At 65.5% G+C, this 57,671-nt stretch carries 49 protein-coding genes (1 of these 49 running past the window's edge); 36 read left to right on the top strand and 13 right to left on the bottom strand.

From position 1 onward, the window contains the following. From OXH60_12125 to hpnE, 7 genes are all read left to right on the top strand, one after another. Positions 1-454, top strand: the 3' portion of a protein-coding gene (locus OXH60_12125; GenBank protein MDE0712867.1) for a DUF3035 domain-containing protein. Its footprint begins 137 nt before the window's first position; only the last 454 of its 591 coding nucleotides appear in the window; the start codon falls outside the window, past its left edge; the stop codon is at positions 452-454. Positions 455-861: 407 nt separating this feature from the next. Further along, a complete protein-coding gene (locus tag OXH60_12120; protein ID MDE0712866.1) occupies positions 862-1,689 on the top strand; it encodes an outer membrane lipoprotein-sorting protein in 828 nt (275 codons plus the stop codon). Beyond that, positions 1,686-2,945, top strand: a complete 1,260-nt coding sequence (locus tag OXH60_12115) for a hypothetical protein (protein MDE0712865.1) — start codon at positions 1,686-1,688, stop codon at positions 2,943-2,945. Before OXH60_12120 ends, OXH60_12115 begins: the two co-directional genes overlap by 4 nt. Before the next feature lie 641 nt (positions 2,946-3,586). Next, complete coding sequence (locus OXH60_12110; GenBank protein MDE0712864.1) at positions 3,587-4,453, top strand: polyprenyl synthetase family protein; 867 nt, start codon at positions 3,587-3,589, stop codon at positions 4,451-4,453. A gap of 368 nt (positions 4,454-4,821) precedes the next feature. Next, positions 4,822-5,703, top strand: a complete 882-nt coding sequence (gene hpnC, locus OXH60_12105) for a squalene synthase HpnC (GenBank protein ID MDE0712863.1) — start codon at positions 4,822-4,824, stop codon at positions 5,701-5,703. A gap of 247 nt (positions 5,704-5,950) precedes the next feature. Continuing rightward, positions 5,951-6,838 carry a presqualene diphosphate synthase HpnD gene (hpnD, locus tag OXH60_12100; protein MDE0712862.1) on the top strand — a complete coding sequence of 296 codons (888 nt, stop codon included), beginning with the start codon at positions 5,951-5,953 and terminating at the stop codon, positions 6,836-6,838. Positions 6,839-6,849: 11 nt separating this feature from the next. After that, the gene (gene hpnE / locus OXH60_12095) at positions 6,850-8,100 is read left to right on the top strand and encodes a hydroxysqualene dehydroxylase HpnE (protein MDE0712861.1); all 1,251 of its coding nucleotides are present in this window, start codon (positions 6,850-6,852) and stop codon (positions 8,098-8,100) included. 67 nt (positions 8,101-8,167) lie between these two features. On the opposite strand, the gene OXH60_12090 is transcribed toward hpnE, so the two are convergent. Continuing rightward, entirely contained in the window at positions 8,168-11,656 is a 3,489-nt protein-coding gene (locus OXH60_12090; GenBank protein ID MDE0712860.1) for an indolepyruvate ferredoxin oxidoreductase family protein, read from the bottom strand. Between the two features lie 804 nt (positions 11,657-12,460). Between OXH60_12090 and OXH60_12085 the strand changes: the two genes are divergently transcribed. Next, positions 12,461-13,696 carry a glycerate kinase gene (locus OXH60_12085; protein ID MDE0712859.1) on the top strand — a complete coding sequence of 412 codons (1,236 nt, stop codon included), beginning with the start codon at positions 12,461-12,463 and terminating at the stop codon, positions 13,694-13,696. A gap of 172 nt (positions 13,697-13,868) precedes the next feature. Here OXH60_12085 and OXH60_12080 read toward each other — a convergent pair whose 3' ends face one another. Together OXH60_12080 and OXH60_12075 are read right to left on the bottom strand one after the other, a co-directional pair. Continuing rightward, a complete protein-coding gene (locus OXH60_12080; protein ID MDE0712858.1) occupies positions 13,869-14,219 on the bottom strand; it encodes a tetratricopeptide repeat protein in 351 nt (116 codons plus the stop codon). A 196-nt stretch (positions 14,220-14,415) separates the two neighbouring features. Further along, positions 14,416-15,852 (bottom strand): aldehyde dehydrogenase family protein, encoded by a 1,437-nt coding sequence (locus OXH60_12075; GenBank protein ID MDE0712857.1) that lies wholly within the window; start codon positions 15,850-15,852, stop codon positions 14,416-14,418. A 174-nt stretch (positions 15,853-16,026) separates the two neighbouring features. On the opposite strand from OXH60_12075, the gene rpmI reads away from it, so the two are divergent. The 16 genes from rpmI to OXH60_11995 all read left to right on the top strand — a co-directional run bounded on the left by rpmI (position 16,027) and on the right by OXH60_11995 (position 30,339). After that, on the top strand, positions 16,027-16,227 hold the full coding sequence (gene rpmI / locus OXH60_12070) for a 50S ribosomal protein L35 (GenBank protein ID MDE0712856.1): 201 nt from the start codon (positions 16,027-16,029) through the stop codon (positions 16,225-16,227). Positions 16,228-16,242: 15 nt separating this feature from the next. Then, positions 16,243-16,605, top strand: a complete 363-nt coding sequence (gene rplT, locus OXH60_12065; protein ID MDE0712855.1) for a 50S ribosomal protein L20 — start codon at positions 16,243-16,245, stop codon at positions 16,603-16,605. 43 nt (positions 16,606-16,648) lie between these two features. Further along, positions 16,649-17,737, top strand: coding sequence for a phenylalanine--tRNA ligase subunit alpha (pheS, locus tag OXH60_12060; protein MDE0712854.1), 1,089 nt, complete (start codon positions 16,649-16,651; stop codon positions 17,735-17,737). Next, entirely contained in the window at positions 17,734-20,139 is a 2,406-nt protein-coding gene (gene pheT, locus OXH60_12055; protein MDE0712853.1) for a phenylalanine--tRNA ligase subunit beta, read from the top strand. The genes pheS and pheT overlap by 4 nt, the downstream gene beginning before the upstream one ends. Then, positions 20,132-21,949: a translation elongation factor 4 gene (gene lepA, locus OXH60_12050; protein ID MDE0712852.1), complete on the top strand. Its 1,818-nt coding sequence runs from the start codon at positions 20,132-20,134 to the stop codon at positions 21,947-21,949. Before pheT ends, lepA begins: the two co-directional genes overlap by 8 nt. Positions 21,950-22,081: 132 nt before the next feature. Beyond that, a complete protein-coding gene (locus OXH60_12045; GenBank protein ID MDE0712851.1) occupies positions 22,082-23,446 on the top strand; it encodes a TrpB-like pyridoxal phosphate-dependent enzyme in 1,365 nt (454 codons plus the stop codon). A 144-nt stretch (positions 23,447-23,590) separates the two neighbouring features. Further along, a complete protein-coding gene (locus OXH60_12040) occupies positions 23,591-24,223 on the top strand; it encodes a ribonuclease D (protein ID MDE0712850.1) in 633 nt (210 codons plus the stop codon). Between the two features lies 1 nt (position 24,224). Then, positions 24,225-25,223: a KpsF/GutQ family sugar-phosphate isomerase gene (locus OXH60_12035; GenBank protein ID MDE0712849.1), complete on the top strand. Its 999-nt coding sequence runs from the start codon at positions 24,225-24,227 to the stop codon at positions 25,221-25,223. Then, entirely contained in the window at positions 25,223-25,873 is a 651-nt protein-coding gene (lptC, locus tag OXH60_12030; GenBank protein ID MDE0712848.1) for an LPS export ABC transporter periplasmic protein LptC, read from the top strand. Before OXH60_12035 ends, lptC begins: the two co-directional genes overlap by 1 nt. A 2-nt stretch (positions 25,874-25,875) precedes the next feature. Beyond that, positions 25,876-26,391, top strand: coding sequence for a hypothetical protein (locus OXH60_12025; GenBank protein MDE0712847.1), 516 nt, complete (start codon positions 25,876-25,878; stop codon positions 26,389-26,391). Next, positions 26,388-27,152: an LPS export ABC transporter ATP-binding protein gene (lptB, locus tag OXH60_12020; protein MDE0712846.1), complete on the top strand. Its 765-nt coding sequence runs from the start codon at positions 26,388-26,390 to the stop codon at positions 27,150-27,152. The genes OXH60_12025 and lptB overlap by 4 nt, the downstream gene beginning before the upstream one ends. Before the next feature lie 8 nt (positions 27,153-27,160). After that, positions 27,161-28,552 carry an RNA polymerase factor sigma-54 gene (gene rpoN, locus OXH60_12015; GenBank protein MDE0712845.1) on the top strand — a complete coding sequence of 464 codons (1,392 nt, stop codon included), beginning with the start codon at positions 27,161-27,163 and terminating at the stop codon, positions 28,550-28,552. A gap of 131 nt (positions 28,553-28,683) precedes the next feature. Next, positions 28,684-29,154 (top strand): PTS sugar transporter subunit IIA, encoded by a 471-nt coding sequence (locus OXH60_12010; GenBank protein ID MDE0712844.1) that lies wholly within the window; start codon positions 28,684-28,686, stop codon positions 29,152-29,154. Beyond that, the gene (locus OXH60_12005; protein ID MDE0712843.1) at positions 29,151-29,588 is read left to right on the top strand and encodes an HPr kinase/phosphatase C-terminal domain-containing protein; all 438 of its coding nucleotides are present in this window, start codon (positions 29,151-29,153) and stop codon (positions 29,586-29,588) included. Before OXH60_12010 ends, OXH60_12005 begins: the two co-directional genes overlap by 4 nt. After that, positions 29,585-30,055 carry a PTS fructose transporter subunit IIA gene (locus OXH60_12000; GenBank protein MDE0712842.1) on the top strand — a complete coding sequence of 157 codons (471 nt, stop codon included), beginning with the start codon at positions 29,585-29,587 and terminating at the stop codon, positions 30,053-30,055. Before OXH60_12005 ends, OXH60_12000 begins: the two co-directional genes overlap by 4 nt. Then, on the top strand, positions 30,052-30,339 hold the full coding sequence (locus tag OXH60_11995) for an HPr family phosphocarrier protein (protein MDE0712841.1): 288 nt from the start codon (positions 30,052-30,054) through the stop codon (positions 30,337-30,339). The genes OXH60_12000 and OXH60_11995 overlap by 4 nt, the downstream gene beginning before the upstream one ends. Before the next feature lie 174 nt (positions 30,340-30,513). Here the strand turns inward: OXH60_11995 and OXH60_11990 are convergent, their stop codons facing one another. The 3 genes from OXH60_11990 to OXH60_11980 are packed head-to-tail and all read right to left on the bottom strand — an operon-like array spanning position 30,514 to position 32,985. Continuing rightward, entirely contained in the window at positions 30,514-31,200 is a 687-nt protein-coding gene (locus OXH60_11990; protein MDE0712840.1) for a hypothetical protein, read from the bottom strand. Further along, positions 31,190-31,774, bottom strand: coding sequence for a hypothetical protein (locus tag OXH60_11985; GenBank protein MDE0712839.1), 585 nt, complete (start codon positions 31,772-31,774; stop codon positions 31,190-31,192). The genes OXH60_11990 and OXH60_11985 overlap by 11 nt, the downstream gene beginning before the upstream one ends. Continuing rightward, entirely contained in the window at positions 31,771-32,985 is a 1,215-nt protein-coding gene (locus OXH60_11980) for an exo-alpha-sialidase (GenBank protein MDE0712838.1), read from the bottom strand. Before OXH60_11980 ends, OXH60_11985 begins: the two co-directional genes overlap by 4 nt. A gap of 231 nt (positions 32,986-33,216) precedes the next feature. On the opposite strand from OXH60_11980, the gene ahcY reads away from it, so the two are divergent. From ahcY to OXH60_11955, 5 genes are all read left to right on the top strand, one after another. After that, positions 33,217-34,518, top strand: coding sequence for an adenosylhomocysteinase (gene ahcY / locus OXH60_11975; GenBank protein ID MDE0712837.1), 1,302 nt, complete (start codon positions 33,217-33,219; stop codon positions 34,516-34,518). A 1-nt stretch (position 34,519) separates the two neighbouring features. Beyond that, positions 34,520-35,011, top strand: a complete 492-nt coding sequence (gene tsaE, locus OXH60_11970; GenBank protein ID MDE0712836.1) for a tRNA (adenosine(37)-N6)-threonylcarbamoyltransferase complex ATPase subunit type 1 TsaE — start codon at positions 34,520-34,522, stop codon at positions 35,009-35,011. Further along, complete coding sequence (locus OXH60_11965; protein MDE0712835.1) at positions 35,004-35,993, top strand: phosphotransferase; 990 nt, start codon at positions 35,004-35,006, stop codon at positions 35,991-35,993. Before tsaE ends, OXH60_11965 begins: the two co-directional genes overlap by 8 nt. A gap of 36 nt (positions 35,994-36,029) precedes the next feature. Then, positions 36,030-36,758, top strand: a complete 729-nt coding sequence (locus OXH60_11960) for a nucleotidyltransferase family protein (GenBank protein MDE0712834.1) — start codon at positions 36,030-36,032, stop codon at positions 36,756-36,758. 233 nt (positions 36,759-36,991) lie between these two features. Further along, positions 36,992-37,543, top strand: coding sequence for a hypothetical protein (locus tag OXH60_11955; GenBank protein ID MDE0712833.1), 552 nt, complete (start codon positions 36,992-36,994; stop codon positions 37,541-37,543). A 273-nt stretch (positions 37,544-37,816) separates the two neighbouring features. On the opposite strand, the gene OXH60_11950 is transcribed toward OXH60_11955, so the two are convergent. Continuing rightward, positions 37,817-40,213, bottom strand: coding sequence for an MMPL family transporter (locus OXH60_11950; GenBank protein ID MDE0712832.1), 2,397 nt, complete (start codon positions 40,211-40,213; stop codon positions 37,817-37,819). A 394-nt stretch (positions 40,214-40,607) separates the two neighbouring features. Here OXH60_11950 and OXH60_11945 point away from each other — a divergent pair, with 394 nt between their 5' ends. The 4 genes from OXH60_11945 to OXH60_11930 all read left to right on the top strand — a co-directional run bounded on the left by OXH60_11945 (position 40,608) and on the right by OXH60_11930 (position 48,986). Then, positions 40,608-41,411 (top strand): glutathione S-transferase N-terminal domain-containing protein, encoded by an 804-nt coding sequence (locus OXH60_11945; protein MDE0712831.1) that lies wholly within the window; start codon positions 40,608-40,610, stop codon positions 41,409-41,411. A 327-nt stretch (positions 41,412-41,738) separates the two neighbouring features. Next, positions 41,739-44,735, top strand: a complete 2,997-nt coding sequence (addB, locus tag OXH60_11940; GenBank protein ID MDE0712830.1) for a double-strand break repair protein AddB — start codon at positions 41,739-41,741, stop codon at positions 44,733-44,735. Then, complete coding sequence (gene addA / locus OXH60_11935) at positions 44,732-48,106, top strand: double-strand break repair helicase AddA (protein MDE0712829.1); 3,375 nt, start codon at positions 44,732-44,734, stop codon at positions 48,104-48,106. The genes addB and addA overlap by 4 nt, the downstream gene beginning before the upstream one ends. A 91-nt stretch (positions 48,107-48,197) precedes the next feature. After that, positions 48,198-48,986, top strand: a complete 789-nt coding sequence (locus OXH60_11930) for an FkbM family methyltransferase (protein MDE0712828.1) — start codon at positions 48,198-48,200, stop codon at positions 48,984-48,986. Between the two features lie 197 nt (positions 48,987-49,183). Here OXH60_11930 and OXH60_11925 read toward each other — a convergent pair whose 3' ends face one another. Continuing rightward, on the bottom strand, positions 49,184-49,954 hold the full coding sequence (locus tag OXH60_11925) for a glycosyltransferase family 4 protein (protein MDE0712827.1): 771 nt from the start codon (positions 49,952-49,954) through the stop codon (positions 49,184-49,186). Positions 49,955-50,937: 983 nt separating this feature from the next. On the opposite strand from OXH60_11925, the gene OXH60_11920 reads away from it, so the two are divergent. The 3 genes from OXH60_11920 (at position 50,938) to trxA (ending at position 53,080) form a co-directional block, all read left to right on the top strand. Continuing rightward, positions 50,938-51,705, top strand: coding sequence for a glycosyltransferase family 25 protein (locus OXH60_11920; protein MDE0712826.1), 768 nt, complete (start codon positions 50,938-50,940; stop codon positions 51,703-51,705). 74 nt (positions 51,706-51,779) lie between these two features. Continuing rightward, complete coding sequence (locus OXH60_11915) at positions 51,780-52,559, top strand: glycosyltransferase family 25 protein (GenBank protein ID MDE0712825.1); 780 nt, start codon at positions 51,780-51,782, stop codon at positions 52,557-52,559. Positions 52,560-52,741: 182 nt separating this feature from the next. Beyond that, a complete protein-coding gene (gene trxA, locus OXH60_11910) occupies positions 52,742-53,080 on the top strand; it encodes a thioredoxin (GenBank protein ID MDE0712824.1) in 339 nt (112 codons plus the stop codon). Between the two features lie 67 nt (positions 53,081-53,147). Here trxA and OXH60_11905 read toward each other — a convergent pair whose 3' ends face one another. From OXH60_11905 to OXH60_11885, 5 genes are all read right to left on the bottom strand, one after another. Next, entirely contained in the window at positions 53,148-54,446 is a 1,299-nt protein-coding gene (locus OXH60_11905) for a bifunctional folylpolyglutamate synthase/dihydrofolate synthase (GenBank protein MDE0712823.1), read from the bottom strand. Continuing rightward, on the bottom strand, positions 54,430-55,332 hold the full coding sequence (gene accD, locus OXH60_11900; GenBank protein ID MDE0712822.1) for an acetyl-CoA carboxylase, carboxyltransferase subunit beta: 903 nt from the start codon (positions 55,330-55,332) through the stop codon (positions 54,430-54,432). The genes OXH60_11905 and accD overlap by 17 nt, the downstream gene beginning before the upstream one ends. Further along, positions 55,329-56,159, bottom strand: coding sequence for a tryptophan synthase subunit alpha (gene trpA / locus OXH60_11895; protein MDE0712821.1), 831 nt, complete (start codon positions 56,157-56,159; stop codon positions 55,329-55,331). The genes accD and trpA overlap by 4 nt, the downstream gene beginning before the upstream one ends. Continuing rightward, positions 56,153-57,364, bottom strand: a complete 1,212-nt coding sequence (gene trpB, locus OXH60_11890; GenBank protein ID MDE0712820.1) for a tryptophan synthase subunit beta — start codon at positions 57,362-57,364, stop codon at positions 56,153-56,155. The genes trpA and trpB overlap by 7 nt, the downstream gene beginning before the upstream one ends. A gap of 35 nt (positions 57,365-57,399) precedes the next feature. Next, positions 57,400-57,671: hypothetical protein (locus tag OXH60_11885; protein MDE0712819.1), on the bottom strand; the 272-nt coding region annotated here is incomplete at its 5' end.

The following is a 57,671-nucleotide window of genomic DNA, read 5'->3' as shown; positions in this document are numbered from 1 at the left end:
CGTTCCTCCGAATCTCGAGCTTAGGCCCCCGTTGACCGTTGCCCAGGCCGGGCTGGAACCGGGCGAAACCCTGACCTCCCGAGAAGCGGTCGAGGCCCCCGCCTCCAGGGGCGAGGCGGCCGTCCTTGAGGCCGCCGCCGCCCACGACGTGGATCCGGAGATCCGGCAGCTTCTGGAGCGTGATCAGGCTCTGAAGGCGGCAGAAGAAGAAGAAAGCGGAGGCTTGCTGGGCTTCCTTGATGTCTTCGACTGGTTCGGTGACGACGACGAAGTTGAAGCGGTCCAGCCCGTCGCGGAGGCAGCAGCCGAAGAGGCCCCACCCGCCGCAGAGCCTGCGGCCGAGGAGGTCCCGCCCGTGGCCGAGGCAACGGAAACCGAAGACGAGAGCGAGGGTGGCGGCCTGCTCGAATGGCTGGACATCTTCGACTGGTTTGGCAGCGACGACGACGAATGAAGCGGTCGGCGTAGACTTCGCACTTACACGCCGGTGGGCGCCCCAGCGACCTTCACGCACCGGCTCTCTCTTTGCGGGCAGCAACCGCGCGATCGACGGATTCCATGCATCTTGGCGGGCTGAATCGAGTTCCGCCGGGTGCACGTGCGGCCGTGCGGACCTGAAGCAAGCCTCAGGCGCCGAGCATCCGAACCGGCAGAGGGATCCCTGCCGACACGACGGGTCAGTGAGCGCCTGGGGACCGGAAGCTGCCCGGATCCGCTCCGTCGGCGGCGTACGCAACCTCGCGGTCACGCAGCCAAATCGGACATCGCCTATGATTGCGGCGGCGGCCGGGAGGCCGGCCGACATGGCGCCGGCGCCATGCCAGCGTCGGCATCGGCTGGCGTCCGGCAGGGGAAACGATCATGACTGACCGATCACATTCCATGCAGCCCGGCTGCCTTCTGCTGGCTGCAGTTCTCGTGCTTTCGGCATGGTTTGCCGCTCCTTCAACGGCGATAGCGGACTCACATGCGCCGGAGGAGGCGGGCTTGCAGATTGCCCTGGAAGCCCGCGAGCGGGGGACAGGCTTTGGGGACTTCACGGCGCGGCAGACCATGGTGTTGCGCAATCGGCACGGCCAGGAAAGCCGGCGCGATGTGCGCATCAAGATCCTCGAAGTCGACGACGACGGCGATCGAAGCATGTTCGTGTTCGACCAGCCGCGTGACGTGAAGGGGACGGCGTTCCTCGTCCATGCGCACCGGACCGAGCCCGACGACCAGTGGCTCTACCTCCCGGCGCTGAAGCGGGTGAAACGAATCAGTTCGTCGAATCGATCCGGATCGTTCATGGGCAGCGAGTTCGCCTACGAGGACATGACCGCCCAGGCGGTGGAAAAATTTACGTACATGTACCTGCGTGACGAGGCCTGCGGCGAATTGACATGTTCGGTCACCGAACGGACCCCGGTGGAGAAGGGGTCCGGTTACAGCCGCCAGGTCGTTTGGCACGACCATGATGCGTTCCGTATCTGGAAAGTGGAGTACTACGACCGCAAGGACGAGCACTTGAAGACGCTTGAGATAACGGACTACCAGCAGTACCTGGACCAGTACTGGTTCGCAGGGACCATGACCATGATGAACCACCTGACCGGCAAGAGCACCGTACTGAACTGGTCCGACTATGAGTTCCAGACAGGGCTGGACGACGGCGACTTCACGCAAACAAGCCTGAGACGGGCGCGTTGATGCGATCCTCATCGTTTCTGCGCGGCGGCGCCCTGAGCGCGGCTTGCGCAAGCGTCGTTCTGGTTTCGGCAGAAGTTCGGGCAGAAACCGACTTTGTCTATGAGGAGGTTTCGGGGCGAATCAGCCTAGAGAGCCGAGAGTTCCCTGAATCGGCGGTGTTTCCGGGCCAGGCTTCCCACTCGACTGGCCTGGTCTTTCATCCCAAGCTGTACGTCGAAGATGCAGATGGCAGGAGCGTTACGGTCGCGCCGTTCTTTCGTTACGACAGCACCGATCCGCGTCGCACGCACGCAGACCTGCGTGAGGCCTTTGCTCTCGTCTTTGGTGAGGCCGGCAACAGCGAATGGGAAATTCGGGTCGGCATCGATCAAGTGTTTTGGGGCGTCGCCGAATCCCGGCACTTGGTCGACATCGTCAATCAGGTGGATCTCGTTGAGCACCCGAATGAAGAAACCAAACTGGGTCAGCCCATGGCCCATCTCACATGGTCGGGTGAGTGGGGGGTGCTGGAGTTATTCGGTCTTACCTATCATCGGGCGCGGACTTTTCCCGGGCCGGCAGGTCGAATGCGAGGACTGTTCGTCATCGATGACGAGCACATTTCCTATGAAAGTTCGGCAGGCGAGTGGAATCTCGATCTGGCCGTCCGCTACACCCAGAGCTTCGGCTCCGTCGATATCGGTTTGAGCGCATTCGACGGGACCAGCCGCGAGCCCTCGATCTGCCCTACCCCGGTTCCGACTGCCCAACTGACACAACACTATGAGCAAATTCGCCAGTTCGGGATCGATTCGCAGATCACCATCGATGCCTGGCTTCTGAAGCTCGAGGCGATCAGACGCACGGGTTTTCGCAACCTGTTCTGCCAGCAGGAGGAGGACTACGGCGCCTTCGTTGTTGGCGGTGAATACGCATTTTACTCCGTCTGGGATTCGCCCGCCGATCTCAGCGTCTTGGCCGAATGGAACTATGACGAGCGCGGGCAAAACGCGACCAATGTCTTCCAGAACGATCTTTTTCTCGCCGTACGTTACGCGCTGAACGACGTTCAAAGCACTGACTTCACGATCGGTGTCTTTGAGGACGTGGACCTTGAGTCGCGAGTGTTGAGCATGGAATTCAACCGGCGCCTCACGGACTATTGGGCGCTGAATGTAGAAGCAATCGCTTTCCTGAAGATCGGTGACAGGGATTTCCTACAACATGGTCTCGAAAACGATAGCTTCGTGGGCCTCAACCTCAGTTACAGCTTCTGAACGTTGGCTGCGGGGCCAACCTATTTCAGGTCGGTTTCCGATGGCACGACCCTTCGATCGCACAGATCATGATTTCCCGTTTCGCACAGTCCTGACCGCAAATCGGCACAACGCCCGTCCCCTGGTCATCGCGGCCGTTCAGCAGCCCGTTACCGCACGGGACCGCCAGATACGTTGACATGATACCTCGGGGCCGGCAACGCTGTGTAACTGTTGACTTGCCGGTAATTGTCAAGTACTTGCTTCAGAAGTGTTGACAGGCAATAGTCAAGTGCGAACCCCATTGATCAGCAAGCAGACAACATGCTTGGGGCGCTATCAGTCTACGTCATGCAAGGGCGCGCACTTCAAGTTAGATATCCATACCGCCAACTCGTGCCGCGATAAATCCGGATCGCAGTTTACCTCAACGTCAAGGGTCCCGCAGGCCTATTGCGATAACATGACCCGAACCGATATGCCGGCGTCGCCGCTCACCGCGGGCTTTCCTGAAGGTGCAATGCCGGAGCAGCGGCTGGCCGGCATGTTCCGTTCGATACGAGGCACTGGGACCGCTTCGACTGCAGATCCGGGCGGTACAACGTATGGCTAGCGGTATCGCGTCCAGTCCAGCTGCGCCGCCCGCACAGGAGATGGCAGGCATGCTCGCTGCGTTTGGCGAGCAACTTGAGGCAGTTCTTGACAGCCTGGTGTCCGCCTCGGGCAACGCTGAGCGCCTTTATCAGGCCATGCGTTACGCGTTGTTGGGCGGTGGGAAGTACCTTCGTCCGTATATCGTCGATGCTTCCGCCGGTATTTTCGAGGTATCCCAGACCGCGAGCCTCCGGACCGGGGCCGCAGTGGAAATGATTCACGCATATTCGCTGGTTCACGATGATCTCCCGGCCATGGACGACGACGACTTGCGGCGGGGCCGGGCGACCTGCCACCGCGCGTTCGATGAGGCGACGGCCATTTTGGCCGGGGACGCCCTGCTGACCTTGGCGTTTCAGACTCTGGCGGAACCTGAAACCCACTCCGATGGCCAGGTCCGTGCTGCCTTGGTCGCTTCCCTCGCGGATTGTGCGGGCGGAAGGGGCATGGTCGGTGGTCAGATGATGGACCTCGAAAGCGAGCATGCCACGGTCGGCGTGGACGCCGTCTTCGACATCATGAGACTGAAGACCGGTGCGCTGCTGACGTTCTCGGCGATGGCCGGCGCCATCTTGGGGCAGGCTGACGATCGTGCCCGCCAGGCGCTGCGGGGCTTTGGTTCGGATCTCGGACTCGCTTTTCAGATGAAGGACGACTTACTGGATGTCGAAGGCGATGAAGCGAGCCTGGGTAAACGAGCGGCGAAAGACGCGGCTGCGGGCAAGGCCACGCTGGTCTCCCTGCTCGGTGTGGAAGGGGCGCGTCGGGAGGCACGCCGAACGTCCGAAGCAGCGTTGGCGCATCTGGACTGCTTCGGTCCACGTGCCGACCGTCTCCGCTCGGTCGCTGTCTTCGTGCTGACGCGCGACCACTAGACGGCGAGGTGCCGAAGTTCTCATGCGCAGGGACGAATGCCGTCCGACGGGGGGAGGCCGTCTGCGTGTTCGCCGAACATAGCCGGTTGCGGGCAAGGCGGTTTCCGGATCCGAGGCCGCGTCGACCGGTAACGCAGCGCCAAGGCTGCTTGCCGGTCGGTGGATCAATCCGCGGCCGCCGCCCCCTTCGCGCCAGTGGCGCGGTCAGTTGCAGTCGAGGTACCGTACGCTCGTCGGCCGGGAGTTGCGTCGGTCGTCGACCCGGCTGACATCGGGCTACCGACCTCTGGTTCGGGAGTTACCTTCGAGACAGCCATGGAACGAGGGCGGTGCGCCCTAACTTGGCTGACGGAGAAAAGGCGGGCCACATGGAAACTCCGTCCGGAAAGACCGCTGGGGACGAGAATTTTCCCGTCGGTTCCTGGCTGCTGCCGCCGCGACTCCGGCCGCACATTGCAACGTTCTACGCGTACGCCCGGGCTATCGACGATGTCGCCGACAATCCGGATCTGAAGCCGGACGACAAGATCAGACGACTGGATGGATTTGCCGACGCACTGTGTGGCGCCAACACCAGCAACCCGGCACTTCAAAAGGCTCACGACATCCGCCGAAGCCTCTCGGCGACGCAGGTGACGCATCAGCACTGCCTGGATCTGATCAGCGCGTTCAAGCAGGATGCGGTCAAGTCGCGCTACGACGACTGGGACGATCTGATCGACTACTGCAATAGATCAGCAGCGCCGGTAGGACGCTATCTCGTCGACCTCCATCACGAATCTTCTTCTACGTATCCGGCTTCGGATGCGCTGTGCAACGCCCTGCAAGTCATCAACCACCTGCAGGACTGTGGCGACGACTACCGGAACCTGAACCGAGTCTACATTCCGCAGGACTGGATGACGGCAGCAAATGTCGATGTGTCGGCACTGGCCGACCGTCGGGCGACGGAGGCCCTGAAAGGCGTGCTGGATCGCTGTCTCGATGCGACCGATCAATTGCTCGTGCTTGCCGATCGCCTTCCGTCTCAGCTCCGTGACGTCCGGTTTGCAATGGAGACCGCAACCATCGTTGCCATCGCAAAAAAACTGAGTCTCGAGCTACGGAAACGCGATCCCCTGGCGGAGCGCGTCGTACTCACGAAAGCCCAGTTCGTCGGCTGCGGCGTGCTCGGAGTCAGCCACGCCGTCTACCAGAGATTCCCTCGCTGGCTCAGCGCCGCTGCCACGCGGCCGTCATCCGTCGATTAGGCGTCTTGAAGACATGACGATGGTCATCCGCGACGCACGTTGTCCGCGGATCCCGCGGCGGCGCGGATGCTGCGCGGCCGCCGGGAAGTCAGCTAACATTCGAACCGTGCTCGAACTTCGGGCACTTGACTGACGCTTGGGCAGGGGAGACCGGCGTTCCGTACCAGCTTGCAACCGATCGTCGCGCGTGCGCGGCAAGTTGTTCGGGAGTGGTTCCGGAGTTACCCGTGCGAGGAGATCCCTCGACGTGAACAGCGCCTCCCGTGATCCGCCGACCCACGTCGACGCGCCCGTCGATGGGGTTGAGCCGAGGGCTCACGTCAACAGCGTCGTCGCGCGATCCGGCACGTCGTTCCTCTGGGGGTTGCGTGTGCTTCCGTCCGAGCGTCGCCGTGCAATGCACGCGATCTACGCGTTCTGCCGCGAGGTTGACGATATCGTCGATGAACCTGGTGAGATTACCGACAAGGCGCGGGCGCTCGCAGCGTGGCGGCAAGAGATCGGCCGTCTGTATGCCGGACACCCGACATGGCCGACAACGAAGGCGCTATTGCGACCGGTGAAACGCTTCGGCTTGCCGGAACGGGAGTTCCTCGCGGTGATCGACGGGATGGAAATTGATGCTGCGCCCGCCGTCCGAATGCAAAGCCTGGGGGATCTCCTGAACTACTGTCGAAAGGTGGCGGGCTCCGTGGGCATGCTGTCGATTCATGCCTTCGGCGTACCTCAGCAACCGGGGCCGATGATCGCGGAGAACTTGGGGAACGCGCTGCAGCTTACCAATATTCTGCGTGACCTTAAGGAAGACGCGGCGTTACAGCGCCTCTATGTGCCGCTTGATATGTTGCGTAAGCACGGTGTGGCAACGCATCCGACCAGCGCCATCTTCCGAGATCCTCGGTTCCCCGATGTCTGTGCCGACCTAGCCGGAATCGCCCGCGGCTACTACGCCGAAGCGAGCCGGCTCCTGACCCAGTTGGGATGGCGGAAAATGCGCCCAGCAGCTCTCATGATGGCGATCTACCGGGAAACGCTGGACCGCCTGGAGCAGCGCGGATGGAGCCAGATCGGCGATCCAATCCGTCTGTCGCCGGTACGCAAGATGTGCCTGGCGATCCGATACGGCCTGCTCTAGCAGCTCCGACCTTGGCCCGAACACACGTCGTAGGCGCCGGTCTCGCCGGGCTTGCCGCCGCCGTATCGCTGGCGCGCCACGGCCACACCGTCACGCTTTATGAAGCCAGTGGCCAAGCGGGCGGCAGGTGCCGGTCCTACGTGGATGCGAAGCTCGCCTGCACGATCGACAACGGCAACCACCTGCTGCTCTCGGGCAATCAGGCAGCCATGCGTTACCTGTCCGACATCGGCGCCTCCCAGGAACTGAGTGGTCCCCCGACGGCGCGCTTCCCGTTTCTTGACCTCGCGACCGGCCAGCGCTGGTGCCTACGGCCCAACGGCGGGCCGCTGCCCTGGTGGCTTCTCAGCACTGGGCGACGCGTACCCGACACGACGATCTGGAGTTACCTGTCCGCCCTGCGGTTCACGACAGCCGGAAGCGAACGCACCGTGACGGATTGCGTCGGGGAGGACACCATCCTGTTCAAGCGATTCTGGGAGCCGCTCGCCGTCGCGGTACTGAATACACCGGCCCAAACCGGCGCAGCGCGCCTACTGTGGCCGGTATTCCGCGATACGTTTGCAAAGGGCGAGGCCGCCTGCCGACCGCGTGTCGCCAGGAAAGGGTTGTCGGACACGTTCGTGGAGCCGGCGCTGGCGCTTCTGCGACGGTTCGGTGTGACGGTCAGGTTCGGGTGCCGGCTCAGTCAGGTTGAACGCGATGCCGATCGGATGCGGACATTGAATTTCGCGGGCGAAGCCGTGCCGCTGGATGCTGATGATCGCGTCGTTCTCGCGCTGCCGCCCGCCGCAACCGGTGGCTTGCTGCCGGCGCTGGACGTCCCGAAGACGAGCCATGTCATCGTCAATGCGCATTTCGTGCTGGACGAACCCGCGGCACTGCCCGCCAAGTCACCGTTTCTCGGCCTCATCGGAGGCACTGCGCAATGGCTGTTCGTCCGCGGCAGCGTCGCCTCGATCACCATCAGTGCCGGCGATGCCGTGGCCGAAGGCTCGGCTGACGAAATCGCGCGCGCGACCTGGAGTGACGTTGCCGCGGCGCTGGATCGCGACCCCCACACCGTCCCAACCTGTCGGGTGATCAAGGAACGACGAGCAACGTTCGCGCAAACCCCAGCGGAGGTGCGTCGCCGGCCAACTACTCGAACCAAATGGGCCAACCTGTTTCTGGCAGGAGACTGGATCGACACCGGCCTTCCGGCAACCATCGAGGGTGCCATCCAGTCCGGCTACACGGCGGCCAGCGCGGTAATGCGCTGACGCCGAATCGCTCACCGCACCTGACTGGATCGCCACTCCCGGGGTGAACCGTCACCCGCCGGACGCACTAGGCGGCCTGGCTCTCTCCCATCCCCTCGTGCGGAGCGTCTTCCTTCGCGTCAAAGGCGGCCAGCAGCTCTGTCTCCAGCGTCCGAGCCCGTGCAAGGTGTTCTTCCTTCACGTGGCCGAATCCCCGGATGTGCTCGGGAAGCGAGGCCAGTGCTACCGCCGTCGGATGATTGTCCGGGCTCAGGCGCTCACCAACAGTCTGCAGGAGGCCCTCGTACCGCCGGATCTCTGCCCGTTCGGTACGCCGCTCGCGGGTCCAGCCGAACGGATCGAACGGGGTGCCCCGCAGGAAGCGCAGCCCCGCCAGCACACGAAACGCCGGCAGCATCCAGGGACCGAACGTCAATTTCCGCAAGTTGCCGGTTGCAGGGTCGCGAGGCGCGAACAGCGGGGGCGCCAGGTGAAACGTCAGGCTGGGCCGGCCGGTGAATGTCTCCTCGATGCGACGGAGGAACGTGCCATCCGTGTACAAGCGGGCAACTTCGTACTCGTCCTTGTAAGCCATGAGCTTGAAGAGGTACTTGGCCGTCGCCCGTGCCAGCGCCTCTTCGCCGGGGACCCGTGCCGCCTCGAGCGTGCGCACGGATGCAACCGTCTCGCGATAGCGCTCGGCCCATGACCGATTCTGGTATGCCGTCAGGAATTGCACGCGGCGTTCGATCAGTTGATCCAGCGACTCTTCGGGTGCTTCGGCCGCGAGGCTGTCCGTACCCAGGATCTCCCCGATCGCGCTCTCGTCGCCGGCGGCCACGCGTCCCCACCTGAACGCATCAAGATTCATCCGGACGGCGACCCCGTTCAGCTCGATGGCGCGTTCAAGCGCGTCGACGCCAACCGGCACATGCCCCCGCTGGACGGCATAGCCGAGAAGCATCAGGTTGCCCGCGATGCTGTCGCCAAACAGCGTGGTGGCGAGGCGCGTCGCGTCGACGAAATCGGTCGCCTCCTCGCGGCTGGCTTCGGCGATCAGTTCCATCATGCGGCGGGTGCCGAAGGACAGGTCCGGGTCCAGCACGAACTGGGCTACCGGCGCGCGATGGGCGTTGACGACCGCTGCACTGACCTCCGGGCTGAGGCACCCGCGGACTTCGGCGTCCGCCGCAACCACCATGTCGCAGCCGAGGAGCAGGTCGGTACGGCCGCGCCCCACCGTGACGGAATGGATCTCCTCGGGCCTCGCCGCCAGGCGAACCTCGGAGACCACCGCTCCGCCCTTCTGTGAGAGCCCGACCTGATCCAGAACGCTCACGCCTTTCCCTTCGATGTGGGCCGCCATCCCCAACACCGCCCCCACCGTCACGACACCGGTCCCGCCGATGCCGGTGATGACCACGTTGCGCGGACGGTCGAGGTCCGGCTGCGAGGGATTCGGCAAGCGCGCCACCAGATCGCCGAGAACGGCGCCATCGTGGGAGGGGGGCGCCTTGCGCACCTGCGCTCCAGACACGGTCACGAAACTCGGGCAGAAGCCCTGCACGCACGAGAAATCCTTGTTGCAGGCGGACTGGTTGATCTGGCGCTTGCGCCCGAACTCCGTCTCCAGGGGCTCGACTGAAATGCAGTTCGATGCTTTCGAACAATCGCCGCAGCCTTCGCAGACCAGCTCGTTGATGAACACCCGACGGTCCGGGTCGTCCAGGAGGCCCCGCTTGCGGCGGCGACGCTTCTCGGCTGCGCAGGTCTGGTCGTAGACCATGGCCGAGACGCCCGGCCAGGTCCGGAGCTCCTTTTGCACGGCGTCGAGTTCACTGCGGTGGTGAATCGTGGTGCCCTCGACAAACGCCCGGTCGATCCCGTACTTGTCCGGCTCGTCCGTGACCACCGCGATCCGCCGCACGCCTTCGGCACGCAGCTGGTGCGTGATTCCCTCCGGGGTCAGCGCGCCATCGTGCGGCTGGCCGCCCGTCATCGCCACCGCATCGTTGTAGAGCACCTTGTACGTGATGCTCGTGCCGGCCGAGACGGCGGCTCGGATTGCCAGGAGCCCGGAGTGCTGATACGTCCCGTCGCCCAGGTTCTGGAAGATGTGGGGCTCCTCGACAAACTCCTCCATGCCGATCCAGTTGGCGCCCTCCGCACCCATGTGCGTGGTGAGATGCGTGTTGCGATTGGCCCACACCGCCATGTAGTGGCAGCCGATGCCGGCCATGGCCATCGAGCCGTCGGGAATCCGCGTTGAGCTGTTGTGCGGACATCCCGAGCAAAAATAAGGTGTCCGTTCGACGGGTGCGGGCGCACCCGGAGGCGGCACGTTGCCTTCGAATCGAGCCAAGGCCTCGGTCACGTCGGAGGCGCCCAGTCGCGCAATTCGCGAGCTTAGCGCCTTGGCGACGATGGCAGGCGTCAGTTCTCCGGTGGCAGGAATGAGCGAGTATCCCGCATCGTCGGTCTTTCCGACGATCCGGTCCGGACGGTTCGCGAGATGGAAGGCGATGTCCTTGAGCTGAGTCTCGACCAGTGCCCGCTTTTCTTCGACGACGATGACTTCCTCAAGCCCATCGAGGAATGCCCTGGCACCCTCCTCTTCCAGCGGCCAGCTCATGCCGACCTTCCAGAGGCGGAGCCCGAGCGCCTGTGCGCGAGCGGCGTCGATGCCCAGGATGTCGAGCGCCTCCCGCACCTCCGCGTAGCCCTTGCCGGTCGCGGCAATGCCAATCCGATCACTCGGCCCTCGCCATACCAGCGTGTCAATCCCGTTCGCCCGCGCAAACGCCTGTGCAGCCGGCAGCCGGTGCGCGATCATCCGATGTTCCTGGGCATGAATGTCGTCCGGCCAGCGAATGGAGAGCCCGCCCTCGGGCATCTCGAAATCGTCAGGGATGACCGATTCGGCCCGTTCGGGGTCGACGTAGACGGATGCCGAACTGTCGATGGTCGCAGTAATGCATTTCATCGATACCCAGAGACCGCTGAAACGGGACATCGCCCAGCCGCGCAGGCCAAAATCCAGCAGATCCTGGACATTGGCCGGATTCAGGATCGGAATCTGGGCATGCACCATGGCCAGTTCGCTGTGGTGCGCCGTCGTGGACGACTTGGCCAAATGGTCGTCACCGAGCAAGGCCAGGACCCCGCCATGCGGCGCTGTACCAGCAGAATTGGCATGCCGGAAGGCGTCGCCCGTCCTGTCGACTCCCGGGCCCTTGCCGTACCAGATACCGAACACGCCGTCGTGCTTCGGGTTGGTCACCAATCCGATCTGCTGCGTGCCCCAGATAGCTGTGGCGGCCAGGTCTTCGTTCAGACCTGGATTGAAATGAATGCCTCCGCGTTGGAGAAACTGCCGCGCATCCCACAGTGCCTTGTCGTAGATGCCGAGTGGGGAGCCGCGGTATCCCGAGATGTACCCGCGGGTGTCGAGCCCCGCTTCCCGATCGAGCCGGCGCTGGACCAAGGGCAACCTTACAAGGGCCTGCGTGCCGCTGAGAAAGGCCCGTCCGCCGTCGAGCTCGTATTTGTCGTCAAGGGTGACAGTCGCAAGCCGCATCGTCGCAATGATCCCGAGAAAGGTGTCGCTATTACAAGATTTAAGTCAGTATAACCCGGAGACTAGGGCCCAACGGTTGACAGTCGAGCACCCCAGCAGGCCGCCGAAACGTGCGGAAGCGGCCGCAACCGTTCCGTCACGTCACGAGCCACCCCGCCCGCCGGATTGGCGGAAGAGAATCCCGAACGTGGTACCGAGCCGACTGGCCCCGACCGTAGCACGACACGAATCAGCATAAAACGGCATCGCCTTGACATATCTGCCACGGCCCCGTGCACCCACGGTTGCCGCACCGTCGTGACGACGCCCGGCCGCGCACGACCGTTCGTATCGCCCGCCGTACGGCGGCGGTGGCCGATGGTCAGGCCGCAGAGCGGACAGTGCAGGGCTACCCGCCAATGGCGCCAGCCTGCGGCACCGGCTCCGTGGACGGATGCCATGCCGGGCGCAACTCGACAAGGCCGCCATGCCATCGCTGGTGTCAAGGTCGCTCGGCCGGCACCGGCGGGTATGCCAAGAGAACCCCCGATACCGCCGCCGTCCATGTATCTTCGCAAGCCGCCGCGCATGGGACGCCCACAATGGCGGCCGACCATCCACACGAGGGACCGACGATGACGCCTGGCCTCGCAAGATGCTGACGGTGCAAGGGGGGATCAGCGGCACGATGAACCGCGGACGCTTCATTCCTGGCGTTGCAACGGGCTCTGCGAAACAGGGGTCGCGCCACGGCCATCGGTTTTGTCGGTAGACCGAACGTTGAACCGCGACGCCCACCTGCAGCATCGGGCCACCCTCCGGCAGATGTTTGACGCGGTCGTCGATGCCGCCAATCCGGAGCCTCTTGTCGTCCGGCATCTGCCCCGCCGGCCGCGCGGGCGCACCCTGGTTCTGAGTGCAGGGAAGGCGGCGGCGGTCATGGCGCGAGCGGCCGACGAGGCATGGGACGCGCCGCTCAGCGGACTGGCGGTCACACCGTACGGCCACGGCGTCAGCTGCCCGCGGGTGGAGGTCATCGAAGCGTCCCATCCAGTCCCCGACCAGGCCGGTCAGATGGCCACCACTCGCTTCCTGGAGGAGGCCAAGGCACTCGGTCCGGACGATCTCCTGCTCTGTCTGATTTCCGGCGGGGCCAGCGCCCTGCTGGCTGCTCCGACGTCCGGCATCAGCCTGACCCACAAGCAGGATGTTACGGCCGCACTGCTGCGGTCCGGCGCCACCATCCACGAAATGAACTGCGTCAGGAAACACCTGTCGGCGGTGAAAGGAGGCCGGCTGGCACTCCATGCCGCCCCGGCACGAATCGTGACCCTGCTGATTTCCGACGTTCCCGGTGATGATCCTGCGGTCGTCGGTTCCGGTCCCACGTTCGGCGACGCCACCACGCTGGGCGATGCCCGGGCTATCCTGGCCCGGTACGGGATTCGACCGCCCCCCCAGGTGCGCGATGCCCTCAAGCATCCGGATGCAGAGACACCGGAGCCCGCCCACCCGGAGCTCGCGCGGACCTCCCACCGCATTCTGGTCCGGCCGAGCGACACGCTTCGCGCCGCCGCTCGTCGTGCGCGCGCCGCCGGATTTCGTCCGTTCGTCCTGTCCGACCGGATCGAGGGGGAGGCACGGGACATCGGGGTCATGCATGCGGCCATCGCTCGGCACGTGCTGGAGTCCGGCCAACCAGCGAGACCGCCCCTCGCACTCATCTCAGGCGGCGAAACGACCGTCACGCTGCAGGGAAGCGGGAGCGGCGGCCGGAACACGGAATTCCTCCTGGCGGCCGCCCTGGCGCTCGATGGGATCAATGTCTATGGCCTAGCCTGCGACACCGACGGTATCGACGGAAACGGCAGCCACGCCGGCGCGCACATCGATCCGGGCACCCTGGCGCGCGGCGCTGAACGCGGTCTCAATGCGCGGAATTCGCTCGACACGCACGATTCCGGCGGATTCTTCGAGGCGCTGGACGATCTCGTAATCACCGGCCCGACTCGTACCAACGTGAACGATTTCCGAGCCTTCCTGGTGCCGACCCGAGCGTAGGGGCCGGCGTCTCGCGGCGCTACCCAGTCGGGCCAGGCCAGGCTCGGGTGAACGGGTCCAGTGTGCACCCTGGCACGTCCGGCGGACGGGCGGGCGAGCCGCGCCGCCGCCCGACACCGGCACCCGACGACGACGCCGGCCAAGCGCTGGCTAAGGTCTTGCCGTCGCTCGGCTAGATGGAGTGGCCTGCCTCGTCCTCGAGCCGCTTGAGTCGCCGCTCGCCGCCGCCCATTTGCGGATGCACGGCGAGCGCGCGGCGCAATGCACTGGCCGCGGCGACGGGCTGATCGTTGCGTTCATAGATCAGCGCCAGTCCTGACAGCGCACCGAAATGCCGCGGCTCCAATTCCAAGGTCTCGACGATGTCGGCAACGGACGCCTCGTCATTTCCGAGCAGGTAGTGGACCGTGGCCCGCTTGTTCCACGCCTCCGCGAACTCGGGATTCCGTTCCACCAGGTCATCGAACGTGGCCAGCGCGCCTTGGTAGTCGCCGGCCTGCATGGAGCGGATTCCGCGAGTCATTGTGTCTCGCGCCAGGGAGTCCGAGTGCTGAAGCCAAAGCTTCCAGACCTGGAATTCGATCTTGATGGCCTCGTGCGGGTCGGTACTTGTCCTGAGGGCCGAAAAAAGCCCGTCAAGCTCAGGCGCTGTCTGATCAGCGGTGGCGGCCGGACCCGCCAGCGCAGCGGCCGCGACGGCCGCGGCGGCAACCGCCGCCCTAAGCGACGTAAGCGGTCTTGACCGTCGTGTAGAACTCGGCCGCATAACGTCCCTGCTCCCGCGGACCATAGGACGATCCCTTCCTCCCACCGAACGGAACATGATAGTCGACGCCCGCCGTCGGGAGGTTCACCATCACCATGCCAGCTTCCGCATTCCGTCGGTAGTGATTGGCGTGCTTCAGGCTGGTCGTGCAGACGCCGGAGGACAACCCGAACGACGTGTCGTTCGCGACGTGAAGCGCCTCGTCGTAGTCCGCAACCCGGATGACCGAAGCAACCGGGCCAAAGATCTCCTCCCGGTTGATCCGCATCGCTGACGTGGTCTCCGTGAACAGGGCAGGCTGGAGGTAGTGCCCAGGCGTGGCCCGCGCCAGCTGCTCGCCGCCGAAGTGGAGGACGGCCCCTTCCTCCGTCCCGATCCGGAGGTAGTCCAGGTCCTGCGCCAGCTGCGCTTCATCCACCACGGGACCGATGTGCGTGCCGTCCTTGAGAGCATCGTCGACCACCAGTCCCTCAAGCCGTCGGGTCACGGCCTCAACGAAGCGGTCGTGAATGCCCTCGGTCACCACGAGGCGCGAAGAGGCGGTGCAGCGCTGGCCTGTCGAGAAAAAGGCGCCGTTCACCGCGCATTCGACTGCCGTGTCGAGGTCGGCATCGTCCAGCACGACAAGCGGATTCTTGCCCCCCATTTCCAACTGGAACTTAGCCCTGCGCGCCGCACACGCGGTGGCCACCCGTCCCCCCGTGTCCACGGAGCCGGTAAACGTGACGGCATCGACGCCGGGGTCGGACAGGAGCGTTTCGCCGACCTCGGACCCACGCCCCACCACCAGGTTGAGGACCCCGTCCGGCAGGCCGGCTCGCACCAGGATGTCCGTGAGTTCCCAAGCGCAGCCCGGCACCAGGGTCGCCGGCTTGAACACGACCGTGTTGCCGTAGCAGAGTGCCGGAGCGATCTTCCAGGCCGGGATCGCGATCGGAAAGTTCCACGGCGTGATCACGCCGATCACGCCCAGCGGCTCGCGGGTGATCTCGACGTCGACGCCGGGACGGACCGACGGCAGTTTCTCGCCGGTCAGTCGAAGGGTCTCGCCGGCAAAGAAATCGAATATCTGACCGGCCCGGCCAACCTCGCCCACAGCTTCCGGCAGGGTCTTTCCCTCTTCCCGGGCCAGAAGCCGGCCGAGTTCATCCCGGCGGGCGAAAATCTCGTCGGATGCTCGGCGCAGCACGTCATGCCGCTGCTGCGGCGTGGTCCGCGCCCAGTCGGGAAAGGCGGAGCGGGCGGCCTCCACCGCGGCCCGGGTATCGCCGACAGTCGCGAAACAGTGCTCATTGATGACGTCATCCGTGTTCGACGGGTTGACGTTGGGTACCGTCGCCGTCGCCACGCGCCATTCACCGGCAACATAGTTGGGAAGAGGTTTCGCCATTCATCGTACTCCGAGGGGCGGCCTGCCGGGGCGGAAGCATACCCGACCAACTGCTCGCGTCGCCCGCCGGCAAAGAGTTGCAGAAGACGCGGGGCGCTTGTAACTTGCGGCCTCTTCCACCGCAGGAACCGTGCTGGGGTCGGCCGGAACGGCCTGCTCCGCGAGGTGTGGCCCGTGCCCAAGATCAAAAGCAAGCGTTCCGCGATGAAGCGGTTCCGGTTGACCGGCACCGGAAAGGTGCGCCGCAACTTTGCCGGCAAGCGGCACGGCATGATCAAGCGCACCAACAAGTTCATTCGGACGGCGCGAGGCACCACGACCGCATCGCCCGCCGACACGCGCTACATCAAGCGCCACCTGCTCCGGAACTCCTGAGCCGAGACCTTTCCCATGACACGCGTCACCAGCGGCGTGACCACGCGCCGACGCCACCGCCGGGTCATCAAGGCAGCCAAGGGCGCCCGGGGCCGCCAGAAGAACACGTACCGCGCCGCCGTCCAGCGCGTCGAAAAGAACCTGCAGTACGCGTACCGGGATCGCCGAACCCGCAAGCGTGATTTCCGCAGCCTGTGGATCCAGCGAATCAACGCTGCCGCCCGCGCGCATGGATTGCGTTACGGCGAATTGATCAACGGACTTGATCGGGCGGGCGTGGAGCTGGACCGCAAGGTCCTCGCTGACCTTGCCGTGCGCGACCCGGATGCCTTCGGACTGGTGGTCAAACAGGCGCAAGCCGCCCTCGAGGCTCGCTGACCCAACTCCCCGCAGCAACCGGGCCAGGCTCCGGAGAGGCCCGATGAGCACGTTCATTTCGCAGGCAGACGCACTTGAAGAGGCGTTGCTCGCCGCGGTGCAGGCCGCCACGGAGCCGGACGAACTTGAGGCCGTCCGCATCAGGGCGCTCGGCCGCAAGAGCGAGCTCAACGGCATGCTTCGCTCGGTGGCCGGCCTGCCGGGAAACGAGCGGCGCGCCGCCGGCCAGCATCTGAACGCGGTCAAGGAGCGCCTGGCAAGCGCCCTGCGGGAACGCCAGTCCGCACTGGAGGACGCGGCCCTCGAAACCCGGCTCGCCGCCGAGCGGGCCGACATCACGCTGCCGTCGCGCCGGCAGCCTCCCGGCCGGGGCCACCCGATTTCGCGGACGCTGGATGAAATGACGTCCATTCTGGGCGAGCTCGGTTTCCGGGTCGCCGAGGGCCCGCACATCGAGGACGACTTCCACAACTTCACGGCGCTCAACATCCCGCCCGAGCACCCGGCCCGCCAGGATGTCGACACGTTCTATCTCCGGTCCGTCGACGGGAGCGAACGCAAGGTCCTGCGCACCCATACGTCCCCAGTGCAGATTCGGGCCCTGATGGCGGGCGAGCCGCCAATACGGATCATCGCGCCCGGCCGCACCTTCCGGTGCGACCGTGACGCCACGCATGCGCCCATGTTCCATCAGATCGAGGGCCTGGCCATCGACCGCGACCTCACGATGGGACACCTCAAGGGCACGATCGCCACGTTCGTGCGGGCCTTCTTCGCCAGGGATGACGTCGAGGTGCGGTTCCGCCCGTCGTACTTCCCGTTCACCGAACCCTCCGCAGAGGTAGACATCAGCTACCGTCGGACCGCTGGGGGCTTGGAAATCGGCGCGGGCGGCGACTGGCTCGAGGTGATGGGGTGCGGCATGGTCCACCCGCGGGTCCTCGACAACTGCGGCGTCGACCGGAACCGCTGGCAGGGATTTGCCTGGGGGCTCGGGGTCGAACGCTTCGCGATGCTCAAGTACGGCATCCCCGATCTCCGCACGTTCTTCGAGTCCGATGTCGCGTGGCTCCGCCACTACGGCTTCGACATGCTGGCCCGGCCCAACCTGCTGGACGGTCTCGACCCATGAAGTTCACGCTGTCTTGGCTTCGGGAGCACCTCGACACCGACGCCAGCGTGGCGGACATCGCCCGCCGTCTGACCGCGATCGGCCTGGAAATCGAGGCAGTAGAGGATCGCCGCGAGGAGCTGTCTCCGTTCGTGGTCGGCAGGGTCGTGGAAGCCCGCCCGCATCCCAATGCGGACCGCCTAAAGGTCTGCATCGTGGATGACGGCAGCGCCACCCTGCCGGTGGTGTGCGGCGCACCCAATGCCCGCACCGGCATGAAGGCCGTGTTCGCAGCCATCGGAACGCACATTCCGGGCAGCGGGATCACGCTGTCGGAGAAGGAGATCCGCGGCGTGACCGGGCAAGGCATGCTGTGCTCCGCCTACGAGCTCGGACTGGGCGAAGACCACGACGGGATCATCGAACTGCCCGAGGACGCCCCGGTCGGGGCCGCATACGCGCCGTGGGCCGGCGCCGACGACCCCGTCTTCGAAATCGCACTCACCCCCAACCGCGGCGACTGCGCGAGCGTGCGCGGCATCGCGCGCGACCTGGCCGCGGCTGGTGTCGGGACCTTGCGCGAGCCTCCATTCGCGCCCGTTTCGGGAACGTACGCAAGCCCCGTTGCTTGGACGCGCACCCTCGGCGAGCACGGGGACGCCTGCCCCCTGGTCGCTGGACGGTACTTCCGGAACGTGACCAACGGCCCCAGTCCGGACTGGATGCAGCGCCGCCTCCGAGCGATCGGTCTCCGCCCGATTTCCGCGCTGGTCGACATCACGAACTACGTCACGATCGACCGCGGCAGGCCGCTCCACGTGTTTGACGCCGACAAGGTGACCGGAGCCTTGACGATGCGGATGGCCCGTCCGGGCGAGTCCCTCGCGGCGCTCGACGGGAACACGTATTCGCTGGACCCCGACATCACGGTGATCGCGGATGACGACCGGGTGTGCGCCATCGGCGGGATCATGGGAGGCGAGGAGACGGGTTGCTCGGAAGAAACGCGCAACGTCTTCCTGGAGGTCGCGCTGTTCGATCCGGTCCGCACCGCCCGGTCGGGGCGCCGGCTGGGAATCCTCTCGGACGCCCGCTACCGCTTCGAGCGCGGCGTGGACCCGGCGTCCGCCGACTGGGGTGTCCACGAGGCCACCCGGTTGATCCTCGAGCTGTGTGGCGGCGAAGCGAGCGAGATCGTCCAGGCCGGCGCCATGCCGCCCTCGCCCGCGCCGGTCCCGTTCCGCCCCGGCCGGGTGGCGTCGCTTGGCGGCGTGGAGGTCGCCGCGGAGTGCCAGGCCGCGATCCTCGGCGGCCTCGGCTTCGGCGTCGAGGATTCCGCTTCGGTCTGGCAGGTCACGCCGCCGGTCTGGCGTCCCGATATCGACGGCGAGGCCGACCTGGTCGAGGAGGTCCTGCGAATTCACGGCTTCGACGCCATCCCCGAGACGCCCGTGGAACGCGCGGGCGTGCTGCCCGAGCGCGCGGCCGGCCCGGCCGTCGTGCAGGCCGCCCGCGTGCGCGCGGCTCTGACGGCGCGCGGACTCCACGAAACCGTGACGTTCTCGTTCGTGAGCACCGAACTGGCCGAGGCCTTCGGCGGCGGGGATGAAGCCCTGCAGCTCGCCAACCCGATCTCGCCGGAGCTCGACACCATGCGGCCCTCCATCCTGCCGTCGCTGCTGGGTGCCGCCGCGGCCAACGTGGCGCGGGGGGTGCGCGATACCGGCCTGTTCGAGGTCGGGGCCGCCTACCGCGATCCCTCCCCCGACGGCGAAGGTCGCGCCGCCGGGTGCCTGCGCTTCGGAAACGCCGCGCCCCGCCACTGGGCGGAAGCCGTGCGCGGGGTCGACCTGTTCGACGCCAAGGCCGACGCCGAGGCTGCCCTGGCCGCAGCCGGCGCGCCGGTCACCCGGCTGCAGCCGCGGGCGGAAGCGCCTGCATGGTTCCATCCGGGCCACTCGGGCGTCCTGGCCCTAGGCCCGAAGGTGCTGGCCGTGTTCGGGGAACTGCATCCCCGGTTGCTGCGCGACGCCGGCCTCGATCTGCCGGTGTCGGCGGCTGAAGTCTTCCTCGACGCCGTACCGGCCAGCCGAAGGAAGTCGGGGAACCGGGGAGCGCTGGACAGGAGCAGCCTGATGCCCCTCACGCGCGACTTCGCGTTCCTCGTGGAGGCCGCGACCCCGGCGGCAGCCGTGGTTCGGGCCGCCGAGCGCGCCGTGCCGAAGCTGGTCAGCCGGGTGGACGTCTTCGATGTCTGGGAAGGCGAGGACCTGCCCGGCGGCATGAAGTCGATCGCGATCGAGGTCGTGCTCCAGCCCCTGGACCAGCCGCTGGACGACGCCGCGATCCAGCGCGCTGCGGACGCCATCGTCGCTGCCGTCGCGAAGGATGCAGGCGGGCGGCTGCGAGGGGGACATGCCTGAGCCAGGGCGCACGCACCCGGTCGCCCACATTCGCAACGTTTCCGTGATCGCCCACATCGACCACGGCAAGTCGACGCTCGCAGACCGACTGATCGAACGCGCGGGTTCGCTCGAGGCCCGTTCCATGCGCGCCCAGGTGCTCGACTCGATGGAGCTCGAGCGGGAACGCGGCATCACGATCAAGGCGCAGACGGTGCGCCTCGCCCACGAGGTCGCCGGGACCCGTTACCTCATCAACCTGATCGACACGCCCGGCCACGTGGATTTCACGTACGAAGTCAGCCGTAGTCTGGCCGCGAGCGAGGGATCGATCCTGGTCGTGGACGCCACCCAGGGCGTCGAGGCACAGACGATCGCCAACGCCTATCTCGCGGTCGACAACGACCACACGATTATCCCGGTGCTCAACAAGATCGATCTCGCCGCCGCCGATCAGGATCGCGTGCGGACCCAGATCGAGGATACGATCGGGCTGGACGGCGCCACGGCGCTCAGCGTGTCGGCCAAGACCGGCGACGGCATCGATCCCCTTCTCGACGCGATCGTGGAGCGCATCCCACCGCCGGCGACGGCGCAGGACGCGCCCCTCGCTGCCCTCCTGGTCGACAGCTGGTACGACCCCTACCTCGGCGTGATGGTCCTGGTGCGCGTCGTCGATGGCGTGCTCCAGGTCGGCCAGAAGATTCGGATGATGGCCAGCGGCGCCGACTACCAGATCGATCGAGTCGGCGTCTTCGAACCCACCCCGCGACCGACGGAATCGCTCGCCGCCGGCGAGGTGGGATTCTTCACGGCGTCGATCCGTCGGGTGGCCGATACGCAGGTCGGTGACACGGTCACCGACTCCCGGAAGCCGGCCAACGTTGCACTGCCCGGCTTCCGGGAGTCAGTCCCCGTCGTGTTCTGCGGCTTGTATCCGGCGGATGCCAGCGACTACCGCCATCTCCGCGACTCGCTGGCGAAGCTGCACCTGAACGATGCCTCGCTCCACTACGAACCGGAATCGAGCGCCGCCCTCGGCCTGGGATTCCGGTGCGGGTGCCTGGGGCTCCTCCATCTCGAGATCATTCAGGAGCGCCTTGAGCGCGAATTCGATCTCGACCTGGTGACCACGGCGCCCAGCGTGGTCTATCGCCTCAGTCTTACCGACGAGCAAGACATCGAGCTGCACAACCCCGTGGACTGGCCGGACCAGAGCCGCATCAAGTCGGTGGAGGAGCCCTGGATCCGGGCGACGATCCTGGTGCCGGACCAGTACCTCGGCAACGTCCTGAAGCTCTGCACGGAGAAACGTGGCGAGCAAACCGATCTGACCTACGTCGGCAACCGGGCGATGGCCGTCTATGCCCTACCACTCAACGAGGTGGTGTTCGACTTCTACGACCGTCTCAAGTCCGCGACCAGCGGATACGCCTCGTTCGACTACGAACTCGACGACTACCGCGGCGGCGACCTGGTGCGGGTCGCCATCCTGGTCGACGGGCAATCGGTCGACAGCTTGTCCTTCATTGCCCACCGCAGCCGAGCCGAGGGACGTGGGCGGGCCCTTTGCACCAAGCTCAAGGGGCTCATCCCACGCCAGCTCTACAAGGTGTCGCTACAGGCCGCCATCGGGGGCAAGATCATTGCCCGCGAGAACATCGCGGCGCTGCGCAAGGACGTGACTGCGAAATGCTACGGGGGCGACGTCACGCGCAAGCGAAAGCTCCTGGAGAAGCAGAAAGCAGGCAAGAAGCGCATGCGCCAGATCGGGAACGTCGAGATCCCCCAATCCGCTATGCTGGCAGTCCTGCGAGCCGAAGAACCGTAGCCCGGCGTATTGCCGCGGTTCGTGCGTGCGGCTGGACGGCAGTGCCGGCAGCACCGGCACCGCCTTGCCGAATATGCAGCATGACCGTCGCGCATAGACGGGTCGAAGTTTCCTGTGGAGAGTTGGGTCACCATGAGCGACATCGTGAAGTACGTCTTGTCGGAGGACCGGATTCCGCGGTCCTGGTACAACATCCTGGCGGACCTGCCGGAACCGCTGCCGCCGGTCCTGCATCCAGGCACCGGACAGCCCATCGGACCGGACGATCTCGCACCGCTGTTCCCCATGGCCCTGATCGGCCAGGAGGTCTCGACCGAGCGAGAGATCGAGATTCCCGAGCCGGTGCGGCAGATCTACCGGCAATGGCGCCCCAGCCCGCTCTATCGGGCCCGGCGCCTCGAGGCCGATCTCGATACGCCTGCCAAGATCTACTACAAGTACGAAGGCGTCAGCCCGGCCGGCAGCCACAAGCCCAACACGGCGGTCGCCCAGGCGTTCTACAACAAGGACGCGGGCACCAAGCGCATCACCACGGAGACGGGCGCCGGCCAGTGGGGGTCGTCACTGGCCTACGCGGCAAGCCTTTTCGGCATCGACGTGGACGTCTACATGGTTCGCGTCAGCTTCGAGCAGAAGCCCTACCGGAAGGCGATGATGGAAAGCTACGGAGCCCGTTGTGTAGCCAGTCCCTCCACCGAAACGCAGGCCGGCCGGGCCGTGCTCGAGGAACATCCCGACTCCACCGGCAGTCTCGGCATCGCCATCTCGGAAGCCGTGGAGATGGCCGCCCAGAACGAGGACACAAAGTACTCGCTCGGCAGCGTCCTGAACCATGTCCTGCTCCACCAGACCGTGGTCGGCCAGGAGGCCCTGGAGCAGATGCACATGGCGGGCAACTACCCGGACATCCTGGTCGGATGCACCGGTGGGGGGAGCAACTTCGCCGGCATGGTGAACCCGTTCCTCGGCCGGCAACTGCAGGGAGGCCCGAAGGTCCGGGTCATCGCGGTCGAGCCGGCGGCGTGTCCGTCGCTGACCCGCGGGAAGTACGCCTACGACTTCGGCGACACCGGGCATCTCACACCTCTGGTGAAGATGCACACGCTGGGATCGACCTTCGTGCCCCCGGGATTTCACGCGGGCGGCCTGCGCTATCACGGGATGGCTCCGCTCGTCAGCCATCTCCACCAGCTGGGCCTGATCGAAGCCCGCGCCTATCACCAGAAGGAATGCTTCGCTGCCGGCGTGCAGTTCGCCCGCACCGAGGGGATCGTCCCGGCCCCGGAGGCGACGCACGCGATCAAGGGCGCCATCGACGAAGCGATGAAATGCCGCGCGGCGGGGGCCGGGCGCACGATTTTGTTCAATCTGTGCGGCCACGGCCACTTCGACATGCAGGCGTACAGCGACTACTTCGCCGACAACCTGACCGACCAAGCGTACGATGAAGGCGAACTCGCGATGGCACTGGCGGGTCTGCCCTCCGTCGCGGCCTAGACGACCGGGAGCAGACGGGTACCCGTACGGGCGATCCGGCGGGCCAGGGCGGTCGTTCGGCGCCCGGGCCGCGGGCCCGTCCCCGCCACAAATCCATGGCGGGCTCTACACTGCGCTTCCTGAGGCCATCGGAATTCGCACCCCATGGACATCCACTTCCACGAAGGCGATCTCCCCTCCGGTCTGGCGTTTCCCGACGGTGCGGCGGTCGACACCGAATCGATGGGACTGGCGGTCGCTAGGGACCGACTTTGTCTCGTGCAGGTCTCCGCGGGTGACGGCACCGCGCATCTGGTCCGGTTCCGGCGGGGCGCCTACGATGCGCCACGCCTCAAGACCATGCTTGAGGACCGCGACACGGTGAAGCTGTACCACTTCGCCAGAGCGGACATGACCACGCTGGAGTTTCACCTCGGCGTCCGGTCCTATCCCAACTACTGCACCAAGATCGCGTCCCGCTTCGCGCGGACGTACACCGACCGCCACGGCCTCAAGGATCTGTGCAAGGAGCTGCTCGGCATCGACATCTCGAAGCAGCAGCAGCAAACCGACTGGGGCGGCGACACACTCACCGTCCAGCAGCAGCGCTACGCCGCGACTGACGTGCTCCATCTGCACCGGCTCCGCAGCGTCCTCGACGGCATGCTGACCCGGGAGGGACGGCAGGAACTCGCGCACCAGTGCTTCGAGTTCCTTCCCGCCCGTGTCAGCCTCGACCTGATGGGCTGGGCCGACGCCGACCCGTTCTCGCACGACATGTATCCCAATCGCCCCTGACATGACGTCCGCGCCGATCAGAGCGGCTGCCGGCCTGCATTCCGAAGCCGATTCGGATCTCGACATCGCCCGCCGGGTGGTGCGGGCCGAGTCGGAGGGACTGGCGGTACTCGCGGACGCAATCGGACCGGCATTTCAGGCCGCGGCCGAGGTGCTTGCCGCAACCCGTGGCCGGGTGATCGTGACCGGCATGGGCAAGTCCGGACACATTGCGCGAAAGGTCGCATCCACCCTGGCTTCAACTGGCACGCCGGCCCACTTCGTGCACGCCGCCGAGGCCAGCCACGGCGACCTCGGCATGATCGCGCAAAACGACACGGTACTCGCATTCTCGAACTCCGGCGAAACTGCCGAACTGTCCGACCTGCTGGCCTACGTGCGCCGGTTCCGGATACCCCTGGTGGCCGTCACCGGTGTCGCCAGCAGCACGCTGGCCGTGACCGCGGATGCCGCCATCGTCCTGCCCGACGTTCCTGAAGCCTGCCCCATCGGCCTGGCCCCAACGCTGTCCACGACGCTGGCCATCGCCGCCGGCGATGCCCTCGCCGCCGTGCTGCTGCAGCGCAACGGCTTCACGGCCGAGGACTTTCGCGGCCTGCACCCGGGAGGACGGCTGGGCACCCGCCTGGTACGGGTCGCCGACCTCATGCACACGGGGTCGGCACTGCCGCTGGTTGAAGAGAATGCCCCCATGCGGGAGACCATTCTCGTGATGACCGAGAAGGGTCTCGGATGCGCCGGGGTCGTCGGTGCGGACGGACGGCTCACCGGCGCGGTCACCGACGGCGACCTCCGGCGGAACATGGCGCCGGAACTGCTGGAGCGAATCACCCGCGACGTCATGACACCCGACCCGGACACGATCCCGGCGGAAGCGCTCGGCGGAGAGGCGCTGGCAACCATGAACGAACGCGGCATCACGAGCCTGTTCGTGACGGAGGACGGACTCCCGAGGGGCGTGGTCCACATGCACGATTGCGTCCGTGCCGGAATCGCATAGTGGCTGCCCCCGCACCTCCGGCCGCATTTCCGCACGGATGGGATAGTCACCGCCGCCGCAACCAGCGCCCGCCCGCCCGGTCCCGCCTGCATGTCCTCCGGGCGATCAAGCTGCTGCTGCTGCTGGGTGGACTGGGATCGATCGCGACCGTCGTGTTGTGGGACAAGGGCCGGCTTCCGGGTCGTGAAGACCCGCCGGCGCGAGCCACGCTCGCACCGAGTCACATCATGTCCGGCGCCCGGCTGGTCGGCACCGACAACGAAGGCCGACGGTACCGGGTCACAGCAGACCAAGTGTTCGAAGAGACGGGCGATGCGCACGTGGTGCATCTCGATGATCTCCGCGCCTGGTTCTTTTCTGGTACAAGAGAGGTTTCCCTGACGGCTGGCGAAGGCCGGTACGACACCGCTACACGTCAGGTGATCATGTCCGGTGGGGTGCGCATGGATACGCAGGGCGGGACAGCACTCGAGACCGAATCGTCCGCCTACTTCCCCGCCCAGGGCGTGGTGGAAGGAACGAAGCCGGTGCGCGTAACCGGTCCCTGGGGCAACGTGCGCGCCGGCGGCTTCCGGCTGGACACGGTGTCCGGAACGCTGAAGTTCACCGGCCGGCCGGTGCTGCAGCTGTCACCCGGCGGCAACTCCTGATCGTGCGGCCCCCGGTCGCCTTCGTCTGTGCGGCTGCCGTCGCCACCAGCCTTCTCACACCCATCGGAGCAGCGGTACGCGCCCAGGATGGGCACGACTTGGGTCCGACCGAGATCACAGCGGATACGCTCGAATGGGACGACGAGACCGCGATCGCCACCGCCATCGGGAATGCGGTGGCCCGGCAAGCCGGGCGGGTGCTGCGGGCGGAACGGTTCGTCGCGCACGCGATCCGGGGTGAGGACGGGTCCGCGAGCCAGATCGGGCTGATCGAGGCGACGGGAAGCGTGGTCTACGAGACGGCGGCCGAGACGGCGCGCGGCGATTCCGGGCGCTACGACCTCGTCGCCGGGGTCATCACGCTGAGCGGAGACGTTGAGCTCGAGAGCGACGGCAACCTCCTTCGGGGGGCCACGCTCACGATCGATCTCGTGGGCGGCACCAGTCAGGTCACGGGCGAAGGTGGCGAGCGGCCAACGCTGCAGTTCGACGGTTCCGGCGACGAGGAGGCGGAGTGACCACGCCCGCGGCAGCCCCGCTCAAGGTAATCCGGGGAGACAGTGGCCTGGTCGCGGAGAACCTGACCCACCGCATCCGCAAACGGCTGGTCATCAGCAACGTGTCCCTGCGTCTGGCCCGCGGTGAAGCGGTCGCCCTGCTGGGCCCCAACGGGGCCGGCAAGACCACCACCTTTCATCTGCTTGCCGGGCTGCGGCCCGCCGACGCGGGAACCATTCGCCTGGACGGCCACACCATCACCCGCTGGCCGCTGTACCGGCGGGCGCGGCACGGCATCGGCTATCTCGCGCAGCAGCCCTCCGTCTTCCGGAACATGTCGGTAGAGGGCAACATCCGGGCCGCGCTGGAAACCGTGGAACCCATCGTATCGCTCCGCGAGCAGACGGTTGACGAGTTGCTTACGGACTTCTCTCTGCTCCACCTGCGCAAGGCGTCTGCCCTGGTGCTCTCCGGCGGCGAACGACGGCGGGTCGAGATTGCGCGAGCGCTCGCGTGCCGGCCGAGCTACCTCTTGCTGGATGAGCCGCTGGCCGGCATCGATCCGATTTTCGTCGGCGAAATGCGGACCTTGATCATGCACATCCGGGACCGCGGCATTGGGGTGCTGATCACCGACCACAACGTGCGCGAGGCGCTCGACATCGTGGATCGCGCCTACGTGCTCCACGACGGCCGGGTCCTATGCCACGGTCCGCCCCACGACATCGTTGCCAACGAAGATGTTCGCCGGGTCTATCTCGGCGACCGGTTCCGCATGTAGGGTGCGCCGTGCGAGCCAGCCCCGGTCTCCGGATCGGCATCAGTCAGCGGCTCACGATGACCCCCCAGCTGCTGGAGTCCGTCCGTCTCCTGCAGCACGCGGCCGCCGACCTCAACCGCTACGTCGACGAGCAGCTCGCGTCGAATCCGTTCGTCGACCGCACTGCGCCGGAGCACCAAGATCCGAAAGCGCCGCCGCTCGACTCGTGGACCGACACCGGCGTCCTCTGGGCCCGGCCGCAGGACGGGCGTGACCTGTACGTGGACGAGATAGAGGCCGATCGGCCGGATCTCCGCGCCCACCTGACAGAACAGGCGAATGTCGATCTCGCGCCGGGCGACCGGACGACGGCGGAACTGCTGATCGACCTGGTCGACGCGAACGGGTACCTCACCGGGTTCGACCCCCTCGAAATCGCCGAGTCGTCCCGGACCACGGTGGCCGACGTGCTCCGCGTGCTGGACCGTCTCCAGACGTTCGACCCGCCCGGCGTCTGCGCCCGGTCGCTTGCCGAGTGCCTTCGCCTCCAGCTGGCATTCCGGGAATCCGTTCCTCCGAAGCTGGCGGTCCTGATCGACCATCTTGACCTTGTGGCGGAGGGAGACGAGGACGAACTCTGCACTGTCCTCGACGTTTCGACCGGCGAACTGCAGGCCCTGATGGCCGAGCTCCGGTCCCTGAACCCGAGGCCCGGGCAGTCCTTTGCCAGCCAGCGCGAATTCCTCGGTGCCCCCGACGTTGTTGCCACGCCGAGCGCTGACGGCTGGCGGATCGAACTCAACCCCCAGTGCTTCCCCCGGATCTATGCCGATCGGGCAGGGTACCAGGCGGCACGCAGGCACTCGCGTGCCGCGATGGACGACGGCGCGCTCGGCCGGCAGTGGCAGGAGGCCGCGTGGCTGGTCAGAGCCCTTCGCCAGCGCGCCCAGTCCGTCTACCGCGTGGCCAGCGTGCTCGTCCGCGTGCAGGACGACTACGTGCGCCACGGCGCCAGCCACCGCCGGCCGCTGTCGCTTCGGACGGTGGGCGAGCTGGTCGACCTCCACGAGAGCACGGTAAGTCGCGTGGTCGCCAACAAGTCCATGGCCACCCCCCGGGGAACCCTCCCCCTGCGTTCGTTCTTCGACCGCCGGCTCCGCGGCACCGACGGGCAGACGGTGCACTCACCGAGCGCGGTCCGGGCCCGAATCCAGGCGCTCATTGCAGCAGAGGGCCCCGCTCACCCGCCCAAGTCAGACCAGCAGATCGTCGGCGCGCTGGCCGATACGGGCATCCGGGTGGCTCGGCGCACAGTGGCCAAGTATCGGCGCATGATGCGAATTCCGTCGGCGGCCGGGCGGCGCCGCCTGATGAAGCGGGCCCCGTCGCGGGCCGGAACGACGCAGGCAGCCGCACCCTAGGGCGGTGCCTTGACTCGACGCCAAGCACGGCCCAATTTGAACCCTCCCTAGTGGGTGCTGTCATCCGCCGGGCCGCCGGTGTGCGGTCCCGGAGTTTCAACGTTGCGCGCCGTCGGCACGGAAGTCCTCGCATGCAGCTGGAAAGCTTTCTTGCTCCTACAGCCATTATCCCGAGGCTGACGGTCAACAGCACCCGGCAGCTGCTGCACACGCTCGCCAAGGCCGGAGCCCGCGAGACGGGGCTTCGAGAGCGGACGATCTTTCAGGCGCTGATGGCACGCGAGCAGCGCGGCTCGACCGGATTCGGCAACGGGGTGGCGCTGCCGCATGCCCGTCTGAGAAATCTCGCCCGCATCACCGGCGTGTTCGCGCGGCTGGAACCGCCCATCGATTTCGATGCGCCGGACGGCCGGCCCGTCGAACTGGTGTTCTGCCTGCTGTCTCCGGACCAGAACGATGCCCTGCATTTGGCCGCCTTGGCGGCAATCTCGCGACGGCTCGGCCGGCCGAACCTGCGTCGGGTGCTCCGCGGCGCCAACGAGGCGGACGCAATTCATGCGCTGTTGACGGACCAGGAGCACAGCCAGCCCGAGGCCGCATGACGCATTCCGGAACGTGCGTCGCGGTGGACGGCCGCGGTGTGTTGCTGCGCGGGCCGAGCGGCGCCGGCAAGTCCGACCTGGCCCTGCGGCTCATTGACGACGGTGCCGAGCTCGTGGCCGACGACCGGGTTGCGCTGGTCTCGAGCGCAGGGGTGTTGACGGCCAGCGCTCCGCCGGCACTCCGCGGGCTGATGGAGGTGCGGGGGCTCGGCGTGTTCCGGCTCCCCTACCGGACCAGCGTTCACGTGTCCCTGGTCGCCGACCTGGTCGACAGCCAGGACGAACGTCTCCCCGCGCCGCATCAGACGACGATCCTCGGCCACGCGGTGCCGGCGATCCGGCTATCAGCGAAGGCCTCGTCGGCCGCCGCCCGTGTCCGCCTAGTGCTCGGCGCGGCGGAATCCGTGGCGGGAGTGATGGGAGACGCAGCGTGAGCGACGCGGCTGATCGTTCCAGCGACAACTTTGACGGCGTCGGCATTGTCGTCGTCACCCACGGCCGGTTCGGAGCCGAGCTGGTCGCTGCCACGGAGCATGCCGTCGGCAGCATGCCGGCCGTCCGTGTGCTCGAAGTTGGCCCGACCGACGACATCGAGGAGCGACGCCGCGCCATCCGTCAGGCCGGCGACGCCGTCAACTCAGGACGCGGCGTGATCTACATCGTCGATGTATTCGGAAGCACGCCGGCCAACCTCACCAGGTCGGTCGTGCAGGACACGAAACCGGAAGGCCAGGCCATGATGCTGGCCAATCCGAACCTGGCGGTCATGTACAAGCTCGCCGAGGCGCGGGCACGGGACATGCCGCTGGCCGACCTCCTGCATACCGTGCGCTCGGCCGGCCGCAAGAACATGCTCGAGCTCGGGGAAGCGCTGCGGGGCGGCCGGGACACCAGCGAATGAGTGCGGAGGAGTCCGCCAGCTCCCGAACAGCCGAGATCCGCAACCTCCGCGGCCTGCATGCGCGCGCGGCGGCGCGCTTCGTGAAGTGTGCCAGCCAGTTCCAGGCGGAGGTCACCGTGCGCAAGGACAATCTGTCCGCGGACGGCAAGTCCATGCTGGGACTGATGGCACTGTCCGCTTCGCTCGGCACTGTCGTCCTGATCGAAGCGAGTGGTCCCGAGGCAGCTGCCGCGGTGGCCGCGCTCGGACAACTGATCGACGAAGGGTTCGGCGAAGAACGCTGACTCCCATCACGTCAGTCCCGATCCGGCTAGTCAGGCGGCGCGCTATTGGCCCGATGAGCCGGCAGGTACGCAGAAGCGTAGGTCCCGGACCCGCGCCGGGTCCGTCATGTTCATGCAGCACGCCGGGACCAACTACGATCGAACCGGTTCTCCCCCGTCGCCGTCAATTCGGCGCTACGACCTGGCGCTCCCGGGTTCCCATCGGTTCAGCGGATAAATGAGGTTCAGTGCGGCGAGAACCGGAATCATGAACTCCGTGAGCTCCCCTCGCCTGGGGGCGCCGGTCACGCCGTTCACTAATCCTTCCACGAGAACGACTACGAGCACGTAACCGAGATACTGGTATCGCTTGGGAATCGGGATGCCCCAGCCGTCGACCAGGCGCGCGACGCGATCGGATCGATGGTACAGCGGCTTGATGACACCCAGGTACACCAGGAAGATCAGCAATATTCCTTTCGAAAAGATGTCCTTGTTGATGGACACGTTTCCGACCACGAGATTGTGGAGGTTGATCTCTTGCTGCCGGTTGTGTTCCAGAAAAAACTCCAAAGTTTCGATCCCAAGCAGCCGCTGCCCCCAGGAGATCTCTTCACCAGCGCCGAAGGTCGCCAGCACGACCAGCGCCGCAAGAACCGAACGCTGTCGCCGGTTGAACGAACGCCGGTATTTCCAGAGTCGGTTTGCCAGGACGACGGCTACCGAGCCCAGCGCCAGTACCGTCAACCACTCCAGCAGCCCGTCCTCCGCTGTGTAGACGTGATGGAAGTAATCTTCATTGACCAGACCAAGAAACACGCCCAAACCGAACAAGATCACCGCGTTGACCAGGATGAATTTTTCGGTCGTCTCAACGGGCACCGTAGTAACGTCTCCAGGCGTAGGTGGCAGCACGCCAGCACGCGTACACGAAAATAATCGGATCAATCAAGTAATCGAACGCGTTGTCGCTCTCGCCCACGCCGTAGCCCTGCATCAACACCGCGAGGACCACCCAGAACGCGAGAAGCCGGGTGCCCGCAAACCAGGAAAACAGGAAGGCAAGGGGCAGCATCCCGATCCCCGTGTATGGATGGTACCCGGCCGCGTACAGGTCGATGTAGCCGATACCCAATGCCGACGGATACATCGCCGAGCCGAGCAGGACGATACAAAGGTGCAGCGGGCCCAAGTCCGGCTGCGTCAGCCAATGCGGCCAGTGGCTTCTCGCGCCGTGGCTGCCCAGGATCAGGATCATGGCCACGCTGGGTTCGCTCTGCACCGACGCCACGAATCCGATCAGCGAAACCCGGTCCAGCTGGATCGCGAAGGCTGCAACCACCACCGCGGCGGCGACCCCCAGCTTGATCCGCCAGTCGTCCGTGTAGCGGGCTGAGCAACAGGCTCCCAGCGAAGCCAGCACCAGCGCCCAGCCGACATATCCGTATGCAGTCATGGTGGCGAGGGAGCACCACGCCTTGCATCCGAGAGCCAGACATCGTTGAACATGACGTGCTTGATGTACGCGCGGTTGTGGGTATAGACGACGTGTGTTCTTCCAACCTGGTCACGCAGGATCGATGGGTAGGAGAACAGCCGTCCCGTGCCGGCTTCGGCATGTTCGAGGTCGTGAATTCGGGTCCAGTGGCCGGGCTGTCCCTCGGACACCGCCAGCGCCAGGATGTCTCGCGCCACCTCGGAGTGGTTGTAGACCATCAGCAATCCATGGCCCGCGACACGCACTGCATCGATCGCGCTGTCGGGATTCGGCAGGTTTGACCCGCTTGGCGACGTAAATTCCAGTCCGGCATCGTCGGTGCTGACGTAGTGAATTCTCTTGTCCGTTTCGCCGGCGTAGCGCAGGAATACGTGTGCGGTCTCCGCGTCCTCGGGCACGAGCACCGGCTGAATGTGACTCCGTCCAAGGGTGAGGCGTTTCTTCCCCAGCACGACGCCTTCCGGGTCCAGTCGCAGCAGTTCGGCAAACTTGCCCAGGAATTCGTGATAGACGGGCAGGGTGATGCTCCCGTCCCGCATCTGGACCGGACGACCCCTCACCAGGGTGCTCACGTTGAAGGCCGGGCTGGTAATTAGTCGCTTCACTGGGCCAAACGTCTCCCCGCCGTCTTGGGACACCATCGCGTTGATCGAGCTGCCCGACCATCCACCGACCGAAACACTGACGAAAAAAAGCCACACCTGTCCGCTGTTATCGAGGAATGCGACCGGGTTGCCCAGCTTCTTGATATATCTCCCCAGTTCTTCCGAAAGCCTGGCCCTGGTCATGACTTCCCGCGGGAGGGTCCACGAACGCTCGTTCGGGAGAAGACGGGCCGAATATATCCCCACGTCACGCGCCCCTTCCCGGCTGCCGCCATACCAGAACGCCTGTACTCCTCCCTTCGGAAGTTCCGTCAACGTCGCACTGTGCACCATGGCGCGTCCCCGAGGGTCGATCGCATGGTCCTCCCAAACGGGTGCCGCCTCGGGGCCGCCGGCAACGTCGCCTGGATCTGCTGCGGCTCCCGGACCCTTCACCTGGTAGCCGGGCGCAGCATCGAACGAATGCACGGACGCAATCAAGGGTGGAGCGGCGAGGATCAGTAGCGCGGCGACAGCGGTGACTCCGCAGGTGCGGCGGTTTCCCGCTCCGATCAACCGAACCATGAACAACGATTGCCAGGTCCTGCGAACGCCGCCGAACTCACAAAGGCTTCGGGCCCCATTTCGACTTGCCCAGTTCTATAATCGGCCCATTACTTCTCATCAGATATTCTGTGATTCTTGATTGCAGGGCAACAAGGTGAACGATTGCCGTGGCTTGCTGCAGGCTTGTCCCCAATCCCCCGCCCATCGCCCGATCTACTGCGCCGCTCTCCTGGAAGGATCATCGCCGCCATGACCGCTGGACATCGCGACTTCAAGGTCGCTGATCTGGGGCTCGCTGACTGGGGCCGCAGAGAAATCGAGATCGCCGAGACTGAAATGCCGGGCCTCATGGCCGTCCGTGGTGAGTATGCCGGCCAAAAGCCCCTGAACGGTGCCCGCATCGCCGGATGCCTCCACATGACCATCCAGACGGCCGTCCTGATCGAGACGCTGATCGAACTCGGTGCCGAAGTCCGCTGGAGTTCCTGCAACATCTTCTCGACGCAGGACCACGCGGCAGCGGCGATGGCTGCGCGTGGCGTGCCCGTATTCGCATGGAAGGATGAAACCGAAGAGGAATTCTGGTGGTGCATCGACCAGACCATTCACGGCCCGGACAGTTGGACGCCGAACCTCGTTCTCGATGACGGCGGCGATCTTACGAAGGTCATGCATGAGCAGCACGCCGACCTGATGCGCGAGCAGGTCCGGGGAGTTTCCGAAGAAACGACGACCGGCGTGCGCCGTCTTGTCCAGATGGCGGAGGAAGGCAGCCTGCTCGTCCCCGCCATCAACGTGAACGACTCGGTGACGAAATCGAAGTTCGACAACCTCTACGGATGCCGCGAGAGCCTCGTCGACGGTATCCGTCGCGCCACCGACGTCATGCTCTCCGGCAAGGTCGCCGTGGTCGCCGGATTTGGCGATGTCGGCAAGGGGTCGGCGGCATCACTGCGGAATGCGGGCGCGCGGGTGCTCGTCACCGAAATCGACCCGATCTGCGCCCTGCAGGCCGCCATGGAGGGCTACGAGGTAACCACGATGGATGCGGCGGCGCCTCGGGGTGACGTATTCGTCACGGCCACCGGCAATACCGACGTCATCACGCTGGATCACATGCGGGCCATGAAGGACCGCGCCATCATCTGCAACATCGGTCACTTCGACAACGAGATCCAGGTGGCGGCACTCTCGAACTTCATCTGGGAAGAAGTGAAGCCCCAGGTCGACCAAATTCGCTTTCCCGACGGTCACCGCATCATCCTGCTGGCCAAGGGGCGCCTGGTGAACCTTGGCTGCGCGACCGGCCATCCCAGCTTCGTGATGAGCGCCTCGTTCACCAACCAGGTTCTCGCGCAGATCGAGCTCTGGACACGCAGCGACCGGTATGACTGCACCGTGCACGTGTTGCCCAAACACCTCGACGAAAAGGTGGCGAGTCTGCACCTCGCGCGCCTTGGCGCGGAGCTCAGCCACCTTACCCAGAGCCAGGCCGACTATCTGGGAATCGACCGCAACGGCCCATTCAAACCGGCTGCTTACCGCTACTAGCGTGGAACCCGCCCCGGCATCAGGCGCAACCGGCCCGCGGCGCCGATTGCTGCTCCCGGATACCGACGCCACACGAGACCTCGCGGCCAACCTGGCGCAGCTGGCGCGCCGAGGTGATGTCATCGGACTTGTGGGACCGCTCGGCGCTGGGAAGACCACGTTCGCTCGATCTTTCATCGGCGCCCTCGGCGGTACCGACCTGGTGCCCAGTCCGACATGGTCGCTGGTGGAACAGCACTCAACCGGCGCGGGGGACGTGTGGCATTTCGACTTGCACCGGCTCGAGCGCGCCGACGATGTGTGGGAACTCGGCCTCGAAGACGCGCTAGCCGACGGGATCACGCTCATTGAATGGCCGGAGATCGTGGAACGCCTGCTTCCTCCGGCCCGCCTCACGCTTCGTCTGGATCATGCGGGTACCGGCAGGACGGTGACGCTCGAGCCGGGGGCCACGTGGGGCTCGCGCCTCCAAAAGGTGGCCGACAATGGCTGAGCGCCGTGCCCGGCTGGACACCTTTCTGAAACACCAGGGAATCGATCCGGATGCCGCCGTGCTGCTGGCCGGCGACGCGTCGAACCGCCGGTACTTCCGCACGCCTGGTGGCGTGTTGATGGATGCTCCTCCCGAACTCGAGGACGTCCGGCCGTTCGTTCGCGTGGCGCGTCACCTGCAGGACCTCGGGCTGTCGGCTCCGGAGATCCTGGCCGAGGACGTGGATGACGGCTGGCTGCTGCTGGAAGATCTTGGCGACGACCTGTTTTCCCGCGTTCTCGCGACCGGAACGGCCCCCGAGCCGCTCTACGAAATGGCGGTCGACGTGCTGGTTGCGATCACGCGGCATCCGCCGCCGCAATGGCTGGATCCGTACGACCTGCGGCCCCTGCTGGCCGAAGCCGACCTGTTTCTGGACTGGTACCTGCCTGCCGTCGGCGTCGAACCCGACCAGGAGCGCCGCGAGACGTGGCGCGACGCATGGGCTGCCGTGCTGACCCCCCATCTCGATGCCTTGCCGGTTCTCGTGCTCCGGGACTGCCACGTCGACAACCTGCTGTGCCTCCGTGACCGACCGCCGCCGGCAAATGTCGGTCTGATCGACTTCCAGGACGCGCTCGCGGGCCATCCTGCGTATGACCTGGCATCGCTGCTCGATGATGTTCGGAATCCCCTGCCGTCGGAACTCGTGGCCAGATTGATGGAGCGGTTCCTTGCCGCGACGTCGCTTGAGCCGTCCACATTCCGCGCCGCGTTTGCCGCGCTCTCCGCTCAGCGATCATCCAAGATCCTCGGCATCTTCACCCGGCTGGCGCGCAGGGACCAGAAGCCCCGTTACCTGACGTGGCTGCCTGCTACCTGGACACTGCTGGAGCATCGCATCAAGAACGACGGGTTGCTTGCGGTGCGGGAGTGGTTGGACCGGCACGTTCCGGCCCCGCTTCGGCAGCCGGATGCGTTCAATGGCCTCGGCAATCCGTAGCCAAGGCGCTCGCTTGCCCCGCGCTCCGACCGTCGCATGAGGGCCATCCACACGGCCATGGTGCTCGCCGCCGGACGCGGCGAGCGGATGCGGCCGCTCACCGACCGCGTCCCGAAACCCCTGGTCCGGATTGCCGGCCGGTCGATGCTGGACCGGATGCTCGATGCGCTGGAACGATTCGGCGTGTCGCACGCTGTCGTCAACGCGAGCCATCTCAGCTGGCAGGTCGAGTGCCTGCTGGAACGGCGGACGCGGCCGCCCGTCCACGTCAGCCTGGAGGACGACCGCCTGGAAACGGGAGGGGGTGTCCGGCGAGCCCTGCCCCACCTCGAACACGCTGCGTTTCTGGTCGCCAACGCAGATGTTGTGTTGCCGCGGGCCGAGCTTGCGTTTCGGGCGCTGGAGCAGCACTGGGACGCTCGGGCCATGGATGCGCTGCTGCTGGTGACGCCCCGGGATCGGACAACCGGCTATTCGGGCAGCGGCGATTTCGGCCTTCCCCCGCTTCCCAGGGGAGCAGCACCACTCGTACGAGCCGAGACCGACCGACAGCCCTACGTGTTCACGGGCATTCAGATCCTGTCGCGGACCCTGTTCAAAGACGCTCCGGACGGCCCTTTTCCGCTGGGCGCCCTGTACCGCCGTGCCCGCCTCGAGCAGCGCCTGTTCGGAATCGTGCACCACGGCGGTTGGTTTCACGTCGGCACCGTCCAGGCGGTGCAGGACACGGAACGGCTGCTTGCAGCCAAAGAGGCAACAGTGTGAGTCGGCACCTGCCGCATCCGCCGTTGGCCCCGTCGCTGCGGGACTCGATCCGGTGGTGGATGATCCACCCGTCCGATCGCGCGGGCGGCATCCCCGTCACCGGCTCCCGCCCTGCCGCTGGCCGGAAGTTCGACAAGCCGATTCGGCCCAATGGTTAGAGCTTTCCGCAGCTCCTCTGCAGGCCCTGGTGGCCACGACGGGTTCGGAGCCAATCTGCATGAGACACCGACGCCATGAGTATCCGGATGACCCTTACCTGGATAGCGGTGCTGATCCCTGCCTGGAGCCACGCCTGCCCTCCCTTCCAGTACTCCGAGGCAGCTGCCTCCGCGCTGCATGCGGTCCAGAAGAGCGCCGGCCTGTCCGGGATCAATTTTGAAATTCGAGCATCCGACCGTGTGCTGAATGCGAAGGCCCTCATTTGCGATGGGAGCCGCTACGTACTTGTGAACGAGCAGTTTCTGTCCGACCTGGGCTGGACGAATGCACACTGGAACTGGCGCAACGTCGGGACCCTTGCGCGAGAAATCGGGCGCCATGTCATGGGTCACGTAGTGTACAGGGGCGAACGACATCGGGAGGAACTCTCGGCCGACCGGTACGCAGGGAAGGTTCTCTTCCGGTTGGGCGCATCATTGGACCAGACCCTCGCGATGATCGAAGCGCTTCCCGAGGAAATGTCGGCGAGCCACCCCAAGAAATCGGAACGGGCAGCCGCGGTCAGCGACGGCTGGAGGCGCGCCAGCGCGGCGACCAACCGACCGGGAGGCCCGACCTCGCAGTAGCACGGTGCGCACTCGGCACCCACGACGACGTCGCTGGCGGAACCACCCGTGCCCTCGAGGCTCCAAACGGGTGCGAGGCGGGGAAGGCGACGGTGGTGGCCCTCAGTGGTCTTCCGAACCCGCGGTGAACGGCATTGGGGCGGCGCACCGCGTCGGCATATGGTCATGCCGGGTGCCAGTCGCGCCCCGGGGAGGACCGCACGTCGAACTGAGCTGATGCCCTTCAGGGCCTTTGCGCACGGGGGTCCGGCGCGTTGAGATTGCCGCGCGTTGCTATTCCTGTTGGTCAGGCAGGTTCCTGGCAGCCAGCGCGGTGCCGCCTGCGCCTGCGTCGAACCTCATGAGCAGCGGGGGGAGGAGGAGGAAGTCGGCCACCAGCGCCAGCGCGATGACGAGCGCGGTGAGCCGGCCCATATCCGAGTTGAGCTCGAAGCTGGAGAGGCTGATCACGACGAAGCCCGCCACCAGCACAAGGGACGTCGTGAGCAGGGCCGCACCCACGGTACGAAAGGCTACGCGCACCGCATCCGGCGACGTATGACCGAGCTCGCGCCGGGCCCGCTGATACTTGCTCAGGAAGTGCACAGAGTCGTCGACCACGATGCCCAGCGTCATAGCCGTCACCATGGACAGGGAGACCCCGACCTGGCCGACCGCCAGCCCCCAGATTCCGAAGCCCAATGCACCGGGGACCAGATTCGGGACAAGGCTGGTCAGCCCGACCCGCAGCGAGCGCAGCGCAAAGATGAGGACGAAGGAAATGCCCACGAGGGCGATGGTGGTGCCGACGAGCATGGCAATGATGTTCCGACGGCCGAGATTCGCGAACATCAGGGTGGTGCCGGAACTCTCGGAAGGCACGATGTTGGGCGCGTGGTCTGTCAGCCAATGCAGCGCCCGTCGATTGAGCGCGATCACCTCGTTCGACGAGAGCGTCTGGGTGGTCACCGTCATCCGGGTCGCCGACTTGTCGACATCGATCTGGTTGTTGAGATCGTGGCCGAAGGGAAGTGAAATCTCGTAGAGGAGGAGGTACTGCGCAGCCAGCTCACGGCTTTCGGGCAGCCGGTATTCAGCCGGATCGTCGCCGTGCATGCTCCTGTTGAGACGACGGAAGGTGTCGGTAATGACGCTGACGTGGATCGTTTCGGGCTGCGCCCGGTACCACTCGGCGAACGCCGCGGCATCGGCGAGGTAGGCGGGATCGGTGATCCCACCCGGCTCGATCGATGCCAGCGAGTAATCCAGCGAATACATGCCGGTGAGGTTTTTCGCGGTGAATTCCGCGTCGCGCCGAAACTCCACGTCCTCATCGAAGTAGTGGAGGAAGACATCGTTCAGCTCATTGCGGGGTATCGACGCGACGAGCGCCATCACCACCAGTCCGGCCCCCCACAGCAGGGCCCGGCGCCGGCGGATCACGTATTCCCCGAGCGCGGCCATCCCCCTATCGAGACCGAGCCGGGGGGCGCGCACCGGAATGGGCAGCAGCGACAGCAGGGCAGGAAGGAAGGTCACGGAGAGCACGAACGATGCGGCGACCCCGAAGGCCACGAAGGTGCCGAGCTGGCGGAACGGCGGGACCTCGGAGAAGTGCATGCTCAGGAAGCCCAGCGCGGTGGTCAGGCTTGCAAGGAATACCGGCTGAAGATTGACCCGCACCGATTCGATGATTGCATTCCGCTTCTGCGCTTCGGCCTTGGCGGGTGGGTACGGGGCTTCGCCACCGCCTTTGGGCGATCCGGGAGCGTTGCTCCGCAGCTGGTGGACCAAGGTCGAATACACGTGGACACAGCTAGCGATGGCGACCGTCAGCACGACCGTGGGCGCGATCGCGGAGGCCGACGTCATCGGGAGCCCCACCCAGCCGCCGAGGCCCACGGCAGTCATGACCGCCAGGGCCACGACCAGCATGATCGCGAACGTCCCGCTGAAGCCCCGTGTCAGGTAGATCAGCATCAGGGTCATGGCCACGAAGCTCAGCGGCACCAACGTCTTGAGATCGCTCAGCGACACTTCCATAAACGTTTGGTTGAAGACCACGTGGCCGGTCACCCTCACGTCGATGCCCGGGAACCGCCGCTCGACCTCATGGGCGAGCCGGCGCGCGGTGTCCTCGACCTCCGCCCCTTCGACCAACTTGTCCGCACCCGGCAGCTGCACTGAGACGTTGACGCCACTGACTCCCCCGTCCCGCGCGATGAGGCGGCCTGCAAGCGCCGGCTCGGCCAAGGCGATCGCACGAATCCGGGCCCGTTCGTCGGCATCGGCGCGGCCGGACTTGTCCACGAGTTCGCGCACGAAGATGTCGTCCCCGCGGGCCGTGGTGTGCTGGAAGTTGGTGAGGGAATCGACACGGGTCGCGTACGGAACTGTCCAGGCCTGCTCGGTGAGCCAAGCGGTAGCCTCGAGCGCGAAAGCCGAAGTGGCATCGCGGTCGGGCGGCACGAGGACGAACAGGACGTTGTCGCTCTGCCCGTACTTATCCTCCAGGGCCTCGAATGCGAGCAGTTGAGGATTGTCTTTGTTGAAGTAGATGCGGTCGTCGGCCGAGAACTCGAGGAACACCGTGCCGCTCGCCGCAATCCCGACCAGGATCACCGTGGCAATGATGATCAGCCACCGTGACGCGATCACCCGGCCGCCGAGCTGTGACTCGAATGTGCGCACTGGGCTCATACCGTCCACGGGCTATGGTTGCATGTTCGGGATCGACTGCCCACCGCTCGGCAGCGCTGCTCCATGTGCCCGCGCAGGCGGACCGCCCGCCTGCTCACGGCGCCCCAGTTACCCGACTGTACCGTTGCCGAGGCGCATTTTCTTCTGCACGAACGCGCGAGCTGGCCATCCCCGGGAGCGCGAAGACCATGCGTGGCCGCTTGGCACGGCAACCGACCGCCAGGATCCCGCCGGCCCTTGAGGACGAGATCCGTGGGGTTGCGCCCGGACGGCGTCCAACCCAGCGCGAAACGCGCGTCAGATGCCTCGGCCCATGGCACACCGCACGAGTTACGATAGGCCGCGAGGCGGAAGCGCCCGCGATGATGGCGAGACGGGACACGACATGACGACGGAAGCAGCGGTGCCGGGCGGCCGAATGCGCCTGTTCCGCCACCCGACCAGCAGCGCCTCGATGCGGGTGACGCTCTACCTGCGATGTCGCGGCGTTGCGCCTTCTCTCGTCGAACTGGTCGACATGGGTTTCGAGACAGACCACCGCGGCATCCCCGTCTTCACGATGCCCGAGGGCGATCCCGAGACCAGGAAGCTCGGCACCACCGACCTCACCGCCTTCAACCCGGAAGGGCGTATCCCGGTGCTGCTGCTGCCCGACGGGCGCAAGATGACCCAGTCCGGCCCGATCGTGGACTACCTCGAGGATTCGATCGGCGCGACCGGACACCGCTCGATGGCGCCCGACGACCCGTGGCTCCGCGCCGAGATGCGCCGGATCATGTGGATTGTCGCCGCGGACACCCAGCCCTACCAGAACATCCCCTTCATCATTCAGGCGATCGGCGAGTGGGGCATGGTGAAGGCGGTGCCCACGGAGCACCCGTTGCGGCTGCATTTCATCCGCCGGGAGTTCGGCGCGCTGGAAGCGATTCTGCGGCGGTGCGCGGGAACATTCGCGGTCGGGGACGCGATCACGCTGGCGGACTGCTTCCTGGTACCCCAGGTGCGCAACGCCCTGCTGGCCGGAATCAACCTTCCCCGGGAATTTCCGACGCTATCGCGGGTCTGGGAAAACGCCATCGCGATGCCGGAAGCGGCCGCGGTGCTGAACGAGGCCGGCGGGATCGTTCAGCCGTTCGCCTTCGACGCTGAGAAGTTCGAGGTGTACGCCGACGTGCGCGATACCAAATAGTCCACCGCCTCGGCTTCCTCCCCCATTGCGCTTGCGGTCTGTTCCTCTGTCCTGGTCTTTCTGACGATTCCGCCCGGCGAAGGCGACTGACACCGTACAAGGTACTTCGGCCCGGACCGCGACCCGTGCACACCGCGGCTTCAGAACGCTGGATCACGGGCGGCGTAGGGTTTGTGGCGGGGGCCGGAGACATCCACCCGGGCTTGCGTGAGACGAGCGGCGGACATTGTGTTATTCCTCGGCCCACGTTGGCAGTCCGGGAAGTGCAATGGGGTCAATTGCACCCGGGAAAGTCGAATGCGCGGAACTAATCGCAATTAACGCAGCATGTTAGAGCCGGCGGTGCAGCCACTGGTGTGGACGATTCCCGCCGGGCTGCCGTTCGCCCGGCGCTTGGCAAGCGAACTGCTGCGGCGTGCGCATCCGTCGACTGACCTGGCCGACACGACGATCCTGGTACCGACCAACCGCGCGGCCAGGACCCTTTCGCGCGCCTTTTCCCTGGCGGCGCATCCTCGGGCGCTCCTGCTTCCCCGGATCACGCCGCTGGGGGAGGTCGGCGAAGAGGAGCTCAGCCTTGGCTGGGACGACGACGGGGTGCCCGGGTCGTCGATGGCCGAGCTGCGGCCGGCCATCGGACCCGTGCACCGCAAGCTGCTCCTGACCCGGCTGGTCGCCAGCATGCGCCGCGAGCGCGCGGGTGGTGCGCTCGCGGAGGCGGCCCGCCTCGCCAGTGAGCTCAGTACCCTGCTGGACGCGCTGCAAAACCAGGACGTGCAGTTGGCCGACCTCGAAACCCTGGTGGACGAGGACCTGGCCGAACACTGGCAGGAGACGCTCCAGTTTCTTGAGATCCTCCGCGATCACTGGCCCCGTATCTTGGCCGAAGCTGGATGCATGGATCCCGCGGCCCGACGCACCTGGCTGCTGCGGCACCAGACTGCCCTGTGGGAACAGTCCCCGCCGCGCAACCCCGTGATCGTGGCCGGATCAACAGGTTCGATTCCGGCCGCTCGAGCCCTCATCTCGACCGTGGCCAAGCTGCCCCGCGGCGAAGTTGTCCTCGCTGGCCTTGATCGCACGGTCGACGCGGAATCGTGGGAGACGCTCAGCGAATCCCACCCGCAGTTTGGCCTGAAAAAGCTGCTGGAGACGCTTGGCTCGGATCGCGCACAGGTTCGCAACTGGCCCGGGTCTGAGCCAACTCCGAAAGCGGTCGCCCGGACCCGGCTGCTGGCTGAAGTGATGCGGCCAGCCGAGACGTCGCACAAGTGGCCGGAGACGGTGCCGCAGATCGACGTCGACGCCGGACTCGACGGCCTGCAGATCATTGAAGCCCGCGACTCGGTCGAAGAGGCCGGCACCATCGCGGTCCTGATGCGCGAAGCGCTCGAAACGCCCGGCAAGACCGCGGCCCTCGTCACCAACGACCGGGAGCTCGCCAGCCGGGTGCGAACCACGCTCCGGCGCTGGAATGTCGAGGTCGACGACTCGGGCGGCGAACCGCTGGGCAATACGTCTGCCGCAGCACTGTTTCGCCTCGCGATCAGGGCAGCCGCCAGTAACGGACGGCCCCTCGACCTCCTGGCGCTGCTCAAACATCCGCGGGCGACCGGGGGAGACAGCCGACAGACCTTCATTGCGAACGTCAGGGCGTTTGAACACCACGTCGTCCGCCGAGTCTTTGCGTGGCATGAATTTCCGGATGTCGAGGCGGAACTGCGAAGGCTGGTCGAGCGGCGGCCCCGGCTGGCCGGCCTTGAACGTTGGTTCGGAGAGTTCCGGCAACGTATGGCACCGTTGCGGGAGGCCTTGGCCACCACCACTGACGCCGGCGCCATCGTGGCGGCGCACCGGGCCTTTACCGAATGGCTGGCGACCCCGGCCAACGGTGGGACTGACGGGCTTTACGCGGATCATTCCGGCGAACGAGTTCAAAGGTTCGTGCGCGAATTCGAAGCGGCGGCCAAGCCCCTCGGTCCGATCCCGGGCGGCGAGTATCCCGCCCTGTTCGACGAGGCGCTCTCCGGTATTGCCATCTATCCGCGCATCGGCACCCATCCCCGCCTGAGCATCCTGAGCGCCCTGGAAGCGCGCCTCGTCAGCGCCGACCGGATCATCGCCGGCGGGCTTGTCGAGGGCAGCTGGCCGCGGCGGGCAACGCCCAATCCCTGGCTCAGCCGCACCATGCAAACGGCGCTCGGCCTTCTGACGGACGCCCACCGCGCGGGCATGGGTGCCCATGACTTCGTCGACGCGGCAAGCGTTCCGGAAGCCTTCCTATGTTTCGCCCGCAAGACGCGTGGCAATCCGACGATTCGCTCGCGGTGGCTCACGCGTCTCAACACGGTGCTCCGTTCGGCCGACCGGACCCCGTCTGCTCCGCGGGCGATCGGCCTCTGGCAGCGGCTGACCGCTCCGCCCCCCTACAGGCCGCTGCCGCGGCCCCAATTCGCGCCGCCGCTATCGGTTCGACCGCGCCGTCTGTCGGTGACGCAGGTACGGACTTTTCTGAAGGAGCCCTACGCGACCTACGCGCGCCATGTGCTCGGGTTGCGGGCGCTCGACCGGCCCGGCCGTCGACCCGGACTGGCCGAATTCGGCAATGCAGTGCACGAAGTCCTGGAGAGATTCACGCAGGAGCACGGCGGCTCGAGCCTGCCGGATGACGCGGCGGCGCGGCTCCATGCGCTCGGGGCGGAGGTGCTCGCGCGGTTCCAGCCCGCGGACCGCCTGGACGAGCAATGGTGGGAGCGTTTCACCTGGGCGCACCGGCTCGATGCCATCGTGCAGTGGTTTCTCCTTCAGGAGCAGCGCCACAGGAAAAAAGTTGATGCCGTCTGGGGAGAAACCTCGGGCGAGTACACGTTCGGCAATCCCCCCTTCACGCTCGTCGCCCGCGCCGACCGGATTGAGGTGGACCGCGCCGACCACGCGATGACGATTGTCGACTACAAGACCGGACTGGTCCCGAAAAAGCAGGATGTTGCCAGCGGCGCCGAGCCCCAGCTCCCGCTCGCGGGGGTGATTGCCGAAGCCGGCGGGTTTCCCAACCTTCCGGCCGAGGGGACCGTTGGTCGGCTGGTCTATTGGAAGCTTACCGGGCGCCGGGACGGCGGCGAGTACGGACCGGCGCTCGCGCCGGCCGAGACATCGGCTGCATTGGCCGCGTCGCTCGGCCGGCTCAAGGCGCTGATCCGTGCGTTCGAAGACCCGGACACCGCCTATACCGCCACGCACGATCCGGAACCGTACTCGGATTACGCAGCCCTGGCCCGCACCCACGAATGGACTTTGGCGGGCCTCAGGGATCCCGACGAGTGACCGCCACTTCGGTCGAGGCGCGCCGCCGCCAGCGGGAGGCCTCGAACCCCGACATTTCGGCCTGGGTGTCGGCCAACGCCGGTACCGGGAAGACCAAGGTCCTGACCGATCGGTTCCTCCGCCTGCTGCTGAACGGCGTGCCGCCGGAGCACATCGTCGCCATCACCTTCACGAGGGCGGCGGCAGCCGAAATGGAAAACCGGCTGTTCGCGGAACTGACCAAGTGGGCGGCAGACGATGACGCAGCCATCAGTCAGAGGATCAAGGAGTTGGTGGGTTACGCGCCAAGGGACCAGCAAGCCTCTGCCGAAATCGCCCGCAAACTGCTCGTCCAGGTGCTCGAGTGCCCGGGGGGTATCCGGATTCAGACCATCCACGCCTTCTGCCAGTCCCTGCTGGCGAGTTTCCCGCTGGAGGCGGGGCTCGCACCTCATTTCCGGGCTCTCGATGAAATCGATGCAGCCGCGCTTCGCACGGAAGCCCGCACCAGCATGCTCCAGGCGGCCGGCCAGCAGGGCGGCGCGCTGGCGGAAGGCTTTCGGACTGTCGCCCGCACGCTTGCGGAAAGACAGATCGGTGAGGTCCTCAACGACTTCTCCTCGCGGCGCAAACCCTTTCACGAAATCGTGAATCGGAGCGGTGGCATCGACGCGTACGTGGCGCAGATTGCCGCCCGGCTGGACATCGATCCGACCGACACCGAAACAGGTGTCATCCGCCGTGCATGGCTCCGGACGGAACCCGGCGCCGCCGGGAGTGCGGCGCGGCAGGCACTCGACGTCCTCGTCAGCGAAGCCGACCAGAAGACCTCGCTGGTCAAAGTTGTGGATGCCCTCGAGGCGTGGATCGACGCGCCGAATGATGACGCCGCCCTACTCGGCTGCTGGAGCAGCTGGCGCGATGTGTTCGTTACTCAGAAGGGAACGCCGCGCCAGCGCCTTCCCTGGACATCCCTCGGCAACCCGGACACGGTCAGGTTTCTGGAAGCCGAAAGCGGCGCGGTGCAGGAAGACATTGAAACGCTGAAGGCGATCCGCACGTTCCGCCTTAGTTCTGCGATTGCGCGTTTGGCGGAAGAGGAACGGCGACGGTACGAGCGCCTGAAGCGAAACCTGGTCGCTGTCGACTACGACGACCTCCTGGTCCGCGCAGCCAACCTGCTCACCAAGCGGTCGGCCAGCGACTGGATCCTCTACAAGCTGGACGGCGGAGTGAGTCACATCCTGGTCGACGAAGCTCAGGACACCGCACCTTCTCAATGGCAGGTGATCTCAGCCGTCGCCGAGGACTTTTTCAGCGGCGTGAGCGCGACGCAGGAAGCGCGACGCACCATCTTCGCTGTGGGAGACCCCAAGCAATCGATCTATCGGTTCCAGGGGGCCGACCCCGACGGTTTCGTCAGGAAGAGCCGCCAGTTCGAGGAGCGGGTCTCCGGTGCGAGACTGCCCTGGAAGTCCGTCCAGCTCGATCTTTCGTTCCGGTCTGCACCGGCGCTGCTCAAGGCGGTCGACCAATTCTGGAACACGCAACGGGATGGACGTCGGGAAGGCGAACAGACGACGCACACCGCCCGGCGGGCCGATGCGCATGGCCGGATTGAAGTGTGGCCGCCCGTGGAGCCCGAAGAGGGCGATGAGCGCCCGAATGCCCACGTCCGCCGGCTCGCCCGCCTCATGGCCGAACGAATCAGGACGCTGATCTACCCGAGTGACGGCACCCGATCCAGGTACGGTCCAGGCGACATCATGGTGCTGGTGCGTCAGCGGCTGCCCCTGATGCCCTTCGTTGTCCGCGCCCTCCGCGAAGCCGGTATTCCCGTCGCGGGTGTTGACCGAATGCGCCTGATCGACCAGCCCCCGGTGATCGACCTGATCGAACTCGCGCGCTTCCTACTGCATCCGCACGATGACCTGGCCCTCGCCAACGTGCTCAAGGGGCCCCTCGCCGGACTCGACCAGGGCTTGGGAGAAGACCAACTCTTCGCGCTCGCGCACAATCGCGATGCGAAAAGCCTCTGGGACAGCCTCCGCGAACATGTGGACGAGGACGCGGCGTACCGCACGGTCTACGACCGGCTCCGGGTGCTCACCGCGAAGGCGGCCAGCGAGACACCATTCGACTTGTTCTCGTTCGCTCTCGACGGCGAGCAGGGATCGCGCACCGCCCTGCTCGCTCGCCTCGGGCCCGATGCAGCAGATGCAATCGAGGAATTCCTGTTCCAGGCCCTCGAATTCGGCCGTCGTGAGATCCCTTCGCTTGAACGCTTCACTAACTGGATTGAGGGCGAGAGCCTCGAGGTCAAGCGCGACATGGAATTGACGAGCGGCAGCGTCCGGATCATGACCGTGCATGCAGCCAAGGGACTCGAGGCGCCCGTCGTGTTCATTGCCGAGCGTGAGGGCAAACCGCGCCTGCGTTCCTCCATCGTCTGGGACCCCGACGACACCGCCATATTCAAGCTGCCCGAAGGGGAGCGGCCTGACGTCGTGACCGAGTTGCAACGTGAATTCGCCGAGGAAGAGCAGCGAGAATACGAACGTCTGCTGTACGTCGCCATGACGCGAGCCAAGGACCGGATCGTGATCGCGTCGTGGCAAAAGCGGCCTCCGAAGGAGCCGGGGACTTGGTGGTCGAACCTCGTGCGGAGCGCGCTGGTCGACCATGCAGATTTCGATGTGACCGTCGACCCTACGTTTCCGAGCGTCGACAAGCAGGCGACCCCGGCCTATGTCTTCGAGGAGAACGTGACGGGCTCGGGCGGGGAAACGAAACCAGTCCCGTCCCCTTCCGCCGAGCGACCCGATCTCCCGACATGGCTCGAAACCCTCGCCCCGTTCGAGCGCGCACCGCGACTGGCGCGCCGCGCAGCTCCCGAGGTTGACGACGACAGCAAGGCCATGGCCCTTGCGCGTGGAACGCTGGCGCACCAGCTGCTCGAGCATCTAGCCGGTCTCGGTGGCGCGGAGCGGCGCGGGCGCGCGGCAGCCCTTGCGCAGAAGCTGGCCCCCGAACTTCCCGACAGCATGCGTGCAGACCTCTGCTCGGTCGTGCTGGGCGTGCTCGAACGACCCGAGTTTGCATTCATGTTCTCGGCGGACAGCCGGGCCGAAGTTCGCATCGCCGGCGAACTCGAGGGCCGCCTGGTCGAAGGGCAGATCGACCGGCTCGTCGTGACCGACGACGACGTGATCGTCATTGATTTCAAGACCGGAGCACCGCCAGAATCCTGGCAAGATGCGCCGGTTGGCTATCGCGAGCAAATCGCCGATTACGTGGCACTCCTGGCCAACACCTACCCCGGACGGAACATTCGCGGGCTGTTGTTCTACGTCGAAGGGCCGGTATTGCTCGAGCCGGAAAGGGAATCCTGAGGCAGGTTTGGAATGGTCGGACAGCCACTCCGTCTCTCACTGGCATTCAGCGCCTGCATCTGAGCGCAGCTCGGGAGGCCAGCAAGACCCAATGTCCAGAGCCAGCACCTCATTGGGGTTTCAACGAATCCTGTTCAATCTGCTTTCGCGCACCCGGTTCCTGCATCCAATCGTTCGCCGTCTTTGGCCTGCCGTGGAGCTAGAAGTTGGCGGACACAGCCTCCTGCTCCATCCGGCAGACAATTCCACTGAGTGCTTTATGTGGTTGCGCGGAACCAGGCGGGAAGCAGCCTCTATCGGTCGGCTCACCCTGTTGGTCGCAGGAAAACGGGCGCTGATTCTCGACGTAGGTGCAAACTGCGGAGCGTATACCCTGCCGTTGGCGGAAGCTGCGGGTGCAGGATCCCACATCGTTGCGTTCGAGCCGAATCCGGTCATGGCCGCACGACTGCGACGGAACCTCGCGTTAAACGATCTGCAGAACCTGGTCGAAATCCAAGAGATATCGCTAGGTGCAAGTGATGGATATGCCGATCTCTGGATTGACGAGCGAAATCTTGGATTCTCCTCTCTTCATGCACCCCAAGCCTCCTGGGCGAGAGCTAATCGGGTTCCGGTACGATGTCTTGTTGACTTCCTGCCTCCGCTTGGAAGTTCGTTCGACGTCTTCGTAATCAAAATCGACATCGAAGGTTTTGAAGATCAAGCCTTGGGGCCGTTTCTCGAATCAGTTGCCGATGACGGCCTCCCCGAGGCAATCCTGGCCGAAACCACGAGTTCGCATCTCTGGAGTTTGGACCTTTATGGTCTGATGAAACGCAGGGGGTACACCCCGTATTTTCTTGGGGAGGACGGGAATACGTTATTTCTCAGGAACTAAAATGTCTTGATGTGAACTCCAGCTCTTCACTACGTGCAGCATCTTTGAATTGCGGGGCACCACAAATGCCCACAGCTCTCTGAATTTCACTGTATCCAAGAATCGGCAAGTCCAACGGTTTGGACGCTGTTCCGAAAGTGCGCGGCTGCATTGCCGCATGAGCAGTTGGACCTACCTAGTGTCGAGCATTCTGGAGACTATGTCCAAAGTTTCTCGTACACCCGGTGTATGCCGTCAATCTCAGATTCCAGACCAAACAAGCTGATGGCTCGTTGCCTCGCCCGACTACTCATGCGTTCCATTTCACCGGGATTGTCGATCATGCTCCGCGCGGATGAGAGAATCTGTCCCGCATCCAATCGATCTACGAGAATTCCTGCCTCATTGACACCGATGAAGGCGGGGAAAAAGCCTGTGTCGCTGGCGATAACCGGCACGCCGCTGGCCATGGCCTCCAGAGGTGTCATTCCGTACCCTTCGTAGCGGGCCGCGGCCACCAGCAGCGACAGACTTCGGACCAGTTGCGGCAGCTGACCGGCGGCAATCTCGCCTGTGAAAATGATTCGCTTGGTCAGACCTGCCGCATCAATTTGCCGCTTGAGTTCGCCCTGGAAGCTTCGCTGGGTAGCCGTAACTTTGCCTATGATGAGTGCGGTTGCCTCAGGATAGTGAGGGAGCAGCCGGATCATCGCCTCGACGAATAGATCAGTGCCTTTCTCCGGCCGTACTCGACCGATCGTGGCAATCCCGAACTTGCCAGGATATTGCCCGAGCTTCCAAGCTGCAGCCCGGTCTTCTGCCGGCCGGAAGCGTTCTGCGTCCACGCCATGATGAACAACGGCATGGACGTTCGGAACGAATGCCGCAGCCTTCTCGGTCGTGGCAATCACTGCATCCGCTTGGCTGATCAGCCAGCGCGGCACTGCAGAATGGCGGCGGCGCGCTGCGGAGGTGAAGACAATGCGCACTGGCAGTTTCAGGATATCCCGCGCGAGCAGGGCAGCGCGTATCTCGTTGTTTCTTCGGACATGCCACAAGACATACTTGTGCCCAGGTGCCGGGCTCCGAGAACGCCGGAGGGCCCGCCTAAGGGGAACTGGGGGCATGCAACTGGGTAGCGCTCGACCGGCGAGCAGCATGCGATAACGTCCTGCCTGACCTTTGACGACTCCCGCGGCTGTAGCAGACACACCGGTGTAGTTTCGGTGCAGGTTGGTGACGACCAAGTCGATGCCGCTTCGCATTGCCTCTCAGCTTTCTGCGTTAGGTCGAACAGCTCTGTTTCCAGCTCGAGGCCCTAACCTGCGGCAACCACAATAACCCCGCCAGCGCTTCGCTGGACCGTCGGAATCAGCCTGATTCCGATTTGGCTCTGAAGGAAGGTGTGTTGTCAGACACATGGCCGCGAGTTTGGCCAACGCTGCTGCTTCTCACCTGCTTCGTTCGGATCCCGAGCAGTATCGCCATGGGTCCATGGGCAAGGTCGCCACTGTCTTCTTGCAGGCACTTCGCATCCATCCAGGTTTCGTCGCTCTGTCTCCAACCAAGTTTGAAATACCAAATGTGGTCTGTTGATTCGCCCGGACGGTTGCCGCTGGACACCTTAGTGTTGGGCTTGGGCATCCAGATGGCACGACCCTCGTCATCGCTCAGCATTGTCACTTGTTGCCGCAATAGCTACGGCACTGCGTCGACTGGCCGATCGGGTCCCGCGTCCGGCAGGGGCGTCCAGACCAAGTTCAGGTACATCAACAGTTGAAGCGCGTCTCCCCAGAAATGTCCAATCAGCGAAGCGAGCAGCCAAGGACGATGAAAGATTCTCGGAACACTCATCATCCCCGCCAGTGGCCAGCTGGCGCCTCGGCACGAATGGCAGGCACTTCGTCAGCGAAACCTCTTCGCATGACGGGTTTGGCGCGCCGATGCGCCAACGCACTGTGACCTCAGTGCCGTGAAGTGCGTCGTTATCAATCTTCCGAGGGCGAAAGCCCGGCTCAAGGCCATTGCCCGACAGTTCAACCAACTCAGCATTGATTTTGAAGCCCTGGAAGCAACCGACTGGCGCGACCTGAACGAACAGGACTACGAAAACGTTGACCACGATGCCCGCAACAGGGAGGGGCGGCGCGCGCTCTCACCGGGGATGGTGGCCTGCCATCTGAGCCACAGAAGAGCGATCGCAGACGTAGCGTCCGGCGAGCCCGACCTAACTGCAATCTTCGAGGATGATGTGGCCCTGGCACCGAACATCGGGAGCGTGCTCCGAACGTTGCAGGAGGCGTACTCAGCGGGATCGGACTTTGACCTTGTGTTTCTTCATCGGAACAAGACCTACCTGCAGTTTATGGTACTGGAAACGATTGACGAGAACGTGAAGCTGGGTATCACCAAGTACTCCGACTGGGGCGCTCATGGGTACGTCATTTCGAAGACTGCCGCCGGCAAACTGCTGAGCCGGTACCCGAGGATCATCAACAGATGTGATCACACACTTCACGCGCACTGGGAAAACGGCTTAAACGTATTCTCACTGCACGAGCCTGTAGTTTCTCACGGCAATGATGCCGGCGACCACTCATTCCTGCAGGAAGGCTCACGTCAGCGGGTGCATTGGTCTGTCCCCAAGCTACCTCGTCGCGCAGCGAGCATCTTGAGAGAGGAAGTCTTGAAACGAAGATTCTTCCGGCAAAAGTTGAAGAGAGCGAAACTGGCAACATAGATTCTGAGTGCATCATCCTTCGTGCATCGGTGCCCCCAAACCACCGCACTGCCAGGCCAGCAGAGGAAGAGAGCATGCGAGTGTTCGTCATCAATCTGGCCCGCGCTAAGGCGCGTCGATGCCACATGCTTCGGCAATTCACCGAGCTTGGACTGGAGGCGGAATTTCACGAGGCTGTCGACGGCAGGCACCTGACCCAGGAACAGTACGCCCAGGTAGACCGGAACTCCCGGAGGCGCATGGGCCTGAAGCCACAAGCCGACGCCTCCATCGCCAATTGGTTGAGCCAGCGACGCGTGATGCAGGAGGTCGCAGAGAATGGGCCGGAAGTGTTCGCGATCTTCGAGGACGACGCCGAGCTTTCACCAGACCTCCCACCGGTCCTTGCAGCGCTGGAGCACCGGCCGCTCGCCTTCGACGTCGTCAAGCTGAGCCGACGCACGCCGGAAAAAGCGTTTGTATCGTCGATGCGGCTTCCGACCGGCCACAGCTTGGGGCGCGTGCGATATCACGATTTCGGATGCGAAGGTTATGTCATCACGCGAGAGGCAGCGCGCCGTTTCCTGGCCGTGACTCCCAAGATGACTTGGGAGATCGACCAAGCGATCAACTACTACTGGGAAAACGGGCTGAACATCCTCTATCTGGATCCGCCGGTTGTCTTTCACGGCGGTCGTGACGCTTCCCAGATCGAAGAAGGCAGGGCGCTAGCGCGCAAACGACATCGACGGACGGCCAACCCGGCGTACGTGCTTTGGCGACGCGGGATCCAATGCATTGAGCGTGAGTTTTCCAGACGCCGCGAGTTTCAACGGCGGCTCCGGGAGGATCGGACGGGCATCGGACGACCGTAAGCACCAGCCGCGATCCTGTGATTTGCACGTTCTGCCAGAGGACCATCCAGCCGGCGCACAGGAAACCGGCCGGCCGTGTGTGCAGGCGCCGTGTGACGTTTCGGGCGAGGAGGCAGCCGAAGCCTGCCGCCGCTAGACTCCGCGACGCATTCATCCATTGCATCTGAACGAGGACCGAGGAAATGAGCACCAAGGCAGTTACCGATGATTCATTCGCAACCGACGTACTGGAGTCGGATATTCCGGTCCTCGTCGACTTCTGGGCGGAATGGTGCGGGCCGTGCAAGCAGATCGCCCCCATCCTCGACGAGGCCAGCAAGGAGTACGAAGGCAAACTGCAGATCGCCAAGGTCGACATCGATGCCAACCCTGCCACGCCGACCGAGTACGGGGTGCGCGGCATTCCCACCGTGATGCTGTTCAAGGGCGGTACGCTGGTGGACAGTCTGGTGGGATCCGTCTCCAAGCAGGCCCTCTACAACTGGATTGACGATTCGCTGGGGGCCAGCGGCGGCGCCTGATCGGTCGGTACGAGGGGCCCCCGTTGCTGCCGGTCGGGATACGCGGGGCTCCGGCGCACCGTTCTCTTCAACCACCCATCGCGATTTCGTCCACTCCCGAACAGTTGAACGCCTGCCCGGCCAGCAGGAACGATCCGGCAATCAAGATCCTGTGGCGCTGCCCCGTCTCGCCGGCCCGCCGCACGGCGGCTTCCAGTGAATCGTGCGGCGACGCGCACAGACCGGCGCGCTTCGCGATATCGGCCAGTTCAGCGGGACACCACGCCGTAGCGCTCGATCCAAGCGATACGGTCTCCACCCCCCGGGCAATGCCGCGGAACGGCCGGAAGAATGCAGCGGGATCCTTGGTCGTCAGGAGCCCGACGATCAACCGCAACGGCGGGCCTTCCCGCCCCCAGTCCGCAAGCACCCTGGCGGCGTCAGCGTTATGCCCCGTGTCCAGCCAGAGCTCTGACGGGGCAGCCAGCTGGACAAGCTTGCCTTCTTTCAGTCGCTGCAGGCGGCCCGGCCACCGCACGCGTTCGAAACCCCTGGTGGCGGTTGCCTCCGGTACCCCGAGGTCCGGAATCAGCGCGATGCTCGCGGCGACGATCGCCGCGTTCTCGGCCTGGTGTGCACCTGACAGCGCCGTAGGCAAGTCCATCCGACGGCCGGCCGCATCAACGTACCGGGCTGGTTTGCCATCCGCCTGCAGACGCCATTCCACGCCGTGGCGATGCAACGGGACACTCAGTGCGCGCGCGCGCGCGGTGATGACCCGCATCGCCGGCGGCTGTTGGCGCCCGACCACTGCCGGCACCCCTTTCTTCAGGATTCCGGCCTTCTCGGCAGCGATCTCGGGCAACGTGGAGCCGAGGCGGTCGCAATGATCCAACCCAACCGGTGTGATCACCGTGAGCGCCGGCCGCTCCACCACGTTGGTGGCGTCGAGGCGTCCCCCGAGCCCGGTCTCCAGAAGCGTCACTTCCGCCGGGCGCGCGCGAAATGCCAGAAACGCCGCCGCGGTCGTGATCTCGAAGAACGTGATCGGCGCGCCGGCATTGGCTTCCTCGGCCTCGTCGAGCGCGGCCACAAGGGCGCCGTCATCGATGGGTTGCCCGTCGATCAGGATCCGTTCGTTGAATCGCAACAGGTGCGGGGAAACGTAGGCATTGACCGTGCGACCGGCCGCCCGCTGCACGGCGCCCAGCATGGCGACGACGGAGCCCTTCCCGTTGGTGCCGGCCACGTGCACCACATGACGCAGATCTCGCTCGGGATGACCCAGCCGCCGAAGCAGGTGCCAGATTCGCTCCAGCGAAAGGTCGATGGATCGCGGATGAAGCTCAGCGAGGCGGGTCAGCCGCGCGTCAAGCGATAACGGCAACGCCGGTAGAACCCGCTGTCGTGTCCGCGCGTGGGGGCAGGGGGCCATTGGTCAGATGCCCGAGAATGCGCACAAGCGTGGCCTTCAGCTCCGACCGCGGCACCACGGCGTCGATCATTCCGAGCTCGCACACCTTTTCGGCCCGCTGGAAGTTCTCCGGGAGGGTTTCGCCAACCGTGTTCTCGATGACCCGCGGCCCGGCAAACCCGATCAATGCACCAGGCTCCGCCAGCGCCACGTCACCGAGCATGGCGAACGACGCCGTCACGCCACCGGTGGTGGGATGCGTGAGGACCACGACGTACGGGCATCCCGCTTCCCGTGCATCTTCGATCGCCGCGACCGTGCGCGGCAACTGCATCAACGAGAGAATCCCCTCCTGCATGCGGGCGCCGCCGGAAGCGGTGACCGCGATCAACGGCTGGCTGTGCTTCCGGGCGAATTCCGCCGCCCGTACCAATCCCTCGCCGACGGCCATTCCCATGGAGCCGCCCATGAAGCCGAAGTCCAGCACCGCGACCACCGCACAGCGCGCGCCAATCTCCCCGGTGGCCACCGCGATCGCGTCAGCCGCATCTGATTCCGCTCGGGCAACCTTCAGTCGCTCCGTATAGCGCTTGCGGTCCCGGAACCGGAGCGGGTCTTCCTCGACCGCCGGAAGCTCCATCAATTCGTAGCTGCCGTCGTCGAACAGAAGCTCAAGGCGGGCGCTGACCGGCATCTGCAGGTGATGGCCGCACGCCGAGCACACCCGGAGCTGCGCCTCCAGTTCCTTGTGGAACATCATGCGGTCGCAGCCGGGGCACTTGGTCCATAGGTCCGGAACAGCCTGCCGGCCCACGACCGCCTGCAGCTTGGGCCGGATGAATTCGGACAGCCAGCTCATGCGCGACCTCCCCGGTCAGCCCCTCGCGCGGACAGCACGCCGGCCTTCAGTTCCTCCACCAGCTCGGACACCGCGGCAGCAGCGTTCCCGGGGGCTTGCTCGACCGCGCCGACAAGCGCCGAGCCAACCACCACGGCATCTGCAGTCTCGGCAATCCGCGCAGCCTGCTCGGGGCTTCTGATCCCGAACCCGACGGCGATGGGAAGGGTGGTATACGCACGAATGCGGGCGAGTGCCCCGGCCACCACGTCCGACTCCCCCACGCGAGTACCGGTGATCCCGGTGATGGAGACATAGTAGAGAAAACCCGACGCGTTCCGGAGGACGCTGGGCAGCCGGCGGTCGTCCGTGGTCGGGGTGGCCAGTCGGATGAAGTCGAGCCCGCAGGCACGCGCGGGCACGCAGAGTTCGGAATCCGCCTCGGGCGGCAGGTCCACGACGATCAGTCCGTCCACGCCGGCACCAGTCGCATCCTCGAGAAACCGGTCCACCCCGTAGGAGAAGATCGGATTGTAGTACCCCATGAGGACGATCGGCGTCGCGTCGTCGCCGGACCGAAACTCGGCCACCATCGTCAGCGTCTCGGCCAAGGTCTGACCCGCCTTGAGGGCCCGCAGCGAACTCTTCTGGATGGCCGGGCCGTCGGCCATCGGATCGCTGAACGGCATGCCGAGCTCGATCACGTCGGCACCGGCCCTCGGCAGGTCGGCCAAGATGCGGCGGCTCTCGGTGGGGTTCGGATCGCCGGCGGTCACGAACGTGACCAGGCCGGCCCGGCGTTCCTCGGCCAGCCGGCGGAACCGCGCATCGATGCGATTGCTCACCACTCGACCCCCAGCGCCTCGGCGACCGAAAAGACGTCCTTGTCACCGCGCCCGCAGAGATTCATGACCAGCAGGTGATCGGCCGGCAAGTCCGGCGCCAGTTTCGCCACGTGCGCGAGCGCGTGGCTGGGCTCGAGCGCCGGCAGGATCCCCTCGAGCTCTGTGCAGAGCTGAAACGCCGCCAGGGCCTCGGTGTCGGTCACCGACACGTATTCGACCCGCCCGACATCGTGCAGCCAGGCATGTTCCGGCCCGATTCCCGGATAGTCGAGGCCCGCCGAGATCGAATGCGCGTCATCGATTTGACCATCATCGTTCTGCAGCAGGTAGGTGCGATTGCCGTGCAGCACACCGGGCCGCCCCGCCGTGAGCGAAGCCGCATGGCGGCCGGTCTCGACGCCCTCGCCGCCCGCTTCGACGCCGATCAGGCGGACGTCGGGGTCGTCCAGGAACGGATGAAACAGACCCATTGCGTTGGAGCCGCCGCCGATGCAGGCGACCAGCGTGTCCGGCAGCCGTCCTTCGGCCTCCACGATTTGCTCCCGCACCTCGTTGCCGATCACGGCCTGGAAGTCACGGACCAGTGCCGGGTACGGATGCGGGCCCGCCACCGTGCCGATGATGTAGAAGGTGTCCTCGACGTTCGCGACCCAGTCGCGAAGCGCCTCGTTCATGGCGTCCTTCAGCGTGCGCGTGCCTGAACTCACCGGGCGCACCTCGGCTCCGAGGAGCCGCATGCGAAAGACGTTCGGCTGCTGGCGTTCGATGTCCGTCTCGCCCATGTACACCGTGCACGGCATGCCGAAACGCGCGCACACGGTCGCGGTCGCGACGCCGTGCTGTCCGGCCCCGGTCTCGGCGATGATGCGGGTCTTTTTCATGCGCCGGGCCAAGAGGATCTGCCCGATGCAATTGTTGATCTTGTGGGCCCCCGTGTGGTTGAGCTCGTCGCGCTTGAAATAGATCTTGGCACCACCGAACCGTTCGGTGATGCGCGGCGCGAAGGTCAGCGGGCTGGGCCGGCCGACGTAATGCTTGAGCAAATCGTTGAATTCAGACCAGAACGTTTCGTCCCGCGAGGCCGCCACATAGTGTTCCTCGAGATCGAGGATCAGCGGCATCAGGGTCTCGGCGACGAATCTGCCGCCGTACGTTCCGAAGTGCCCGTCCTCGTCGGGTCCGCTCCGGAAGGTATTGGTCTGGTCCATAGTGCGTATCCGCCGACAGTGGGTCGTTGCCGACCTTACTGCAAAACCGGCGCCGGGCGTTGCACGGGTGCCCGCGCGGCGGTCAGGAATTCCACGATCAGCGCCTCGTCCTTCTCACCGGGCGCACGCTCGATCCCCGACGAGACATCGACGGCCGCCGCACCCGATTTCGCGACGGCCGCCCCGACATTGGCCGGTGTCAGCCCGCCCGAGAGGATCCACGGGAGCTGGAGGTCGAGACCGCTGAGGACCTGCCAGTCGAACGCCCGCGCATTGCCCCCTGGACGCGTGGCCCCTTCGGGCGGGC

The sequence above is a fragment of the Rhodospirillales bacterium genome, assembly GCA_028824295.1.
Lineage (GTDB): Bacteria > Pseudomonadota > Alphaproteobacteria > TMED109 > TMED109 > VXPW01.
The sequence above is the reverse complement of the archived record's forward strand: the minus strand, read 5'-3'. Positions and strand labels throughout refer to the sequence as shown.

Excerpts from the sequence above, each read along its gene's own strand:
- OXH60_11915 (MDE0712825.1), top strand. The coding sequence starts at position 51,780 with ATGCGAGTGTTCGTCATCAATCTGGCCCGCGCTAAGGCGCGTCGATGC.
- OXH60_11955 (MDE0712833.1), top strand. The coding sequence starts at position 36,992 with ATGAGTATCCGGATGACCCTTACCTGGATAGCGGTGCTGATCCCTGCC.
- OXH60_12110 (MDE0712864.1), top strand. The coding sequence starts at position 3,587 with ATGCTCGCTGCGTTTGGCGAGCAACTTGAGGCAGTTCTTGACAGCCTG.
- trxA (MDE0712824.1), top strand. The coding sequence starts at position 52,742 with ATGAGCACCAAGGCAGTTACCGATGATTCATTCGCAACCGACGTACTG.
- OXH60_11930 (MDE0712828.1), top strand. The coding sequence starts at position 48,198 with ATGTCCAGAGCCAGCACCTCATTGGGGTTTCAACGAATCCTGTTCAAT.
- OXH60_12035 (MDE0712849.1), top strand. The coding sequence starts at position 24,225 with ATGACGTCCGCGCCGATCAGAGCGGCTGCCGGCCTGCATTCCGAAGCC.
- OXH60_12045 (MDE0712851.1), top strand. The coding sequence starts at position 22,082 with ATGAGCGACATCGTGAAGTACGTCTTGTCGGAGGACCGGATTCCGCGG.
- rplT (MDE0712855.1), top strand. The coding sequence starts at position 16,243 with ATGACACGCGTCACCAGCGGCGTGACCACGCGCCGACGCCACCGCCGG.
- OXH60_11980 (MDE0712838.1), bottom strand. The coding sequence starts at position 32,985 with ATGGTTCGGTTGATCGGAGCGGGAAACCGCCGCACCTGCGGAGTCACC.
- trpB (MDE0712820.1), bottom strand. The coding sequence starts at position 57,364 with ATGGACCAGACCAATACCTTCCGGAGCGGACCCGACGAGGACGGGCAC.
- OXH60_12120 (MDE0712866.1), top strand. The coding sequence starts at position 862 with ATGACTGACCGATCACATTCCATGCAGCCCGGCTGCCTTCTGCTGGCT.
- ahcY (MDE0712837.1), top strand. The coding sequence starts at position 33,217 with ATGACCGCTGGACATCGCGACTTCAAGGTCGCTGATCTGGGGCTCGCT.
- OXH60_12080 (MDE0712858.1), bottom strand. The coding sequence starts at position 14,219 with ATGACTCGCGGAATCCGCTCCATGCAGGCCGGCGACTACCAAGGCGCG.
- OXH60_11985 (MDE0712839.1), bottom strand. The coding sequence starts at position 31,774 with ATGACTGCATACGGATATGTCGGCTGGGCGCTGGTGCTGGCTTCGCTG.
- OXH60_11960 (MDE0712834.1), top strand. The coding sequence starts at position 36,030 with ATGAGGGCCATCCACACGGCCATGGTGCTCGCCGCCGGACGCGGCGAG.
- OXH60_12085 (MDE0712859.1), top strand. The coding sequence starts at position 12,461 with ATGTTTGACGCGGTCGTCGATGCCGCCAATCCGGAGCCTCTTGTCGTC.
- lepA (MDE0712852.1), top strand. The coding sequence starts at position 20,132 with ATGCCTGAGCCAGGGCGCACGCACCCGGTCGCCCACATTCGCAACGTT.
- OXH60_12005 (MDE0712843.1), top strand. The coding sequence starts at position 29,151 with ATGACGCATTCCGGAACGTGCGTCGCGGTGGACGGCCGCGGTGTGTTG.
- accD (MDE0712822.1), bottom strand. The coding sequence starts at position 55,332 with ATGAGCTGGCTGTCCGAATTCATCCGGCCCAAGCTGCAGGCGGTCGTG.
- OXH60_12040 (MDE0712850.1), top strand. The coding sequence starts at position 23,591 with ATGGACATCCACTTCCACGAAGGCGATCTCCCCTCCGGTCTGGCGTTT.
- OXH60_12010 (MDE0712844.1), top strand. The coding sequence starts at position 28,684 with ATGCAGCTGGAAAGCTTTCTTGCTCCTACAGCCATTATCCCGAGGCTG.
- pheS (MDE0712854.1), top strand. The coding sequence starts at position 16,649 with ATGAGCACGTTCATTTCGCAGGCAGACGCACTTGAAGAGGCGTTGCTC.
- OXH60_11945 (MDE0712831.1), top strand. The coding sequence starts at position 40,608 with ATGACGACGGAAGCAGCGGTGCCGGGCGGCCGAATGCGCCTGTTCCGC.
- addB (MDE0712830.1), top strand. The coding sequence starts at position 41,739 with ATGTTAGAGCCGGCGGTGCAGCCACTGGTGTGGACGATTCCCGCCGGG.
- OXH60_11995 (MDE0712841.1), top strand. The coding sequence starts at position 30,052 with ATGAGTGCGGAGGAGTCCGCCAGCTCCCGAACAGCCGAGATCCGCAAC.
- OXH60_11965 (MDE0712835.1), top strand. The coding sequence starts at position 35,004 with ATGGCTGAGCGCCGTGCCCGGCTGGACACCTTTCTGAAACACCAGGGA.
- pheT (MDE0712853.1), top strand. The coding sequence starts at position 17,734 with ATGAAGTTCACGCTGTCTTGGCTTCGGGAGCACCTCGACACCGACGCC.
- hpnC (MDE0712863.1), top strand. The coding sequence starts at position 4,822 with ATGGAAACTCCGTCCGGAAAGACCGCTGGGGACGAGAATTTTCCCGTC.
- OXH60_12090 (MDE0712860.1), bottom strand. The coding sequence starts at position 11,656 with ATGCGGCTTGCGACTGTCACCCTTGACGACAAATACGAGCTCGACGGC.
- OXH60_12075 (MDE0712857.1), bottom strand. The coding sequence starts at position 15,852 with ATGGCGAAACCTCTTCCCAACTATGTTGCCGGTGAATGGCGCGTGGCG.